The sequence below is a fragment of the Enterobacter asburiae genome (assembly GCF_008080435.1).
Classification (GTDB): Bacteria; Pseudomonadota; Gammaproteobacteria; order Enterobacterales; family Enterobacteriaceae; genus Enterobacter; species Enterobacter asburiae_C.
Genome location: NZ_VRKN01000013.1, coordinates 1 through 57237, shown reverse-complemented (window position 1 = coordinate 57237; position 57237 = coordinate 1). Strand labels below are relative to the sequence as shown.

The following is a 57237-nucleotide window of genomic DNA, read 5'->3' as shown; positions in this document are numbered from 1 at the left end:
TCGCGGCCGGGGTAAACAGCCGCGCCCAGGCGGCCTCTTGTGGATCCACGCGCTTATCCCATGCCCGGGCCAGGCGGAACAGCAGCGCCGTTTGCCCCTCCAGCACCAGCGCCATCCGGCTTAATACTTCACGCATTAGCGGCTGGTCGATGAGGTTTTTGCCGAAGGTCTGACGCTGATGCGCATGATAAAGCGCCACCGAGAGCGCCCGACGCATGAGTCCGTGGCTGCCCAGCGCGCAGTCAAAGCGCGTCAGACCGCCCATTTTAAGGATCTGCCGTACCCCTTCGCCTTCTTCCCCCAGCAGCCAGCCGGAGGCATCAAGAAACTCCACCTCGCTGCTGGCGTTGGAGCGGTTCCCGAGCTTGTCCTTAAGGCGCTCCAGCCGGACGGCGTTGCGCTGTCCGTCAGGCAAAAAGCGCGGCACAAAAAAGCAGGACAACCCGCCCTTCGCCTGGGCCAGCACCAGGTGCGCATCGCTTTGCGGGACGGAGAAAAACCATTTATGCCCCACCAGCCTGTAACTGCCGTCGCTGCATTTTTCCGCTTTAGTGGTGTTGCTGAGCACGTCCGAGCCGCCCTGCTTCTCCGTCATCCCCATGCCGATCAGCAGGCCGCGCTTTTGCGCGCCGGGGGACAGATGAGGATCGTAGCGATCGCTGAGCAGCGGCGTCAGCCAGTCGTGAAATATTTTGGGGAGCGCCTGCTGTAGCAGCGGTGTCGCGGCAAACGTCATGGTGACCGGGCAAAGCGTGCCCGCCTCTACTTGAGCATGAAGCACAAAGCGTGCGGCCCGAGCGACAAACGACCCTTTACGCACCTCCTCTTCCCATGCCAGGTTATGTACGCGGTTGGCACAGAGTCCCTGCATCAGCAAGTGCCATGCCGGGTGAAAGCGGACGTCATCCAGGCGCTCTCCGGCGGCGTCATAACGTAGTAACTCCGGAGGATTAACGTTTGCCAGCCTGCCCAGTTCCAGCGACTCCGCCGTACCCAGCTGCTGACCAATGCTGGCGAGGAGTTCGATATCCCACTCAGCCCCTTCACGCACGACCGCATCGCGCAGGGCGCAGTCCGAGAGGAAAAGGTTGCTGTTGGAAAGCGGTGCAGGTTGATTGAAAACGGTATGAGTCTGCCAGTGCATGCTGTCTCCCTCCTTCAGTGGCAATGACGATAAGTATGGACAGACCGCGCACACGCTGCATGGGAGGGGAGTCACACGTTCGCGATCCCGCTGATATCATTCGTGAAATAGTTCACAGAACATAAGAATAAACTATTTCATGACTTCGCTTTTGTTGAATAATTTATTCTTACCCTTTTCAGTGAGGATCGTTATGCAACCGGATGCGCACAAGCGAGCATTAATTGCAGGCTCCATTGGTAACTTTATCGAGTGGTATGAGTTTGCGGTCTACGGTTTTCTGGCGACCGTCATTGCGAAAAACTTCTTCCAGCTTGAAGGAGAAGCGGGGCTTACCAGCCTGATCCTCACCTACGCCTCGTTTGCGATCGCCTTCTTCTTCCGCCCGCTGGGTGCTGTGGTGTTTGGCCGTATCGGCGACCGGATTGGCCGTAAACCGACGCTCATCATTGTGCTGATACTGATGACGCTGGCTACCGCCGCCATCGGCATTGTGCCGGTCTACGCCAGCATCGGGATTGCCGCGCCGATCATTATTACGCTGCTTCGCATCCTACAGGGGCTGTTCGCGGGCGGCGAGTACGGCGGTGCGGTCTCGCTGATGACGGAGTTCGCCCCGCGCGGCAAGCGTGGGCTCTATGGCGCGTGGCAGTCCTTTACCGTGGCGCTGGGACTGTTAGCAGGCGCAGGCATCGTGGCGCTCCTCTCCACCCTCCTCACGCCTGAAGCCCTGCACGATTGGGGCTGGCGCATTCCTTTCTTCCTGGCGCTGCCCATGGGCGTTGTGGCGCTGTGGCTTCGTGTCAGCATGGAAGAGACACCCAGCTTTGTGCAGCAGCAGGATAAACCGGTTGTCGCTCAGGCGGATACTGCCGCCACGCTCCGGGCCATCGTGATGGGGATTGGGCGCGTAATGGTCTGGTCTGCGGCGGGATATACCTATCTGGTGATTATGCCGACCTATCTGCAGTCGGCGCTGCATACCGGGTTTAATCAGGCGCTGTTGATTGCGGTGATTTCGAATATTGGGTTTGCGCTAACCATCATTCCGTCGGGGATCCTGAGCGACCGGATCGGGCGTCGCACGGTGATGATTATCGCCACCGCGCTGCTGCTGATCCTCGCCCTGCCGCTGCTGAAAATTCTGCAGGCGGAGTCAAGCACGCTGGCGGTGAAAGCGGTCGTGGTGTTGATTGCCGGCGGTCTGGTGGGCATGCTGGCGGGGCCGGGCCCGGCGATGCTATCTGAGATGTTCCCGACGCGCGTACGCTATACGGGGCTGGGGCTGGCCTACTCTTTGTCGAACGCGATTTTCTCTGGATGTGCAGGGTTAATCATCACCGGGCTGATTAAGCAGACGGGCAACCTGGATATTCCGGCGTATTACGTGATGGCGACGGCGATAGTGAGTATTTTCGCGCTGATGACGCTGAGGAAGGATGACCATTTGCGGCCGTTAGAAGAGTGAGGTTGTTTTGCCGGGTGGCGCTTCGCTTACCCGGTCTACAAAACCGTAGGCCCGGTAAGGCGTAGCCGCCACCGGGCGAAAATCAGCTACGCTGACGCACCGCTTCAAACAGGCAGATGCCCGTCGCAACAGAAACGTTCAGGGACGACACGCTGCCCGCCATCGGGATGCTGATCAGCTCGTCGCAGTGCTCGCGGGTCAGACGGCGCATGCCTTCGCCTTCCGCACCCATCACCAGCGCCAGACGGCCGGTCATTTTGCTCTGGTACAGAGTATGGTCCGCTTCACCGGCGGTACCGACGATCCAGATGTTCTCTTCCTGCAGCAGACGCATGGTGCGCGCCAGGTTAGTCACGCGGATCAGCGGAACGTTTTCCGCCGCGCCGCAGGCCACTTTCTTCGCCGTCGCGTTCAGCTGCGCGGAGCGATCTTTCGGCACGATCACCGCGTGCACGCCCGCCGCATCGGCACTACGCAGGCACGCGCCGAGGTTGTGCGGATCGGTTACGCCATCGAGGATCAGGAAGAACGGATTATCCAGTTCAGCAATCAGATCCGGCAGATCGTTCTCCTGATACTGACGACCTGGCTTCACGCGGGCAATAATCCCCTGGTGAACCGCGCCTTCACTTTTCTCATCCAGGAACTGGCGGTTTGCCAGCTGGATCACCACGCCCTGCGCTTCCAGCGCGTGGATCAGCGGCATCAGACGCTTATCTTCACGCCCTTTCAGAATAAACACTTCCTGAAAACGCTCCGGTGCGCGCTCGAGAAGGGCCTGCACCGCGTGGATGCCGTAAATCATTTCACTCATTGATGGTTCTCGTAATAAGTATTTCCCCTCCCCCCGTTGGGGAGAGGGTCAGGGTGAGGGGAGAATTTACTCCGCCTGCTTTTTCTTGGCCGCGCGCTTCGCTTTGGTGGCGGCAGCTATTTTCTGCGTTTTAGCGGAAGGTTTTTTCGCTGAACGGGCTTCTTTCTTCGCCGCCTTCGGCTTCGGTTTCTTCTCGCCGCGGAACGCGCTGTCCGGCTCGAAGTTTACCTTCTTGCCCGCCTGACGACGTTTACCGCCGCCCGGTTTACCGTTACCGGTTTTTTTCGCCCTTTCACGCTCGGTTTTACCGACGTTACGCGGCGCGCGTTCGCTGGAGATCAGGCTGAAGTCGATTTTACGATCGTCCATATTCACGGCTTCGACCTTCACTTCCACACGGTCGCCCAGACGATAGGTCTGGCCGCCAGATTCACCAATCAGGCGCTGACCGACCTGGTCGAAGCGGTAGTAGTCGTTATCCAGGCTGGAGACGTGCACCAGACCGTCGATGAACAGCTCGTCCAGGCGAACGAAGAAACCAAAGCCGGTCACGCTGGCAATCACGCCTTTAAAGACGTTACCGACCTGATCGAGCATAAAGTCACACTTCAGCCAGTCCGCCACGTCACGTGTTGCTTCATCGGCACGACGTTCGGTCATGGAGCAGTGCTGACCCAGCTGCAGCATCTCTTCCATCGAATAGTGATAGCCACCGGTTTCGGTGGTGTTCCCTTTATGGCCCTGCTCCTGCGCCAGCAGATACTTGATCGCACGGTGCAGAGAGAGGTCAGGGTAACGACGGATCGGCGACGTAAAGTGGGCGTAAGACTGCAGCGCCAGACCGAAGTGTCCCCGGTTTTCCGGATCGTAAATTGCCTGTTTCATAGAGCGCAGCAGCATCGTCTGCAGCATTTCTGCGTCAGGACGATCGCCAATGGACTCCAGCAGCTCGGCGTAATCGCGCGGCTCTGGCTTGTTACCGCCAGGCAGCTCCAGACCCAGTTCAGCCAGCACAGAGCGGAACGCGGTGATGGCTTCCGTTGACGGTTTATCGTGAATACGGAACAGCGCAGGCTCTTTGGCTTTCTCAACGAATCGTGCCGCCGAGATGTTCGCCAGAATCATACACTCTTCGATCAGCTTGTGCGCATCGTTACGCTGGGTCTGCTCGATACGCTCAATGCGGCGTTCTGCGTTGAAAATAAATTTCGCTTCTTCACTCTCAAACGAGATCCCGCCGCGCTCTTCGCGCGCCTGATCCAGCGTTTTGTAGAGGTTATGCAGCTCTTCGATGTGTTTGACCAGCGGCGCGTACTGTTCGCGCAGATCCTGGTCGCCCTGCAGCATATGCCAGACTTTGGTATAGGTCAGACGCGCATGCGAGCTCATCACCGCTTCGTAGAACTTGTAGCCGGTTAAGCGCCCTTTGGTGGAGATAGTCATCTCGCAAACCATACAGAGGCGGTCAACCTGTGGGTTCAGGGAGCACAGGCCGTTAGACAGCACTTCCGGCAGCATCGGTACAACCTGAGACGGGAAGTAGACCGAGGTACCGCGGCTGCGTGCTTCGTTATCCAGCGGGGTGTGCGGACGAACATAGTAGCTTACGTCTGCAATAGCGACCCACAGACGCCAGCCGCCACCGCGTTTTTTCTCGCAGTAGACGGCGTCATCGAAGTCGCGGGCGTCTTCACCATCGATAGTGACCAGCGGCAGGGAGCGCAGATCCACGCGGCCCACTTTGGATTCTTCCGGGACTTCTTCGCGCAGGCTTTCGATCTGCTCTTCAACCGCTTTCGGCCAGATGTACGGAATTTCATGGGTGCGCAATGCCATATCAACGGCCATCGTGGTGCCCATGTTATCGCCAAGCACTTCGACGATTTTACCTACCGCTTTGGTGCGACGGGTTGGGCGCTGGGTGAGTTCCACCACCACCACAAAGCCCATGCGGGCGCCCATCACCTCTTCAGGTGGGATCAGAATGTCGAAGCTCAGACGGCTGTCGTCCGGCACCACGAAGCCCACGCCCGCGTCGGTAAAGTAGCGGCCAACAATCTGGCTGGTTTTTGGCACCAGAACGCGTACCACGCGCGCTTCGCGGCGACCTTTACGGTCAGCGCCCAGCGGCTGCGCCAGGATCTGGTCGCCGTGGATGCACATTTTCATCTGTTCAGATGAGAGGTACAGATCGTCTTTACGGCCTTCTACGCGCAGGAAGCCAAAACCGTCGCGGTGACCAATGACGGTCCCTTTTAGCAGATCGAGGCGTTCTGGCAGCGCGTAGCACTGGCGGCGGGTAAAGACCAGCTGCCCGTCACGCTCCATTGCGCGCAGGCGGCGGCGAAGGGCTTCAATTTGCTCTTCACCTTCAATGTTTAATTCAACGGCAAGTTCTTCACGATTGGCGGGTTTTTCGCGTTTTGTTAAGTGTTCAATGATGAACTCGCGGCTGGGAATAGGATTCGCGTATTTTTCGGCTTCGCGTTCCTGGAAAGGATCATGTGACATGTCGGTTCCTCCGTTGTCAGCTCCGGTGGAAATTTTCTTCATTCCACCAGCAATAATTTATAAAGCGGTTGATTCTCTTCAACCAAATCGGCCAGCGTGTAGTTATCCAACTCCATGAGAAAACTTTGCACGGCCTTTGAAAGCGCCTTTTTCAGGCGGCAAGCGGGCGTGATGTGGCAGAACTCGCTACTGCAGTTCACCAGAGACAGCGGCTCCAGTTCACGTACCACATCGCCAACACGAATACTCTGTGCCGGTTTACCGAGACGGATCCCACCATTCTTCCCGCGGACGGCAGCAACGTATCCGGCACGACTAAGTTGATTGATTATTTTGACCATATGATTACGGGATACGCCGTAGACCTCTGTGACTTCAGAGATACTGGTCATCTTCCCCTCGGGTAACGACGCCATGTAGATCAGCGCACGTAAGCCGTAATCGGTGAAACTTGTTAACTGCACATCAACCTCAGGAAAAAAGGGAAAACGCGGTCAAACCGCAGAGATATTCATTAATGATGATAAACCAGCCAGATAGTTAGGGGCTAATTTATTTGACAGACGGGGCGAAAAAGCGGAGATCCAGGAGCGTTCGCCGGATGGCGCTACGCTTATCCGGCCTACGGGTCACCCCGCAGGCCAGCATTCACGAAGATTATGCGTCGAACGGGTCGCGCAGGATCATCGTTTCAGTACGATCCGGGCCGGTAGAAATAATATCGATCGGCACTTCGGTCAGTTCTTCAATACGCTTGATGTAATCCAGCGCCGCCTGCGGCAGGCCGCTACGCTCTTTCACACCGAAAGTGGTCTCAGACCAGCCCGGCATGGTTTCGTAGATTGGCTCAATGCCTTCCCAGTCGTCAGCAGCCAGCGGCGTGGTGGTCACTTCGCGGCCATCTGGCATACGGTAGCCTACGCAGATTTTCACTTCTTTCAGGCCGTCCAGTACGTCCAGCTTGGTCAGGCAGAAACCAGACAGGGAGTTGATCTGCACTGCACGACGCACTGCAACCGCATCCAGCCAGCCGGTACGACGACGACGACCGGTGGTCGCGCCAAACTCGTTACCCTGCTTGCACAGGAATTCGCCGGTTTCATCAAACAACTCGGTCGGGAATGGACCCGCACCCACGCGAGTGGAGTACGCTTTGATGATGCCCAGAACGTAATCCACATAACGTGGACCCAGGCCAGAGCCGGTCGCCACGCCACCTGCGGTGGTGTTAGAGGAGGTGACGTACGGATAGGTACCGTGGTCGATGTCCAGCAGCGTACCCTGCGCACCTTCGAACATGACGAAATCGCCACGCTTGCGCGCCTGGTCCAGCAGATCGGATACATCAACAACCATACCGGTCAGAATGTCTGCAATCGCCATGACGTCATCCAGCACTTTCTGGTAGTCAACAGCGTCAGCTTTGTAGAAGTTCACCAGCTGGAAGTTGTGATATTCCATCACTTCTTTCAGTTTTTCAGCGAAGGTGGCTTTGTCGAAGAGGTCGCCCACGCGCAGACCGCGACGCGCAACTTTATCTTCGTAAGCCGGGCCGATACCACGACCGGTGGTACCGATCGCTTTCGCGCCGCGCGCTTTCTCACGCGCTACGTCCAGCGCCACATGATAATCCAGGATCAGCGGGCAGGCCTCGGAGAGCAGCAGACGCTCACGAACAGGGATACCACGGTCTTCCAGACCTTTCATCTCTTTCATCAGCGCAGCAGGAGACAGCACAACGCCGTTACCGATGATGCTGGTGACGTTATCACGAAGAATGCCTGATGGAATAAGATGGAGGACGGTTTTTTCACCGTTGATTACGAGAGTATGGCCTGCGTTGTGACCGCCCTGGTAGCGTACAACATATTTAGCCCGTTCAGTCAGAAGATCAACAATCTTCCCTTTACCTTCGTCACCCCATTGGGTGCCCAGTACGACGACGTTGTTACCCATTTTTTTCAAAATCACCGTTTGCTTAAAAATGGATTCTACCATCGCTTTTTCAGATATACAGCACTTTTTGACCTCAAAACACGCCGATTGCGCCTACTTTTTGATCAGCCAATCGTTTTCTTCAACATGTAGTAGATAACGATACCCGCAACCACAAGACCTCCGCCAAAACGACGCAAAATATTATCCGGCAGTTGGCTCATCGTGGCGATCATTCGACGCCAGGCGCGCGGATAAAGCATCGGTCCAAGACCTTCCAGCACCAGAACCAGGGCCAGTGCGAGCCAGATCGTTGAATTCATTTTTATTCCTTATAAAAGAAAACCACCGCTCCGTTGAGAGCGGTGGTTTGAATACTCAAACGAGCCTGAGTTTATCGCGTTGCGTTAGTCGGCGTCTTCATATAACGGAAGAAATCGCTGTCCGGGCTGAGCACCATCACATCCTGGTTGCTCTGGAAGCTATTCTCGTAAGCACGCAGGCTACGGATAAAGGCGTAGAAGTCAGGATCCTGGCTGAAGGCATCAGCGAACAGCTTCGCCGCTTCGGCATCGCCTTCACCGCGCAGGATACGGCCCTGGCGCTCAGATTCCGCCAGCGTCTTGGTGACTTCATAGTCCGCAGCTGCACGCAGCTTCTCAGCCTCTTCCTGGCCCTGTGAACGGTGACGACGGGCTACCGCTTCACGCTCGGCGCGCATACGGTTGTAAATCGCCTCGGACACTTCGACTGGCAGGTTGATCTGCTTGATACGCACATCAACCACTTCAATACCCAGCGCAGCCATACTGTTCGGGTTGATCACCGGCACTTTACCGTTGGTTTCCGCCTGAACGCGTTCAGCCGCTTTGGCAATCGCATCATCTGCTGCCGGCGTTGAAACTTCGTCTTCGGTGCCCGCGGTACCGGAGTTCAGCGCATCGCGAACTTCCAGGGTCAGACGACCACGGGAGTCGGTCACGATGTCTTTCACATCCAGACGACCAATCTCGGAACGCAGACGGTCAGAGAACTTACGTTTCAGCAGCACTTCTGCCTGAGAAACGTCACCACCGCCCGTTGCCAGGAAATAACGGCTGAAATCGCTGATGCGCCATTTGATATAGGAATCAACGATCAGGTCTTTCTTCTCTTTGGTCACGAAACGGTCGGCCTGGTTATCCATGGTCTGGATACGCGCATCAAGCGTTTTCACTGACTGAATGAACGGCACCTTGAAGTGCAGGCCCGGCTCGTAAATCACCGGGCGTTTGTCGCCATCACGCACGACGCTGCTGAACTGGAACTTAATCCCACGCTCGCCTTCTTTCACCACAAAGATCGAGGTATAAAGCGCGACCAGTACGATGACGATAATCGCAATAACTGACTTACGCATCCTTATTCCCCCTGACGCTGGTAGTCGTTACGCTGCGCGTTAGCACGGCGTTGGTCCATAATGTCACCATCGTTCGAAGAAGGCGTTGTGTTCGTGCTGGCGCTGCCTGTTGAGGCTGGCGGCAAACGCAGCAGGTTGTTCGCGCCGCTGGTGTCGCCTTTCGCTGCTGGCGCAGAACTGCCTTTTAGCATCTGATCCAGCGGCAGAACCATCAGGTTTCCGCCTTTATTGTCGTTAACCAACACCTTGCGGGTGTGGCTCAGCACTTTTTCCATGGTCTCGATATAGAGACGCTCACGGGTAATTTCCGGCGCCGCTTTATATTCCGGCAGGATCTTCGCGAAGCGAGCCACTTCACCCTGTGCTTCCAGGATGGTCTGCGTCTTATACGCGCGCGCTTCTTCCAGAATACGCTGCGCCTGACCGTTAGCGCGTGGCTGAACTTCGTTGGTGTACGCTTCTGCTTCACGGATGTACTGCTGTTCGTTTTCACGGGCAGCAATCGCATCGTCAAATGCGGCTTTCACCTCTTCCGGCGGACGCGCAGCCTGGAAGTTGACGTCCAGCAGGGTGATACCCATGTTGTACGGACGAATGGTCTCTTCCAGCTCGCGCTGGGTATCGCTACGAATAACGGTACGACCTTCGGTCAGGATACGGTCCATGGTGTATTTACCGATCACGCCACGCAGGGCGCTGTCGGTCGCCTGACGCAGGCTGTCATCGGCGCTGGTCACGCTAAACAGATAACGCTCAGGATCGGTCACGCGGTACTGCACGTTCATCTCAACGCGCACCACGTTTTCGTCAGAGGTCAGCATCACGCCAGAGGCGGCCAGTTCACGGACGGATTCCACGTTTACCGCGGTCACGTCGTCAATGAAGGTCGGCTTCCAGTTCAGACCTGGCTCAACCAGATGGCTGAACTTGCCGAAACGGGTGACCACGCCGCGTTCTGCTTCTTTAATGGTGTAGAACCCGCTGGCTGCCCAGATGATGACCACCGCAGCGGCCACGATGCCCACTACGCGGCCCCCCATTGGCGGGCGCGAACTCTGAGTGGAATTGCCACCCGAGCCAGAACCTTTTCCTCCGCCAAGGCCACCAAGCTTCTTGCTCAGTTTGCGGAAGATATCATCCAGATCCGGCGGCCCCTGCTCGCGACCACCTTTGTTGCCATTTCCCTCAGAGTTGCCGCCAGGTTTGCTGCTTCCCCACGGGTCGCGGTCTTGTCCGTTATTACCGGGCTGATTCCACGCCATGTATATGCTCCATATTTGTTATGCAAGGGCGAATTATTCAGGCATCCCCTTTCTGATCAGACGATATAGTCGACCAGCGCAGGTTCTTGTTTACAGAGGCGACGCCAGTCAACGATCGGCATACGCACCTGCATCCCCACGCTGCCGTCATCCTCCATCCACTCTTTTTCTATCGCCTGAAGCTGATAAAACCGGCTGCGCAGCCTGCCTTCCTGTGGCGGCAGTCGCAGCGTGTGCTGAGCTACCTCACCGGAAAGACGTTCTGTCAAAGCCTGGAAAAGCAGTGGCACACCAATACCGGTCTGGGCGGATAGCCAGACCCGAATCGGTTTGTTTTCTTCATCTCTGTCGATACGCGGTTCGAAATCGTCCAGCATATCGATCTTGTTCATGACCAACAGCGTTGGGATCTCGTGGGCGTCGATCTCTTCGAGCACCACGTTCACCGCGTCGATGTTCTCCTGCACGCGCACGTCTGCTGCATCAATCACGTGCAGCAGCAAAGTCGCCTGTCGCGTCTCCTGCAGGGTGGCTTTAAACGCCGCCACCAGGTCATGCGGCAGATGGCGGATAAACCCTACGGTATCCGCCAGCACCGTTTCACCGACGTCTGCAACGTCAATACGGCGCAGCGTAGGGTCCAGGGTCGCAAACAACTGGTCTGCGGCATAAACCTGGGCCTCGGTTATCTGGTTAAACAGGGTGGATTTACCGGCGTTGGTATAGCCCACCAGCGACACCGTCGGGATATCGGCTTTGGTTCGCGCCCGACGTCCCTGTTCACGCTGTTTCTCTACACGTTCCAGACGTGAGAGGATCTGGGTAATTCGGCCACGCAGCAAACGACGGTCGGTTTCAAGCTGGGTTTCACCCGGGCCGCGCAAACCAATCCCGCCTTTTTGTCTTTCAAGGTGTGTCCAGCCACGCACCAGACGCGTTGCCAGATGGCGCAGCTGCGCCAGCTCAACCTGCAGTTTCCCTTCGTGGGTACGTGCACGCTGAGCAAAAATATCCAAAATCAAACCCGTGCGATCGATAACACGGCATTCGCAAAGGGCTTCCAGGTTGCGCTCCTGGGCTGGAGACAGCGCATGATCAAACAACACGACTGACGCGCCGGTTGCTTTTACGGCATCCGCAATTTCGACTGCTTTACCTTCACCAACAAAATACTTTGGGTGCGGCGCTTTACGGCTACCGGTAATCACCTGCATTGCTTCGACACCGGCGGAAGAGACCAGAGATTCAAACTCCTGGAGGTCTTCCATATCTTTGTCTTGCGAAAAATAGATGTGTACCAGCACCGCCTGCTCACCGGCATCATAACGGTCAAACAAGCGTAAACCTCTCTAAAAAGATCAGCGGGGAACGCAGGATCCCTGGCTCCCCGTGTGGATAACAGTGCGAAACCTTATTCGGTCTCGTCGCTGTCCTGCGCCGGTGTTGAAGAACCCTGCGCGCTGCTGCCATGATGGTAATTACTACCAGTGCCGCCGCCAGCGTTATTGCTGTGATGAGATACCGGACGGGACGGAACAACAGTAGAAATAGCGTGCTTGTAGACCATCTGACTGACCGTGTTTTTCAACAGAATCACAAACTGATCGAAAGACTCAATCTGACCTTGCAGCTTAATACCATTCACCAAATAAATAGAAACTGGAACACGTTCCCGACGCAATGCGTTCAGGAACGGATCTTGTAAAGATTGCCCCTTAGCCATTCTATCTTTTCCTTATATGCTTGTTTTGTACTTAGAACCTTGCGATTCTGAAAAATTGCGCACGATACGTCTCAATTGTACACATTCAGTGAGCGATATCACCAACAACCTCAATCACTTCGTTTAACGCCTGTTGCGGTTTTTCACTGTCTAACCAGTGAACGCCGTCCCAACCGCGCAACCAGGTGATCTGGCGCTTCGCTAACTGTCTCGTGGCGCAAACACCTCTATAAACCATTTCATCGTATGAAATTTCACCTTCAAGATACGACCACATCTGGCGGTATCCCACACAACGAATGGAAGGCATGTCCGTATGCAAATCTCCACGGGCAAATAGCGCCCGCACTTCTGCTTCAAAATCTGAAGCTAACATCTGATGAAAACGCTGCTCAATTCGCTGATGGAGCAGTTCACGGCTCGCCGGGGCGATGGCGAACTGATGCACCTGATACGGCAGAGCGTCTCCTGACGTTTGCGTCAGTTCCGTTAAAGTTTTACCCGAAATGAAAAAAACTTCCAGTGCCCGGGAAAGCCTTTGCGGATCATTTGGATGGATCCGCGCTGCAGCAACCGGGTCAATGTCCGCCAGTTGCTGATGCAAAACGTCCCAACCCTGCTCTGCCGCCTGCTGCTCAATTTTCGCTCTTATTTCCGGATCCGCGGATGGCAGAGGTGACAACCCCTCCAGCAACGCCTTGAAATAGAGCATGGTTCCGCCAACCAACAGCGGTATACGTCCCGCCGCCGTTATCTCGGCCATCTCGGCTAAGGCATCCCGGCGGAAATCCGCTGCGGAGTACGCCTGAGCCGGGTCGAGAATATCCAGCAAACGGTGCGGTGCCGCACGCAACTCTTCTGCGTCAGGCTTCGCCGTGCCGATGTCCATCCCCCGGTAGATGAGGGCGGAGTCGACGCTAATCAACTCTACAGGCAAAACTTTACGCAACTCAATGGCTAGCGCCGTTTTGCCGGAGGCCGTTGGGCCCATTAAAAAAATTGCCTTAGGCAGGCTCGCCTTACTTGCGTCAATCATGTTTCAGGGCGTTCATCGCCGTTTGTAAATCAACAGGTTGTAATAACCCACCCGGCGGCGTTTTCACCAGATGCGGACAGAGGCGTTCCACCTCCGCCAGCACGCTAATGGCCTGCGCCATGCTCCACGGCGTATGTTCACTTGCCAGATGGCGGGCGATCCACTGCGCGGTGTTGGCGGCATCAAACGATGTTTGCTGCGCCAGGTAGCCTATCAGTTCAGGAATCAAGTTTTGTAAATTTTGTTGGCGTAAGGGTAAAGGCACTGCACGAATTGTCACATGTTGTGGTTCGAGCACAGTTTCAATACCCATTTGCGCCAGCTGCGGCTCTGCGCGCTGCAATACCCTTGTTTCATCAAGGGATATTTTCAGGCGAACCGGAATTAACAACGGCTGCGCACAGGCTGCATTTTCGCCTGGCGTGAGCTGCACCTGCTTGAGCCAGCGTTCGGCGACCGGCAACGCCAGAAGCATCAATTTGCCGTCACGTTCAAGCAGTGCCATATCCGGCGCGATAATCGTCAGCACCCGGCCAAAACTCTGGCTATGGCCGTCCAGAGAAGGCTGAGCGGCCGGAATGTGCTCTTTACGCTCCACGGCTGGCGTTTCCAGCAGCTTGCGGTACAACGCGCCCTGCTGCTTCTGATAGCCTGGCTGAGCATTCGGGTAGTTCGCGCCCGTCGGACGCGGTGCGCTCCCTGCCGGGGAAAAACGCGGGGCTTCCGGTTCACGCGCGACGGCAGGCTCCGCAAAATGGTTGCGCCCTGCCGCTACACGGTTTTCCGGCAGCGGACGCGGTGCAGGGGCGTCGTTCTCCAGCGGCAGCGTTGGCTCTGCCTGCTGCTGCAGCACGGCGGCCACCCCCTGATAAATGAAGTCGTGAACCAGACGCGACTGGTGGAACCGCACCTCATGCTTGGCGGGATGGACGTTCACATCCACCTGATGGGGGTCGATTTCCAGATAAAGGACGAAAGCAGGCTGCTGATCGGCCCCGAGTTTGTCTTCGCAGGCCTGGCGAATCGCGTGATTGATGAGACGGTCGCGCATCATGCGGCCGTTTACGTAGCAATACTGAATTTCAGAGAACGCAGCACTGCTCGCGTTTGGATCGGCAACCCAGCCGCGCAGAGCCAGATCGCCGTGCTGCCACTCAATGGCCAGTGCCTGTTCCAGAAACGGCGTACCGCAGATCGCCCCCAAACGACGCTCTTTTTGTCCACCTTCTGCCACCGCGCGGTACTGGCGCATCACCTTGCCGTTGTGGCTGAGGTTGATGGTGACATCGAAGCGGGCCAGCGCGATACGGCGAATGATCTCGTCGATATGGCCGAACTCGGTCTTCTCGGTACGCATAAACTTGCGTCGGGCGGGGGTGTTGTAGAACAGATCCAGGACTTCCAGCGTCGTGCCGACAGGGTGCGCCGCGGGTTTGACCGTCACATCCATATCGCGCCCTTCGGCGTAAGCCTGCCAGGCTTCCTGCTGTTCAGCGGTACGGGAGGTCAGCGTTAAGCGCGAAACCGAGCTGATACTGGCCAGCGCTTCACCGCGAAAACCGAGGCTAATAATCGCTTCCAGGTCATCCAGAGAGGCAATTTTACTGGTGGCGTGACGGGCCAGCGCCAGCGCCAGCTCCTCTTTTTTAATGCCGCAGCCGTTGTCGCGAATGCGGATTAGCTTCGCGCCACCGCGTTCGATATCAATATCGATGCGGGTTGCGCCCGCATCGAGGCTGTTTTCCACCAGCTCCTTCACCACCGACGCAGGGCGTTCCACCACCTCACCGGCGGCGATTTGGTTCGCGAGCTGCGGCGGTAGAACCTGAATCGGCATGAATTCTCCTTAGTTGGTCGCGGTCATCTCACCCGGTAGCGCTGCACTGGCCGTCTGGGCAGCGCCGCTTTGTGGCGCGGACTGCAGCGGATGGGCATCAAAGTATTTACGCAAACCGTTATAAATCGCTTCGGCAATTTGCTGCTGGTAGCTGTCGCTTCCCAACAGACGCTCTTCACCGTTGTTACTGATAAAGCCCGTCTCTACAAGGATGGACGGGATATCCGGCGAGCGCAGAACGCCGAGGCTGGCATGTTCCGGACGGCGCTTATGCAACACACCAATGCTTTGCAGCTGGTTCAATACGTTAGTGGCGACATCATACCCGACGCGCTGAGAATGACCGAACTGTAAATCCAGCACCGCCTGGCTGAGGTACGGATCGGACTGGCTATTCGCCAGCACATCGCCCGCGCCGCCTAACAGTTCAGACTGCTTCTCATGCTCTTCCAGCCAGTTGGCCATTTCGCTGTTGGCGCGACGGTTCGACAGCACCCAAACCGAGGCGCCGGTGGCGCTACGATTCGGTGCGGCGTCCGCATGAATGGAGACCAGGAAGTTTGCGTTTTGCTTACGCGCCACGTCCGAGCGTCCCATTACGGAGATAAAGTAATCCCCGTCGCGGGTCAACACGCCTTTAAACATAGGGTCGTCATTGAGTAGCGAACGCAGTTTACGCGCGATAGCGATAGTCACGTTTTTCTCTCGCGTGCCGCCAGGGCCAATCGCCCCCGGATCTTCCCCGCCGTGGCCCGCATCAATGGCGATAATCACTTTGTCACCGCTGACCGTCGCGCGTCGCGCGCTGGCCGCCGGACGCGTCACCGTATTGCTGCTGGTTGCCGCGGTAATGCGGTCGTTCTGCGATTTAAACGGATTACGCGCAGGTTCAGAAGGACGCGGCGTATAAACCGGTTCTTCCACGCGCTTCGCAACGACCGGCGGCGGTGGAGGCGGAGGCGGTGCGTCGGCATTGATGGTAAAGACCACCGTATAGTTCGCCCCGTTTTGCTGCTTCACCGCCTTCGTTTTGCCCTTTTCGGTCAGATCGACCACCAGGCGTAACGACTGGCTATCCTGGGGCGTTCCCGAACGGATACTTTTCACCAGATTGTTACCGCTGAACCGCAGCGGTAACCCCTGTATCACGCCTGTTTGTTTGATATCCAGTGCCACGCTGTGGCTATCTGGCTGTGAAAACGCATATTCAGGATCGCCCATAAAGCTGAACGTGATCCGGGCCTGGCTTTCGCCGTTTGATACCTGAATATCTGAGAGGTTTGCCGCCCCGGCCTGCGCGCACAGCAGCACGGTGGCAGCCAACAACCAACCTTTAACGCGATTTATCATCCCGTCATCCCTACGCTTAACCGGCCAGACGCGCCAGTAAGGAACTACCTGATGAGGAAACAGCACTGATGCGTGCCTCACGCCCTTGTGCCTGGTAATCTAAGTGAATTTCGACATCCGGGTCAGGCAGCACACCCGCACCTTGTTGCGGCCACTCCACCAGGCAAATGGCGTCGTTGGCAAAATAATCACGGATCCCCATAAATTCCAGCTCCTCAGGATCCGCAAGGCGGTATAAATCGAAGTGGTACACCATGAGATTTTCAAGGGTGTACGGTTCTACCAGCGTGTAGGTTGGGCTTTTCACATTCCCGTTATGCCCTAACGCCTGCAAAAAACCCCGGCTGAAGGTGGTTTTACCCGCACCTAAATCACCATACAGATAAATGACGGTTGCCCCCTGACAGGCCTGCGCCACGCGCTTGCCAAGATCTAAAGTGGCTTGTTCATCAGGTAAAGGAATCGCTCGATTAGTCATTTTCTACGTCAATCACATCCGGGTTAACAACACGCCGCAGCGTGCAAAAAAGATCGGTGGCCAGCATACCGCGTGTACCGTAACGCGCAGCCAGTTTATCCGCCGCGACACCGTGGGCCACGCAGCCCGCGCAGGCTGCATCATAAAGGGGAAGTTTCTGTCCAAGCAATGCGCCAATGATGCCGGAAAGCACATCGCCCATGCCGCCGCTTGCCATGCCCGCATTTCCGGCATCAATAATACCCTGCGTCTCGTCACTGGCGACAATGGTTCCTGCCCCTTTCAAAACAGCAACACCTCCGTAACGTTTTACCAGACGCTGAGCAGAAAGTAAGCGATCGCTTTCAATTTCTGCCACGCTGCAGTTAAGCAGTCGCGCGGCTTCGCCGGGGTGTGGCGTCAGAATGCGATTGTGACGCTTATCCGGGTTTATTGCCAGAAGGTTAAGCGCGTCGGCATCCCACAGCATCGGTTTACGAAAATTCTCGACCTTTTGCAGGGCCTGTTTACCCCATGCCTGCTGCCCAAGGCCGGGTCCAATCACCACCACATCCGCCCATTCGAGGCTTTCTTCAAGCGTCTGGGGCGTAAGCTCATGGACCATCAGCTCCGGTCGGGCTGTAATGATCGGCGCAATATTCTCAATGCGAGTGAGTACTCGCACTAACCCGGCACCGCTGCGCAGAGCCGCTTCGCCGGTCATGCGAATCGCACCTGCCGTACCGTGATCGCCGCCAATAATCACCAGCCTGCCGTGATCGCCCTTATGGGACGTCGGCCGGCGCGGCGGGAGCCACGCAGCAAGCTGCGACGCATCAAAACGCGCTATGCGCATTTCCTGCCCGGCCAGCCAGCTCTCCAGCCCCAGAGCATTGTGGTGCAGCACGCCAACGACGTCTCGCGCTTTACCGGTCAGTAACCCCGGCTTGAGGGCGATGAAGGTCACAGTATGTGCAGCCTGAATGACCGCCCCCGGCGTCGCGCCGGTTTGTGCGATGAGGCCTGAGGGAATATCCAGAGCGACAACCGGCGCGGAATGGCTGTTAGCGTGTTCAATAAGCGCGGCAATGTTCTCACGAGGCGCACTGCGTAGCCCGGTACCCAGCAGACCATCAACAATCAGATCCACCTCCTCTGGCCAGACGATATCAGGCGCATGAATCACACCGCCTGCGTTAAGCCATGCCTCCCGCGCCGCGTCGGCCTCTTCCGGCAGCGGTTTATCACTCTCCTGGGCCAGCAACGTCACGCGGATACCTGCCGCAACCGCGAGACGGGCGACGACGTAGCCGTCGCCGCCATTATTGCCGTAACCGCACAGAATCAGCCAGTGGGCGGCCTGCGGGTACGCGCTGCGGGCAACGTTAAACGCCGCCTCACCTGCACGCTGCATCAGTTCATAAAGGGTAATCCCGAGGCTGTCTGCAGCCTCTTTTTCGGCGCGCCGGAGGTCATCCGCATGCCAGATGGAATGTGGTATACTTGCGGGGTTTTTCTTCACCGTATGGTCCGTCATGTCACAGCCCCTCGATCTCAATGAATTAGCGCAAAAAATAAAACAGTGGGGTGCTGAGCTTGGCTTCCAGAAGGTGGGCATTACCGATACCGACCTTTCCGCCAGCGAGCCAAAACTGCAGGCCTGGCTGGACAAACAATACCACGGCGAAATGGAATGGATGGCGCGTCATGGCATGATGCGCGCCCGTCCTCACGAGCTTTTGCCGGGCACATTACGCGTCATCAGCGTGCGCATGAACTATCTGCCCGCCAACGCGGCCTTTGCGCGCACGCTAAAAAATCCCTCTTTGGGTTACGTCAGCCGGTACGCCCTGGGACGTGATTACCATAAGCTCTTGCGTAACCGTTTAAAAAAACTCGGGGAAACTATTCAGCAGCACTGTGTTTCGCTGAATTTTAGACCCTTTGTCGATTCTGCGCCTATTCTTGAGCGCCCGATCGCCGAAAAAGCCGGGCTTGGCTGGACAGGTAAGCACTCACTTATCCTGAGCCGCGACGCCGGATCGTTCTTCTTCCTGGGTGAACTGCTGATTGATTTACCGCTGCCGGTAGACGGCCCGGTAGAGGAAGGCTGTGGTCGCTGCGTGGCCTGCATGACCATCTGCCCGACGGGTGCCATCGTCGAGCCTTACACCGTTGATGCGCGCCGCTGCATCTCCTACCTCACTATCGAACTGGAAGGGGCCATTCCAGAGGAATTTCGACCGCTTATCGGCAACCGCATATACGGCTGCGACGACTGTCAGTTGATCTGCCCGTGGAACCGCTATTCGCAGCTCACGGACGAAGAGGATTTCAGCCCGCGTAAGGCGCTGCATGCGCCACAGCTCATTGAGTTATTCGCCTGGACCGAAGCCTGGTTCCTGAAAGTGACGGAAGGTTCGGCCATTCGCCGCATCGGTCATCTGCGCTGGCTGCGTAATGTTGCCGTTGCGCTGGGGAATGCCCCGTGGGATGAAGCGAATGTGCGGGCGCTTGAAAGCCGTAGAGGTGAGCACCCACTTCTTGATGAACACATAGAATGGGCGATTGCGCAGCAAATTGAGAAGCGTAATGCCTGTGCGATCGAGGTGCAGCTACCGAAGAAACAGCGTCTGGTGCGGGTGATTGAAAAAGGGCTTACGCGGGATGCCTGAACTATTCACAGCCTGTGAATAAAATTACAAACTCAAGCGCCATCTGGGCTGGAGAAGAGGTCAAGTGATCTCAATAACATTTTGAAATCATATTTTATTTATAAAATACAATTAATTACAGAGATACTATTCACCCTGCTAAGTTTTCATCCTGTTCCGGGCAAGCACAGTTTCTGTGGATAACTCTGTTCACAAGAGTATTTCAGCGACAATAGAAAACGTCCCCAACGAATCTTTTCGCTGTGGATATTTTAGAGATGAAGAAGAATTTGGAGCGGGAAACGAGACTCGAACTCGCGACCCCGACCTTGGCAAGGTCGTGCTCTACCAACTGAGCTATTCCCGCTTGGGCAGTCTGTGCTGTGGAAGCACTTTCAAATTTTGGAGCGGGAAACGAGACTCGAACTCGCGACCCCGACCTTGGCAAGGTCGTGCTCTACCAACTGAGCTATTCCCGCTTGGGTGTTCTGGTGCTGTGCGTATCCTGAGATACTTTCAAATTTTGGAGCGGGAAACGAGACTCGAACTCGCGACCCCGACCTTGGCAAGGTCGTGCTCTACCAACTGAGCTATTCCCGCAAATCTGCACTGCTTTTGTTGCTGTCGTAACGTGTAATTCTCTGTCGTTACGGGAGGCGCATTATACGAGAAATCCTTTTAGCTGCAACCCCCCTTAAAGCGATTTTTTCGAAATTCAGTTCAAATGCTTATTTAATCGGCAAGCTGAACAATTTAACGACAAAAACCCGGCCGCGCAAGGCACCGGATCTCAAAATCACAGCTTAATAAAGTTTTCGCGGTAGTAGGAAAGCTCCGCCACGGACTCACGGATATCGTCCATCGCCTGGTGGGTACCCTGCTTTTTAAAGCCGTCGAGGATTTCAGGCTTCCAGCGACGCGCCAGCTCTTTCAGGGTGCTGACATCCAGATAGCGGTAGTGGAAGTAAGACTCCAGCTCCGGCATGTACTTAAACAGGAAGCGGCGATCCTGGCCGATGCTATTCCCACAGATTGGCGATTTGCCTGCCGGAACCCACTGTTTCAGGAACTCAAGCGTCGCCAGCTCAGCCTCACGGTCGCCGAATGTGCTGGCCTTCACGCGCTCCACCAGGCCACTGCCGGTGTGGGTGCGCACGTTCCATTCATCCATCAAAGCCAGCTGGTCATCGGACTGATGCACCGCAATCGTTGGCCCTTCAGCAAGGATATTCAGGTTGGCGTCCGTCACCAGAGTTGCAATTTCAATGATGCGATCGCGCTCGGGATCCAGCCCGGTCATTTCGAGATCGATCCAAATCAGGTTGTTTTCATCCGCGCTCATGTTATTTTCCACCCTTCTCGCATAACCGGCAGTAGCAGGTTAACTAGTATTAATTAGAGTGTATCATAGAGGTTTTGCCCCTTACGGGCGACCAGGAGCCAGCGCGATTGAGTAAAAATAAACTCTCCAAAGGGCAGCAGCGCCGCGTAAACGCCAACCACCAGCGCCGTCTTAAAACCACTTCGGAGAAGCCGGATTATGACGACAACCTGTTTGGTGAAGCGACTGAAGGCGTAGTCATCAGCCGTTTCGGTATGCATGCCGATGTCGAATCCGCCGACGGGGATATTCACCGTTGCAATATCCGTCGCACCATCCGTTCACTGGTTACCGGCGATCGCGTGGTCTGGCGTCCGGGAAAAGCGGCCGCTGAAGGGGTCACGGTTAAAGGCATCGTTGAAGCCGTGCATGAACGCACGTCGGTGCTCACCCGCCCGGATTTCTACGATGGCGTGAAACCGATTGCCGCCAACATTAACCAGATCGTCATTGTTTCGGCGATTTTACCTGAGCTTTCGCTCAACATTATCGACCGATACCTTGTCGCCTGCGAAACGCTGCAGGTGGAACCGATCATCGTATTGAACAAAATCGATCTGCTGGATGACGACGGTATGGCCTTCGTGAATGAGCAGATGGATATCTACCGTAAGATCGGCTATCGCGTGCTGATGGTCTCCAGCCACACCAAAGATGGCCTTAAACCGTTAGAAGAGGCGCTGACCGACCGTATCAGCATCTTTGCGGGCCAGTCCGGCGTGGGTAAATCGAGCCTGCTGAACAACCTGCTTGGCCTCCAGCAAGAGATCCTGACTAACGATGTGTCCAACGTCTCGGGTCTGGGCCAGCACACCACCACCGCCTCGCGTCTGTATCATTTCCCGCACGGCGGCGATGTGATCGACTCCCCGGGGGTGCGTGAGTTCGGTTTGTGGCACCTTGAGCCGGAACAAATCTTTAACGGATTTGTCGAATTCCATGATTATTTAGGCGCTTGTAAATACCGCGACTGTAAACACGATAACGACCCAGGCTGCGCTATCCGTGAAGCGGTTGAGAAAGGCGAGATCGCGGAAACCCGCTTCGAGAATTATCACCGTATTCTTGAGAGCATGGAAGACGTAAAAACGCGTAAAAACTTTTCTGATTCTGATAACTGACAACTAAGCTAAGCATCGCTAAAATCGTCCCCTTTTTTCAGGTTCCGGCGGCTTAACGCCGGATCAGGAACGACAAAACAATGGCCTGGAGGCTACCTTGTTAAACGCATTTAAACTTTCGCTTCAATACATTCTGCCAAAACTGTGGCTCACTCGCCTGGCGGGCTGGGGCGCAAGCAAACGCGCGGGCTGGCTGACCAAACTGGTCATCGACCTTTTCGTAAAATATTACAAGGTCGACATGAAAGAGGCGCAAAAGCCGGACACCGCCAGCTACCGCACCTTCAACGAGTTCTTCGTGCGCCCGCTGCGTGACGAAGTGCGCCCGCTGAACACCGACCCTAACGTCCTGGTGATGCCGGCAGACGGCGTGATCAGCCAGTTGGGTAACATCGAAGACGACAAAATCCTGCAGGCGAAGGGCCATAACTACAGTCTGGAAGCGCTGCTGGCAGGTAACTACCTGATGGCGGATCTGTTCCGTAACGGTACGTTTGCCACCACCTATCTGTCACCGCGCGACTACCATCGCGTGCACATGCCGTGTAACGGTATCCTGCGTGAAATGATTTACGTCCCGGGCGACCTGTTCTCCGTAAACCACCTGACTGCGCAGAACGTGCCGAACCTGTTTGCCCGTAACGAGCGCGTCATCTGCCTGTTTGATACTGAATTTGGCCCTATGGCACAGATTCTGGTGGGTGCAACCATCGTAGGCAGCATTGAAACCGTCTGGGCCGGCACCATCACCCCACCGCGCGAAGGCGTGATCAAACGCTGGACCTGGCCTGCCGGTGAAGCGGAAGGTTCTGTGGCCCTGCTGAAAGGTCAGGAGATGGGTCGCTTCAAGCTGGGCTCCACCGTGATCAACCTGTTTGCGCCGGGCAAAGTGAAGCTGGCTGAACAGCTCGAAAGCCTGTCGGTCACCAAACTGGGCCAGCCGCTGGCGGTCTCAACCGAAACCTTCGTGACGCCAGATGCAGAGCCTGCGCCGCTGCCGGAAGAAGAGATCAAGGCCGAGCACGACGCCAGCCCGCTGGTTGACGACAAAAAAGACGAAGGCTAACAACAGAAGGATCGCTGACGTGCGCCCGATTATCGTTCTACTGATGGCCTGGTGCCTCAGCATGGGGGCGTACGCAGCGACAGCCCCCGACGCCAAACAGATAACCCAGGAACTGGAGCAGGCAAAAGCGGCCAAACCCGCTCAGCCAGAGACCGTCGAGTCGCTCCAGGCTGCCCTGAACGCGCTTGAGGAGCGGAAAGGCTCTCTTGAGCGCGCTCAGCAGTATCAGCAGGTTATCGACAACTTCCCCAAACTCTCGCAGACGCTGCGCGCGCAGCTCAATAATCTGCGTGACGAACCGCGCGATGTTCCTGCGGGCTTAACCTCCGATGCGCTAAACCAGGAGATCCTCCAGGTCAGCAGCCAGCTTCTGGAAAAGAGCCGCCTGGCGCAGCAAGAACAGGAGCGCGCGCGCGAAATCGCCGACTCGCTCAGCCAGCTTCCGCAACAGCAAACCGACGCCCGCCGCCAGCTTAATGAAGTTGAGCGCCGCGTTGGCACACAGTCTGGCAATTCAGCACAAAGTCAGGCGCAAAATCTTGGGATTCAGGCTGAATCCGCCCGACTTAAAGCGCTGGTTGATGAACTCGAGCTGGCGCAACTTTCTGCCAACAACCGTCAGGAGCTGTCACGCATGCGCGCTGAGCTGGCGCAAAAGCAGAGCGAGCAGCTTGATGCCTACCTTCAGGCCCTGCGTAATCAGTTGAACAGTCAGCGCCAGCGTGAAGCCGAACGGGCGCTGGAAAGTACAGAACTGCTCGCTGAAAACAGCGAAAACCTGCCTTCCGGTATCAACGAACAATTCAGAGTCAACCGCGAACTTTCTGCCGCGCTGAACCAGCAGGCGCAGCGCATGGATCTGGTTGCATCCCAGCAGCGTCAGGCGACCAATCAAACGCTGCAGGTGCGTCAGGCGCTCAACACCCTGCGCGAACAGTCACAGTGGCTGGGATCGTCGAACCTTCTCGGCGAAGCGTTACGCGCCCAGGTCGCGCGCCTGCCGGAAATGCCGAAGCCGCAACAGCTGGATACCGAGATGGCCCAGCTGCGCGTTCAGCGCCTGCATTTTGAAGATCTTCTCAACAAGCAGCCGCAAATCCGCCAGATCCGTCAGGCTGACGGACAGCCCCTGACCAGCGAGCAAAACCGCATTCTGGAAGCCCAGTTGCGTACCCAGCGTGAACTGCTGAACTCTCTGCTCCAGGGCGGGGATACGTTGATTCTGGAGCTGACCAAGCTAAAAGTATCCAATAGCCAGCTGGAAGATGCGCTAAAAGAGGTGAACGAGGCTACGCACCGTTATCTCTTCTGGACGTCCGACGTGCGTCCGATGACCTTCTCGTGGCCGATTGAGATTGTCCAGGACCTGCGCCGCCTGATTTCACTGGACACCTTCAGCCAGCTGGGACAGGCCAGCGTGATGATGTTCACCAGCAAAGAGACCATTTTCCCGCTGCTGGGGGCGTTGATTCTGGTGGGCTTCAGCATTTATTCGCGCAGACATTTCACCCGTTTCCTGGAGCGTTCCAGCTCCAGGGTCGGGAAAGTCACCCAGGATCACTTCTGGCTGACGTTGCGCACCGTATTCTGGTCGATTCTCGTCGCCTCTCCGCTACCGGTGCTGTGGATGACGCAGGGATATGGCCTGCGGGAAGCCTGGCCCTATCCGCTCGCGGTAGCGATTGGCGATGGCGTCACCGCCACGGTGCCGCTGCTGTGGGTGGTCATGATTTGCGCCACCTTCGCGCGCCCCAATGGCCTGTTTATCACCCACTTTGGCTGGCCGCGTAATCGCGTTGCGCGCGCCATGCGTTACTACCTGATGAGCATCGGGTTGATTGTGCCGCTGATTATGGCGTTGATCATGTTCGATAATCTCAACGACCGGGAATTCTCAGGCTCGCTGGGCCGCCTCTGCTTTATGCTGATATGCGGGGCGCTGGCCATCGTCACGCTCAGCCTGAAACGCGCGGGCATTCCGCTCTATCTGGATAAATCCGGCAGCGGCGACAATATGTTCAACCGGCTGCTCTGGAACCTGCTGCTTAGCGCGCCGTTGTTTGCGATGCTGGCAGCCGCGGTGGGCTATCTGGCAACCGCGCAGGCTCTGCTGGCGCGGCTGGAAACCTCGGTGGCCATCTGGTTCCTGCTTCTGGTGGTGTACCACGTAATTCGCCGCTGGATGCTGATCCAGCGGCGCCGTCTGGCGTTTGACCGAGCCAAGCATCGCCGGGCGGAGATCCTCGCCCAGCGTGCGAGAGGTGAGGAAGAGCCAAACCACGTCAACAGTACGGAAGGCACGACGGAAGCGGACGAGGTCGAACTGGATCTGGATGCCATCAGCACCCAGTCCCTGCGCCTGGTTCGTTCCATCCTGATGCTGATTGCCCTCCTGTCGGTGATCTTCCTGTGGTCAGAGATCCACTCCGCATTTGGCTTCCTGGAGAACATCTCTCTCTGGGACGTGACGTCCACGGTGCAGGGTGTTGAAAGCCTGGAGCCGATTACCTTAGGGGCGGTACTGATTGCCATTCTGGTGCTGATCATCACCACGCAGCTGGTGCGCAACTTCCCGGCGCTGCTGGAGCTCGCACTGCTGCAGCATCTGGATTTAACCCCGGGGACGGGATATGCAATTACGACCATTACCAAATATCTGATCATGCTGTTTGGCGGGCTGGTTGGCTTCTCGATGATCGGTATTGAGTGGTCGAAGCTGCAGTGGCTGGTGGCGGCCCTTGGTGTAGGGTTAGGTTTTGGTTTACAGGAGATCTTCGCCAACTTCATCTCTGGCCTGATCATTCTGTTCGAAAAACCGATCCGTATTGGCGATACCGTGACGATCCGCGATCTGACCGGCAGCATCACGAAGATCAACACCCGTGCGACGACGATCAGCGACTGGGATCGTAAAGAGATCATCGTGCCAAACAAGGCGTTTATCACCGAGCAGTTCATCAACTGGTCGCTGTCAGACTCCGTCACCCGTGTGGTGCTGACGGTACCGGCGCCGTCGGACGCCAACAGCGAAGAGGTCACCCAAATCCTCTACACCGCCGCTGAGCGCTGCTCGCTGGTAATCGACAACCCGGCGCCGGAAGTATTCCTTGTGGATTTACAGCAGGGGATCCAGATTTTCGAGCTGCGTATCTACGCCGCCGAAATGGGACACCGTATGCCGCTGCGCCATGAGATCCACCAGCTGATTCTGGCGGGCTTCCGCGAGCACGGTATTGATATGCCGTTCCCGCCGTTCCAGATGCGTCTGGAAAGCCTGGACGGGCGTAAAACGGGAAGAACGCTGACGTCAGCGACGCGTACACGCCCGGCGGGAAGTTTGTAACGCTTCTCCCCTCCCTTTCGGGAGGGGAATATTCCCGCTACGCCACTTCTGCGACGTACGCCATCGCGCGTCGACGGTAATTCTCATAAATCCCCATCGCCAGCAGCGAGAAGAAGATAGGCCCGCCAACCATCCACAGCGCGCTGTTCCAGTCGTTCGCCTCAATCACCGGCTGAATAATGGTGAAGATGTTGGCAAACGCCACCACCAGCACCACCACCGTGGTTGCCAGCAGCGTTGCCGCACGGGTTTTAAAAATCACAAACGGGCGTTCAAGATCCTGCTTCGCCTTAAAGAACGGGAACGCCAGGGTCAGGAACAGGTACGGCAGCGTCATCGACACGTTAGCCATCAGGGTCAGCTTGTTGTAAAACGCAGACGCCGTATCGCCGCCAAATGACACCAGCAGAATGAACACGCACACCAGCAGACACTGCATCCACATGGCGTTGGCAGGCATTCCTGCGGTATTCAATTGGGTCATACGTGCTGGCCACAGCGCTTTTGGCGTACCCTGAATAATCGCTTTCAACGGCGAGTAGATCAGCGTGAAGAACGCACCGGTATACGCCAGGAACATCGACAGGCCGGTAATACGCGCGAACCAGACCCCCATTACCGATGCCGCCTCTGGACTCAGGTTCATCGCCTGTCCCAGCGTCATCCCCAGGCTTTTCATCAACACATAGGTGATGTTGCCAAGGTTAGTGGTGTTGTTGCTCAGCACCTGCTGCCAGTTGGTGCTGACGCCCCAGAGGAAAATCGCCAGCGAATAGCCGATGGAAATGACGATGGCGGCAAAAATAATGCCTTTCGCAAAGTTCTTTTCCGGGTTCTCCGTCTTATCGACCAGGCCGCCTACGGCTTCAATACCGCCGTAAGCAAAGATGGCAAACACCACGAAGGAGAGCATGGCGAGCCCGGACTGGTAGCTCGGATTCGGCGAGGAGGCAAAGTTCACCTCCTGCGCGAAATGACCACCGTTCAGGCACAGGATAGCAATGCTCACCAGCAGCAGTACCAGATTCAATCCCATAACCGAGATCCCGCCCACGGCGGTAATCCGGGCAATTTTGTTGATGCCTTTAGACGCCACCAGGGTGACCACCACCATCCAGCACACCGCCAGAATTCCGACGACCTGCGTGGAGCTCAGCCCGGCGAAAGACCAGACCTGCGTTTTATCGGCACCGAAAAGAAACGTTGAGAACGGCACCCAGACTTTGGCCGCCGTACTGACCATCCAGACGACGTAGGAAGAAAACCACATAAACGTGCCGATAAACGCATAACGCGGGCCGACGCTGTTATTCATCCATGAGTAGATCCCACCCTCTTCTTTCCGGTAAGCCGAGCCCATCTCCGCCATCATCAGCGCAAACGGGATAAAGAAGAACAGAGCAGAAACGATATAAAACGGCGTCGCGCTGTAGCCCATCAGATAGAACGCTGACGGGCTGTTGGCAAAGCCAAAGACTGAGGTAAATATCATCAGGATGAGCCCGGTGAGGGTCATCTTTTTGAGTGACTGGGACATAGAACCATCCGAAGAGGAATTAAACTGCGCGGATGGTAGCAGAAGACCAGACAAATATTGTGGCTATAAGGAGCAAATTAAGAAAAAGACCCGTGTATAGAGAAAGTGGCAGTTTTAAATGTTGTTACGGGGAAATGGAAAGGAAAATTGCCACAGGGTTGAAGACCGGGTAAGCACAGCGCTACCCGGCATTTTTTCAGGCGCGATCGACCGTAAAGGCAATCACATCGCCAAGCTGCTCTGCGCCCAGGGCCAGCATCACCAGACGGTCCACACCCAGCGCCACGCCGGAACAATCCGGCAGACCTGCTTTTAATGCTTCAAGCAGATTAACATCAATAGGCTGCTGCGGCAGACCGCGCGCGGCGCGCTTGCGGTTATCCTGCTCGAAGCGCTGCTGCTGCTCGCGGGCATCAGTCAGTTCGTGGAAACCGTTCGCCAGCTCGATGCCTTTGTAATAGACCTCAAAACGCTCTGCGACACGATGATCTTCGGTACTGATCTGCGCCAGTGAGGCCTGGCTTGCCGGGAAGTGATAGACAAACGTCGGGCGATCTTTGCCAATCTGCGGTTCAACGCCAAAAGTGAACAGCAGCTGCAGCAGCGTGTCGCGATCCTCTTCGGTATCCGCCACGTTGCTCAGATCCAGCTTTGCCGCCACTTCGCGCAGCTGGTTTTTGTCCGCCGACAGCGGATCGATTTCCAGATGGCGCTGGAAAGCCTGCTGATAGGAGAGCGTTTCGGCTTCTGAGCATTCCAGGACCTGCTGCAGCAGATCGTCCACCTCATTCATCAGGCGGTACATATCATAATGCGGGCGGTACCACTCCAGCATAGTGAATTCCGGGTTGTGATGACGACCCATCTCTTCATTACGGAAACTGCGGCACAGCTGATACACCGGACCACATCCCGCCGCCAGCAGGCGTTTCATGTGGTATTCCGGGCTGGTCATCAGATACAAATTCATGCCCTGAGAGTGGCCGGGGCCAACAAAACGGGTTTCAAACGGGACCAGATGAATATCCGTTACCGTTGCCTGACTCATGCATGGCGTTTCCACCTCCAGGACTCCGCGGTCGGCAAAGAAACGGCGGATCTCCGCCATAATTGCAGCGCGTTTTAACAGATTAGGGATGGATGCGCTCGGCTGCCAGGTGGCCGTTTCGCTCATGAGTTGTTCTCCGATTTCAGACAAGGGCACGAAGTCTACTCGTTAGCCAGGGCAGAGACAAATTTTGCGCAGTAAAAAAGCGCATTTCATTTAGGTGACCAATTACGTGACGTAATTCATCAATCTCCGTGATAAATCACCGTACAGAACAGCAAAAAAATCGAACACGTCAAATTTCCCTGACATCTACACGGTTATACTGTTTTACCCATAAAGGAGCAGTGGAAACGCTTTCGCAATCGTCCTTTTGGACGGGTGAACTACCTTTAGTTTGTCGCGTTGCGAAATAACAAAAATCTGGAGGAATGTCGTGCAAACTTTTCAAGCCGATCTTGCCGTAATAGGCGCTGGCGGGGCTGGATTACGTGCTGCGATTGCTGCAGCACAAGCTAATCCCAACGCTAAAATCGCATTGATTTCAAAAGTCTATCCAATGCGTAGTCACACAGTGGCAGCAGAAGGAGGGTCCGCCGCCGTTGCGCAGGATCATGACAGCTTTGAATACCATTTCCACGACACGGTTGCAGGGGGCGACTGGCTTTGCGAACAGGATGTCGTTGACTACTTTGTACATCATTGTCCAACGGAAATGACCCAGCTTGAACAGTGGGGATGTCCGTGGAGCCGCCGTCCGGACGGCAGCGTCAACGTTCGCCGCTTTGGCGGAATGAAGATTGAACGCACCTGGTTCGCCGCCGATAAAACCGGCTTCCATATGCTGCACACCCTGTTCCAGACCTCCCTTCAGTTCCCACAAATTCAGCGCTTTGACGAACATTTTGTTCTCGACATCCTGGTTGATGACGGACAGGCGCGTGGTCTGGTCGCGATGAACATGATGGAAGGCACGCTTGTCCAGATCCGCGCCAACGCGGTAGTGATGGCGACGGGAGGTGCGGGTCGCGTTTATCGTTATAACACCAACGGCGGCATCGTCACCGGTGACGGCATGGGCATGGCGCTCAGCCACGGCGTACCGCTGCGCGATATGGAGTTCGTGCAGTACCACCCAACCGGCCTGCCAGGCTCCGGCATTCTGATGACGGAAGGCTGCCGCGGCGAAGGCGGTATTCTGGTCAACAAAAACGGCTACCGTTATCTGCAGGATTACGGCATGGGCCCGGAAACTCCGCTCGGCGAGCCGAAGAACAAATACATGGAACTCGGCCCGCGCGACAAAGTCTCTCAGGCCTTCTGGCACGAGTGGCGCAAAGGCAACACCATCTCCACGCCGCGCGGCGATGTGGTCTATCTCGACCTGCGTCATCTGGGCGAGAAGAAACTGCTGGAACGTCTGCCGTTCATCTGCGAGCTGGCGAAAGCTTACGTCGGCGTCGACCCGGTGAAAGAGCCGATTCCGGTACGCCCAACCGCGCACTACACCATGGGCGGGATCGAAACCGACCAGCAGTGCGAAACCCGTATTAAAGGATTGTTCGCCGTGGGCGAATGTTCCTCCGTGGGTCTGCACGGCGCTAACCGTCTCGGGTCTAACTCGCTGGCAGAGCTGGTCGTCTTTGGCCGCATGGCGGGCGAGCGCGCGATGGAGCGAGCGGCTACAGCAGGCGAAGCCAACGGTGCCGCGCTGGACGCGCAGGTCGCAGACGTTGAAAAACGCCTGAAAGATCTGGTGAACCAGGAGGGTAACGAGAACTGGTCTAAGATCCGCGACGAGATGGGCCTGTCGATGGAAGAAGGTTGCGGTATCTACCGTACCCCTGAGCTGATGCAAAAAACCGTCGACAAGCTGGCGGAACTGCAGGAGCGCTTCAAGCGCGTGCGCATCACCGACACCTCCAGCGTATTCAACACCGACCTGCTCTACACCATCGAGCTGGGCCACGGTCTGAACGTAGCGGAATGTATGGCGCACTCCGCGCTGGCGCGTAAAGAGTCGCGTGGAGCCCACCAGCGTCTGGACGAAGGCTGTACCGAACGTGACGACGTCAATTTCCTGAAACACACTCTCGCCTGGCGCGATGCGGATGGCACCACACGTCTGGACTACAGCGACGTGAAAATCACCACGCTGCCACCGGCTAAACGCGTGTACGGTGCAGAAGCAGAAGCCGCCGAGAAGAAGGAGAAGGCGAATGGCTGAGATGCAAAAAATAAAAGTTGAAGTGGTGCGCTACAATCCGGAAGTGGACGCCGCACCGCACAGCGCTTTCTATGAAGTGCCCTATGACGAGCAAACCTCCCTGCTGGATGCGCTCGGCTATATCAAAGATAACCTGGCGCCAGACCTGAGCTACCGCTGGTCCTGCCGCATGGCAATCTGCGGCTCCTGCGGCATGATGGTCAACAAGGTGCCGAAACTGGCCTGTAAGACCTTCCTGCGCGAGTACACCAAAGGCATTAAGGTCGAAGCGCTGGGCAACTTCCCGATTGAACGCGATCTGGTGGTCGATATGACCCACTTTATCGAAAGCCTGGAAGCCATTAAGCCGTACATCATTGGTAATCCGCGCACGCCGGATCAGGGGCCAAATACCCAGACGCCGGCTCAGATGGCGAAATACCATCAGTTCTCCGGCTGCATCAACTGCGGCCTGTGCTACGCCGCCTGTCCACAGTTTGGCCTGAACAAGGAGTTCATCGGCCCGGCCGCCATTACCCTGGCGCACCGCTATAACGAGGACAGCCGAGACCACGGTAAAAAAGAACGTATGGCGCAGCTAAACAGCCAGAACGGCGTCTGGAGCTGTACCTTTGTGGGTTATTGCTCCGAAGTGTGTCCGAAGCACGTCGACCCGGCCGCCGCAATTCAACAGGGTAAAGTGGAAAGCTCGAAAGACTTTCTTATCGCTACCCTGAAACCACGCTAAGGAGTGCATGATGACGACTAAACGCAAAGCCTATGTGCGGCCTGTGCCGTCCACCTGGTGGAAAAACCTGCCGTTTTATCGCTTCTACATGCTGCGTGAAGGCACGGCGGTACCGGCGGTCTGGTTCAGCCTTGAGCTGATGTACGGCGTTTTTGCCCTCAAGCATGGCCCGGAAACCTGGGCCAGCTTTGTCGGTTTCCTGCAAAACCCAATCATCGTGATCCTGAACCTGATTGTGCTCGCAGCCGCACTGCTTCATACCAAAACCTGGTTTGAGCTGGCGCCAAAAGCGGCGAACATCATCGTAAAAGGCGAGAAAATGGGGCCAGAGCCGGTGATTAAAGGGCTCTGGGCAGTGACGATTCTGGTCACTGTGGTCATTCTGTTTGTCGCACTGTTCTGGTAAGGAGACTACTGTGATCAATCCAAATCCAAAACGTTCTGACGAGCCGGTCTTCTGGGGCCTGTTTGGCGCAGGCGGCATGTGGAGTGCCATCATCGCCCCCGTCATCATCCTGCTGGTCGGCATTATGCTGCCGCTGGGGCTGTTCCCGGGCGATGCGCTGAGCTACGAACGCGTACTCGCGTTCGCGGGCAGCTTTATCGGTCGCGTGTTCATCTTCCTGATGATCGTCCTGCCGCTGTGGTGTGGTCTGCACCGTATTCACCATGCGATGCATGACCTGAAAATCCATGTACCGAACGGTAAATGGGTGTTCTACGGTCTGGCGACCATCCTGACCGTGGTGACGCTGATTGCCGTGGTCACCATCTGACGCTTCTGGCCCGCCATCCGGCGGGCCTTTTATTTCTGCATCTTCCCCACCAGCCACTGGGCAAACTCGCGCATTGCGGGCGTTTCTGTCCGTGACTGTAGTCTTGTCAGCCAGTAACTGCCGAGGTCAATCTGCGTTGCAAACGGCTGCACGATGCGCTCGCTGCTGAGTAAATGGGTAAACATGTCGACAGGCGCAATGGCAATCCCTGCGCCTGCCTGCGCGGCTTCCAGCATGGTCACGGACGAATCAAACACCATCACCCGGTGCGTCGGCGAGGGAGGATGTTCACCCGCCGCCTGCATCCACGCAGCCCACTCGTCGCGTCGGTAGGAGCGCAGCAGGGTAAACTTCAGGATATCTGCCGGGCTTTTTAGACAGGAGGCAATGTCGGGTGTACAGACCGGAGCCAGCGGCGCAGGGCAAAGGAATTCAGCATCGGTTCCATGCCACGCGCCGCCACCGTAGCGAATGGTGTAATCAAGGCCTTCAGCCGCCGGGTCGACGCGATTGTTATGGGTGGAAAGCTGAAGATCAATATGCGGATAGCGGCGGCGAAAGTCCGCGAGCTGAGAGAACAAAACCCCCGTGGCAAAGGTCCCTACCACACCTATTTTGAGCTTCTCCTGAGCGCGCTGGCTGGCAAAGCGATCCAGCATTCCGGCGATACGATCGAACGAGTCATTCAGCACCGGCAGTAAATTTTCGCCTTCGGTGGTCAACATTAGCCCACGCGAGACGCGGACAAACAGCTGGCAATTAAGGTGCTGCTCCAGCGCCTTTACGTGCTGGCTAATCGCGGAATGGGTGACGTTCAGCTCGATAGCGGCATGAGTAAAACTGAGGTGCCTGGCGGCAGCTTCAAACGCCCGCAGGGAATTAAGAGGAAGATAGCTGCGTGTCATGGTCTGATCCGTTAGAAAAATTAACAGCTAATGCTAAATTTAACCGTTTGTCAGCCATAGTCAAATCCAACAGACTACAGCGGTCTGACGGGCCCGAACACTCCCTTGAACTGCTATTACGGAAGATAACTGATGATGAAAAAATCCCTTTGCTGCGCCCTGCTGCTCAGCACCTCCTGCTCAGTATTGGCTGTACCGATGTCAGAAAAACAGCTGGCTGAGGTGGTGGAACGTACCGTTACGCCGCTGATGAAAGCGCAGGCCATTCCGGGTATGGCGGTAGCGGTGATTTATCAGGGTCAGCCGCACTACTTTACCTTCGGTAAAGCCGATGTTGCCGCGAACAAACCGGTCACCCCACAAACCTTGTTCGAGCTGGGTTCTATAAGTAAAACCTTCACCGGCGTATTGGGTGGCGATGCCATTGCTCGCGGTGAAATATCGCTGGGCGATCCGGTGACAAAATACTGGCCTGAGCTGACAGGCAAGCATTGGCAGGGGATTCGCATGCTGGATCTGGCAACCTATACCGCAGGAGGTCTGCCGTTACAGGTGCCGGATGAGGTCACGGATAACGCCTCTCTGCTGCGCTTTTATCAAAACTGGCAGCCGCAGTGGAAGCCGGGCACTACGCGTCTTTACGCCAACGCCAGCATCGGTCTTTTTGGCGCGCTGGCGGTCAAACCTTCGGGCATGAGCTATGAGCAGGCCATAACGACGCGAGTCTTTAAGCCGCTCAAGCTGGACCATACCTGGATTAACGTTCCGAAAGCGGAAGAAGCGCATTACGCCTGGGGATACCGTGACGGTAAAGCGGTACACGTTTCGCCGGGGATGCTGGACGCTGAAGCCTATGGCGTAAAAACCAACGCGCAGGATATGGCTAGCTGGGTGATGGTCAACATGAAGCCGGACTCCCTTCAGGATACTTCACTCAGGCAAGGCATTTCCCTGGCGCAGTCTCGCTACTGGCGCGTGGGGGCCATGTATCAAGGGTTAGGCTGGGAAATGCTTAACTGGCCGGTCGATGCCAAAACCGTGGTTGAAGGTAGTGACAATAAGGTGGCGCTTGCGCCATTGCCTGCGAGAGAAGTGAATCCACCGGCTCCCCCGGTCAATGCGTCCTGGGTCCATAAAACAGGCTCTACCGGCGGGTTTGGCAGCTACGTGGCATTTATTCCTGAAAAACAGCTCGGCATTGTGATGCTGGCGAATAAAAGCTATCCGAACCCGGCACGCGTTGAGGCGGCATACCGTATCCTCGACGCGCTGCAGTAAAACATTGCCGGGTGGCGGCTTCGCTTACCCGGCGAAACACACCGCACAAAAACCACATTTTCCTTGCCGTCATCTACACTTAACAAAAAACAGTAAGGAAACTCCTATGCGCATTCTGCCTGTTATCGCCGCGGTGACAGCCGCGTTTTTAGTGGTTGCCTGCAGTTCCCCTACCCCACCGCCTGGCGTTACCGTCGTCACGCCTTTTGATGCACAACGCTTCCTTGGAACATGGTATGAAATCGCGCGCCTCGACCATCGGTTTGAGCAGGGCTTAGAGAAGGTCACTGCGAATTACAGCCCGATGGATGATGGCGGTATTCAGGTGATCAACCGGGGCTATAATCCCGATCGGGAGATGTGGCAACAGTCAATTGGGAAAGCGTACTTCACGGGCGACCCGCGACGGGCTGCGCTCAAAGTCTCTTTCTTTGGCCCGTTTTATGGCGGCTATAACGTGATAGCGCTCGACAGAGAGTATCGTCACGCACTGGTCTGCGGGCCGGATCGCGACTATCTGTGGATACTTTCCCGCACGCCAACTATTTCGTCAGAAATGAAACAGCAGATGCTGGACGTCGCGACCCGGCAAGGGTTTGATGTGTCAAAACTCATCTGGGTAAAACAACCCCATTAATGGGTACTGAGCTTCAGCCCAATGATCCCGGCCACAATCAACGCGAGGCTGGCGATACGCGCCAGACTCGCTGACTCTCCCAGCAGCAGAATGCCGGTGATGGCGGCCCCCACCGCACCAATGCCCGTCCAGACCGCATAAGCCGTTCCCACAGGCAACGAGCGCATCGCCCAGGATAACAGGACAATACTCACGATCATCGCGGTGATGGTAATGACGCTGGGCGTCAGGCGGGTAAATCCGTGGGTGTACTTGAGACCAATCGCCCATACCACTTCGAGCAGGCCAGCAATAAAAAGAATGATCCAGGACATTTCAGGCTCCTTAACTTAATACAAGTTGGGGCCGTCCCCGGTGAAAGAAACGCTTACGGGTCGTCCCGTAAGGCAGAGATTACGCCCCATATTGTGGTTAGCGTGCTATTTTTTTTCAATCATTTTTTGCTGAACACGTTAAGGCAAGAAATAGCTGCAGTATGGCGCGTAGTTCCGGCATTTAGCACTCATCCGACTTCTCTATGATGATGTGCTTTCTGATGGCAGGAAGCCAAACCACTAGCCGACTGCGAATAAAATATGTTCAAAATTCTTTTGATTGACCGTTGTCACTTCACCCGCACGGGGTTTGAAGCATGGCTCAATCATTCCGGTTTGTTCCCGGGACACTACGTTGTGACCGGGCTGAATAATCTGTTCCTTGCCAGAGAGCACATTCTGCAATGGAAACCCACGCTGGTTATCGCTGACCTGTACGGCTTCAGGCAGGATATTCATCATTTTCAGCAGCTCTCGTCCTTGCTTAACGCCAGTGAACGATTACCGTTTATTTTGCTGCAATCGGGAGAGGACAACGGCATGACAGACTGGCTCGGACAGTTCCCGGTGTGGTCGTCGTTGTTGAAAAACGCCAGTCTCGAAGAAGTGGCAACGGTTATCAACGATGCATTAATCTCGCGCGCAAGTGCTGAAAGACCAACGGAGGCCACCCCCTTGCTGACCCGGCAGGAAGAGAAGGTGCTGACATTGTGGATGGACGGCGCGAGCAATCAAAAAATTGCCGCTCACCTGAGTATCAACGGAAAAACGGTTTATACCTATAAACGCAATATTCGCATGAAATTGCATATGGATACGCGTTTTTCTCCGTTCTTATCCCTGCAGGAATCAGAAAGCTGACGGTACGAAACCCGGCTGGTTCCGTACCGCGTGTTAATTACTGCTGCGCTTTTGATGCCGCGCCAGAGATTGCGCTACCACCTTCAGAAATATCCTGACCGACGCCTCGCGTGGTATTACAGGCCGTTAACACTGAAGAAAGTACCAGGACTGAAAAGATCGCTGCAATTGTCTTCTTAACCATAATATCTTCCTTTTATAGCCAAAGTTGTTTTGTGTATAGCAACTTAAGAATAGACAAGATCCCGCCGGTTGACGGAAAAGGAAGCATTTTTAGGAAAATTAGACGAACTTAGCTGGCGGCGTGAGAAATGATATGACCGAGATCCTGGATATCTTGTCCCATTCCACGCGTGGTGTTACAGCCGGAAAGCAATGCACTGGAAAGCGCTAACAGAAGCAGAATTTTAACGGTACGTTTCATCATCCCTGCCTGCAAAAATCAGGCGCAGCGGGCGCTGCGCCTTCAATCATGACGTAAATTACTTCACGCGGGACACGTATTCGCCGGAGCGGGTATCCACTTTGATCACTTCGCCAGTCTGTACGAACAGTGGCACTTTAACCACTGCACCGGTAGACAGTTTGGCTGGTTTACCGCCGGTACCTGCGGTATCACCTTTCAGACCTGGATCGGTTTCAACGATTTCCAGCTCTACGAAGTTTGGTGGGGTCACAGCGATAGGCTGGCCGTTCCACAGGGTCACGATGCACTCAGCCTGATCCAGCAGCCATTTAGCGCTGTCACCTACCGCTTTCTCATCAGCAGACAGCTGTTCGAAAGTGGAGTTGTTCATGAAATGATAGAACTCACCGTCGTTGTACAGATAGGTCAGGTTCATATCAACAACATCAGCGCCTTCAGCGGAGTCAGTAGACTTGAAGGTTTTCTCAACACGGGTACCGGTCAGCAGACGGCGCAGCTTAACGCGTGCGAATGCCTGGCCTTTACCTGGTTTAACGAATTCGCTGGCTTCAACCGCGTACGGTTCGCCGTCCATCATGATTTTAAGACCAGCACGAAAATCGTTGCTATAGTACGTTGCCATAAGGCCCTCTAAATTTGTTAACTGGTAGCTAAGCCACAAAATGGCGCATATTGTAACCCTAAACACCCCGTCCAGAGAAGATTGGTTATCGCAACTTGCCGATGTAATCACCAGTCCTGATGAATTGCTGCGTCTTTTAGACCTCGATCAGCACCCAGAGTTGCTTGCAGGCCGCGAGGCAAAGCGCCTTTTCGCCCTGCGCGTTCCCCGTGCGTTTGTGGCGCGGATGGAGAAAGGCAACCCCAACGATCCGCTATTAAAACAAACGCTTACTTCGCAGGATGAGTTTGTCACCGCGCCGGGATACAGTACCGATCCGCTGGAAGAGCAGAACAGTGTGGTGCCGGGTTTACTGCACAAGTATCTCAACCGCGCCCTGCTGCTGGTAAAAGGCGGCTGTGCGGTAAATTGTCGTTATTGCTTCCGTCGGCACTTCCCTTACGCCGAAAATCAGGGCAATAAACGCAACTGGCAGGCCGCGCTGGACTATATCGCCGCCCATCCGGAGCTGGATGAGATCATTTTTTCCGGCGGTGACCCGCTGATGGCAAAAGATCATGAGCTGGACTGGCTGCTGACGCAGCTGGAAGCCATCCCGCACATTAAGCGCCTGCGCATTCACAGCCGTTTACCGATTGTTATTCCGGCGCGGATCACTGACGGCCTGGTATCACGTCTGGAGCAGTCTCGATTGCAGGTGCTACTGGTGAACCATATCAACCACGCGAACGAAATCGACGATGCGTTTCGCGCGGCGATGGCGCGGCTGCGTAAAGCGGGCGTGACGCTGCTGAACCAGAGCGTGCTGCTGCGCGGCGTGAATGACAGCGCCCGCGTGCTGGCTGACCTGAGCAATGCTCTGTTTGATGCGGGCGTGATGCCCTATTACCTGCACGTGCTGGATCGCGTTCAGGGCGCGGCCCATTTCATGGTGACGGATGATGAAGCCCGGCAGATTATGCGCGAACTGTTAACGCTGGTTTCAGGCTATATGGTACCGAAGCTGGCACGCGAGATTGGCGGAGAGCCGAGCAAGACGCCGCTGGACTTGCAGCTGCGGCAGCACTAAAAAGCAGGTGGCGCTACGCTTACCTGCCCTACAGGGTCCGGGCGCAGCGCCATCAGCATGCTAACTCAGTTTGGGCACTTGTAGACCTGGCCATTCATCTGGCTGGCGGTCGGGACGAAGCTGGACAGCATACTCTGCGTTGGGCTGCTCACGCCGTAAATCACGTTACCGCCCATTGCCGCAGCCTGGTTACGCAGGGCATTCGCTGCACCGCGCATAGAGCCACCTTCTTCGCCATGCTGACCTGACATCCAGTTGCTTTGCTCACCGGTTGCCGTGCCTAACAGCTGGCATTCACTGCCAGGCTTATCTTCCACAAAGCGAACGCTCTGGCCCGCTGCCGACAGCTCATTGCTGGAGCTACAACCTGCCAGCAGCAATGCTGCCCCTACAATCCCTGCACAGACTTTTACGCGCATGTTATTCCTCGTTTTCAATAAGCTGGACAGTAGTTGTCCGTGTCTAAATCTTATACCTAAAAGATGACCAAAAGAAAAACCCCCGAGCATCTCTGCCCGGGGGTTTTTCACATTCTACGACGTAGAGCGCACGATTACATCATGCCGCCCATACCGCCCATGCCGCCCATACCCGCAGCGCCTAAGTCAGGCGCATCGCCTTTAGGCATATCGGTCACCATGCACTCGGTGGTGATCATCAGACCCGCTACAGATGCCGCATACTGCAGAGCAGAACGGGTCACTTTCGTTGGGTCCAGGATACCGAAGTCGATCATGTTGCCGTATTCTTCCGTTGCTGCGTTGTAACCGTAGTTACCTTCGCCCGCTTTCACGTTGTTGGTCACAACAGATGGCTCTTCACCGGCGTTAGAAACGATCTGACGCAGAGGGGCTTCCATTGCGCGCAGCGCAACTTTGATACCCACGTTCTGATCTTCGTTCTGTGCGGTCAGGCCTGCCAGCTTAGCGGCAACACGCACCAGCGCAACACCACCACCCGCAACTACGCCTTCTTCTACCGCAGCACGGGTCGCGTGCAGGGCATCGTCAACGCGTGCTTTTTTCTCTTTCATTTCAACTTCGGTAGCCGCACCGACTTTGATTACCGCAACGCCGCCAGCCAGTTTCGCTACGCGCTCCTGCAGTTTTTCACGGTCGTAATCGGAAGTTGCTTCTTCGATCTGCTTACGGATCTGACCAACGCGGCCCTGAATAGCGGCTTCTTCGCCAACGCCATCGATGATGGTGGTGGTGTCTTTGTTGATCACAACGCGTTTCGCCTGGCCCAGGTCTTCCAGGGTCGCTTTTTCCAGCTCCATACCGATCTCTTCAGAGATCACGGTACCGCCGGTCAGGGTAGCGATATCCTGCAGCATCGCTTTACGGCGATCGCCGAAGCCAGGTGCTTTAACCGCAGCCACTTTCACGATGCCGCGCATGGTGTTAACCACCAGGGTCGCCAGCGCTTCGCCTTCAACGTCTTCAGCGATGATAACCAGCGGCTTGCCTGCTTTCGCAACGGCTTCCAGCACTGGCAGCATTTCGCGGATGTTGGAGATTTTCTTGTCAGCCAGCAGAATGAACGGGCTTTCCAGCTCAACAGCGCCAGTCTCTGGCTTGTTGATGAAGTATGGGGACAGGTAACCGCGGTCAAACTGCATACCTTCAACCACGTCCAGTTCGTCTTCCAGACCGGTACCGTCTTCAACGGTGATCACGCCTTCTTTACCGACTTTGTCCATCGCTTCAGCGATCAGTTTACCTACAGTTTCGTCGGAGTTAGCGGAGATGGTACCTACCTGAGCAATGGCTTTAGAGTCAGAGCACGGTACGGACAGCGCTTTCAGTTCTTCAACAGCGGCAATGACAGCTTTGTCGATACCACGTTTCAGATCCATTGGGTTCATGCCCGCAGCAACGGCTTTCAGACCTTCGGTGATGATCGCCTGCGCCAGTACGGTCGCGGTGGTGGTACCGTCGCCTGCCGCGTCGTTCGCTTTAGAGGCAACTTCTTTCACCATCTGCGCGCCCATGTTTTCGAACTTGTCTTCCAGCTCAATTTCACGTGCTACAGAAACACCATCTTTGGTGATGGTTGGCGCGCCGAAGGATTTATCCAGCACTACGTTACGGCCTTTCGGGCCCAGGGTCACTTTAACTGCATCTGCCAGTACGTTTACGCCGCGGAGCATTTTTACACGAGCGTCGTTACCGAATTTTACGTCTTTAGCTGCCATGTTCTTATTTCCTCAAATTCTCGTGCGTAAATTACGCTTCAACAATTGCCAGAATGTCGCTCTCGGACATGATCAACACTTCTTCATTGTCGATCTTCTCGGATTTCACGCCGTAGCCATCGTTGAAAATTACGATGTCACCAACTTTAACGTCCAGTGGCTGCACAGTTCCGTTTTCCAGGATGCGGCCCTTACCGACAGCGATGATTTCGCCACGCGTTGATTTGGCTGCTGCAGAACCGGTCAGAACGATGCCGCCAGCAGACTTGGTTTCAACTTCTTTACGTTTGACGATCACACGATCATGTAACGGACGAATACTCATTGATAGCTCTCCTTTGAGAAAGTCATTATCAGTTATGGATGACGCCGGGCCGCATGCGGTTTTCCGACTAGTGCCCTGAGAGATGGGGATAGCTTTTTCCCCCTTCAAGGGGGAGTCGAAAAAAAAATTTGCGAAAGTGTTACCATCGCCTCTCTTTTGGTACTGGCAGGGCGATGTCAATGAGTGGACTCAAGCAGGAGTTGGGGCTGGCGCAGGGCGTTGGACTGCTCTCAACCTCCTTGTTAGGTACGGGCGTGTTTGCCGTACCCGCACTGGCGGCGCTGGTGGCTGGAAATAATAGCCTGTGGGCGTGGCCAGCGCTGATTGTATTGGTTTTCCCGATAGCCATTGTGTTTGCCATCCTGGGGCGGCATTTCCCCAGCGCGGGCGGCGTGGCACACTTTGTCGGACTGGCCTTTGGTCCGCGACTGCAGCGTGTTACCGGCTGGCTGTTTCTCTCCGTCATTCCGGTTGGCCTCCCTGCGGCGTTGCATATTGCGACCGGATTTGGTCAGGCGCTGTTTGGCTGGCATAACGAGCAGTTATTGCTGGCCGAGTTGGGTACGCTGGCTATCGTCTGGTGGGTAGGCTCTCGCGGAGCCAGCTCCAGCGCCAACCTGCAGACACTGGTTGCGGTGCTGATTGTCGCGCTCGTTGCCGCTATCTGGTGGGCGGGCGATATCACAATCAAGGAAATTCCCTTCCCGACGGTGACAGACGTCGACCATTCACAGCTTTTCGCCGCGCTCTCCGTCATGTTCTGGTGTTTTGTGGGTCTGGAAGCCTTTGCCCATCTGGCCTCTGAATTTAAGCAGCCTGAACGCGATTTCCCCCGCGCGCTGATGATAGGCCTGCTGCTGGCAGGCACGGTCTATTGGGCGTGTACCGTGCTGGTATTACACTTCCACGCGTTCGGTGCGGATCTCGCTGCCGCTGCATCGCTGCCGGGTATCGTGGTGGAACTGTTCGGTGTAAAAGCGCTGTGGATCGCCTGCGTCATCGGCTATCTGGCCTGTTTTGCCAGCCTGAATATTTATATCCAGAGCTTTGCCCGGCTGGTGTGGTCGCAGGCGCTCTACAAACCCGAGAATCGCCTCGCGCGCCTGTCTACACGCCAGCTTCCGCTGAATGCTCTGAATGCCGTCCTGGGCTGCTGCGTGGTGAGTACGCTGTGTATTTACGCACTGAAGATCAATCTGGACGCGCTGATCGTCTACGCCAACGGTATTTTCATCATGATCTACCTGCTGTGCATGCTGGCGGGATGTCGTTTGCTGAAAGGTCGCTATAAAGCACTGGCGGTCGTCGGGGGTGTGCTTTGCCTGCTGTTACTGGCGATGGTGGGCTGGAAGAGTGTGTACGCGATAGTCATGCTGGCAGGGCTGTGGGTCTTTTTGCCGAAGCGCGGTGCGCTCCCGGAGGCCCGGTAAGCGAAGCCACCGGGCAACAAAATCACCGATCGTCTTTATGGTCTAAACGGTCGTGCTGTTCATCCTTACGCTGATACTCCCCTTCAAAGGTATCGCCCGGCCCGGTGCTGAACCCGCCGCCCGGCATACGGCTAAAGCGCAGATGCGGCAGCAGCTTCATGGTCAGGTGTTTTTGCACTGGCGGCAGAAGCAGCAGAAGGCCGAGGAAGTCGGTGAAGAACCCCGGCAGGATCAGCAGCAGCCCCGCAATAATCAGCGATACGCTTTTGATCATCTCGGCTGCCGGGCTTTCACCGGCAGCCATCTTCTGCTGCATTAACAGGAAATTTTTGAAACCCTGATTACGCACCAGCGACATGCCGATGACGGAGGTGAAAATCACCAGAATCAGCGTCAACAGGACGCCCAGCACATGGGCAACCTGGATGAAAATGGAAATCTCAATGTAAACATAGAGAAAGAAAGCAATAAACGGTATCCAGCGCACTGGCATCTCCTGTGTGGCAAGGGCCGTCGGGCCCCTGTCTGAATGTGTTCGCGACGCGCGTTTGTATGAAATGGTGACGGTTAGCGAAAATTCAATCAGTTTGCACGGATATTTTTTTTGGAAATATTAAAGCGGTGACCCATTTCACAGATTAATAATTATCATGGAATCGGCTCAATAATAAGTGATCCAGCTTACGGCAATTCGCTATCATCAGCATATGATCTCGAGCATCTGGCTGATTGAGGGAATAATCGTCGGCCAGAAAATATTCAAAACCACATAAATACTGTGTGTTTAGTACAATCCATCGGCAGCTTGAAAAGAAGGTTCACATGTTAAACAACATTCGTATCGAAGAAGACTTGTTGGGTACCAGGGAAGTTCCAGCGGATGCCTACTACGGTGTTCACACTCTGAGAGCGATTGAAAACTTCTACATCAGCAACAGCAAAATCAGCGACATCCCTGAGTTTGTCCGTGGCATGGTGATGGTAAAGAAAGCCGCAGCACTGGCCAACAAAGAGCTGCAAACCATTCCTAAAAGCGCGGCAAATGCGATTATCGCGGCCTGCGATGAAGTGCTGAACAACGGCAAATGCATGGACCAGTTCCCGGTTGACGTCTATCAGGGCGGCGCGGGCACCTCCGTCAACATGAATACCAACGAAGTACTGGCAAACATCGGCCTGGAGCTGATGGGTCACCAGAAAGGTGAATACCAGTACCTGAACCCGAACGACCACGTTAACAAATGCCAGTCCACCAACGACGCCTACCCTACCGGCTTCCGTATCGCGGTGTATGCCTCTGTAGTGAAACTGGTGGACGCGATCAACCAACTGGGTGATGGCTTCCAGCGTAAAGCGGTTGAGTTCCAGGACATCCTGAAAATGGGTCGTACCCAGCTGCAGGACGCGGTGCCGATGACGCTCGGCCAGGAATTCCACGCGTTTAACGTGCTGCTTAACGAAGAGACCAAAAACCTGCTGCGCACCTCCGAGCTGCTGCTGGAAGTGAACCTGGGCGCAACCGCCATCGGTACGCGTCTGAACACCCCGGATGGCTATCAGCAGCTGGCGGTACAGAAGCTGGCTGAAGTCTCTAACCTGCCGGTTGTGCCTGCAGAAGACCTGATTGAAGCCACCTCAGACTGCGGCGCCTACGTCATGGTACACAGCGCCCTGAAACGTCTGGCAGTGAAACTGTCCAAAATCTGTAACGACCTGCGCCTGCTCTCTTCCGGTCCGCGTGCTGGCCTGAACGAAATCAACCTGCCAGAACTGCAGGCGGGTTCGTCCATCATGCCAGCCAAGGTGAACCCGGTCGTGCCAGAAGTGGTGAACCAGGTTTGCTTCAAAGTCATCGGTAACGATACGACCGTGACCATGGCCTCTGAAGCGGGTCAGCTGCAGCTGAACGTGATGGAGCCAGTGATTGGCCAGGCGATGTTTGAATCTATCCACATCCTGACGAACGCCTGCTACAACCTGCTGGAAAAATGCATTAACGGCATCACAGCGAATAAAGAAGTCTGTGAGGGTTATGTCTATAACTCCATCGGGATCGTCACCTACCTCAATCCGTTCATCGGTCACCACAATGGTGACATCGTCGGTAAGATTTGCGCCGAAACCGGTAAGAGCGTACGTGAAGTGGTGCTGGAGCGCGGGCTGTTGACCGAAGCTGAGCTGGACGATATCTTCTCGGCCCAGAACCTGATGCACCCGGCATATAAAGCGAAACGATATACCGATGAAAGCGAACAGTAACCATTCAGGCTAGGCTTCTTAAGGCACGTCACTTGTGACGTGCCTTTTTTCTTTTTAGGCGTTACCAAAATACAACAATTCAATATCAACTTGTTAATAAGCAAGGAAGGTCCTTATGTTTGGAGCAGAACTCGTCATCGTCTTGTTGGCGATTTATTTGGGAGCAAGACTCGGGGGTATCGGCATCGGTTTTGCCGGCGGTCTCGGGGTGCTCGTTCTTACCCTTATCTTTCAGATTAAACCCGGCGCAATCCCGTTTGACGTTATCGAAATCATTATGGCAGTTATTGCCGCTATCGCCGCCATGCAGGTGGCAGGTGGAATGGACTACCTGGTGAGCCTGGCGGAGCGTATGCTGCGCCGCCATCCCAAATACATTACCTTCCTTGCCCCGCTGGTGACCTGGTTTATGACCATTCTCGCCGGTACGGGCCACACCGCCTTCTCTACGCTGCCGGTGATTACCGAAGTGGCGAAAGAGCAGGGTATCCGTCCGTCTCGTCCGCTCTCTATTGCCGTCGTCGCGTCCCAGATTGCGATTACCGCCTCGCCGATTTCCGCTGCGGTGGTCTTCTTCGCCGGTATTCTGGAGCCGATGGGCGTGAGCTACCTGACGCTGCTGGCGATCTGTATCCCGGTGACGCTGATTGCGGTGATGATTACTGCCGTGCTGTGTAACTTCCTCGGTGCCGAGCTGAAAGACGATCCGGTTTATCAGGAACGCCTTGCCAAGGGTGAAGTGAGACTGCGCGGCAGCCAGGTCTTTAAGCTGAAGCCGCACGCAAAACGCTCCGTGCTGCTGTTCCTGATCGGTATTGTCGCAGTCATGTTCTACGCGACCGCTATCAGCGATACCGTGGGCCTGATCCAGAACCCGGTCCTGCCGCGTAACGAAGCGATTGTGGTGTTTATGCTGACTATCGCGACGCTGATTAGCATCACCTGTAAAATTGACACCAGCGAAGTGCTGAACGCCAGCACCTTCAAATCCGGTATGAGCGCCTGCGTGTGTGTACTGGGTGTGGCGTGGCTTGGTGATACCTTCGTGAAAGCGCACATCAGCGACATCCAGACCGTTGCCGGCGACCTGCTGCACAACTACCCGTGGCTGCTGGCGGTAGTGCTGTTCTTTGCCGCTACCCTGCTTTACTCCCAGGCGGCAACCACTAAAGCGCTAATGCCTGCGGCATTGATGCTGGGCGTAACCCCGTTAACCGCCATCGCCTCGTTTGCTGCCGTTTCTGCGCTGTTTGTGTTGCCAACCTACCCAACCCTGCTGGCGGCGGTGGAGATGGACGACACCGGCTCAACCCGTATCGGTAAGTATGTGTTTAACCACGCGTTCCTGATCCCAGGTGTGGTCGCCATTTCACTTTGCGTGATCCTCGGCTTTATCATTGGCGGCGTGGTGCTGTAAACGGTGAGTGGTTGTAAAAATAGTTAAAATCGGGCCGCTCTGCGGCCCGTTTCATTAATGACCAACCACCTTGCGTGATATAGTGAAGCCTTTCGTGATGAGGAGGTCGACTTGTGAACACGCCTGATGCTGTTGTCGTACTGTGTACCGCCCCTGATGAAGCCTCTGCACAGGATCTCGCCGCTAAAGTGCTGGCCGAAAAACTGGCTGCCTGCGTGACGCTCCTCCCCGGAGCCACCTCCCTTTATTACTGGGAAGGCAAGCTGGAGCAGGAGTACGAAGTCCAGATGTTGCTCAAAACTAATCTGGCTAATCAGCAGGCGCTCCTGGACTGCCTCAAATCTCATCATCCTTACCAAACCCCGGAACTGCTGGTCTTGCCAGTGGTTCATGGCGATAACGACTATCTCTCATGGCTCAACGCTTCCTTACGCTGATCCTGCTGCTGTGCAGCACATCAGCTTTTGCCGGGTTGTTTGACGCGCCCGGCCGTTCGAATTTCATCCCTGCCGACCAGGCGTTTATCTTCGATTTTCAGCAAAACCAGCACGACCTGACCCTCACCTGGCAGGTGAAAGAGGGCTACTACCTCTATCGCAAGCAGGTAAGCATCACCCCAGCCCAGGCAAAAGTGGGCGCACTGCAGTTGCCCGCTGGCGAGTGGCATAAGGACGAGTTTTACGGCAAGAGTGAAATCTACCGCCAGCGCTTAAGCGTCCCCGTCACGGTGAATCAGGCGGATAAAGGCGCGACGTTGACGGTAACCTATCAGGGGTGCGCGGATGCCGGATTCTGCTATCCACCTGAAACGAAGGTCGTTCCGCTCAGCGAAGTTAACGCTGCTGCCGCCTTTCCCCCTCTCCCCTCGGATGAGACGAGCGAAGAGCGCACAGAACTTCCGTTCTCAGCACTTTGGGCCTTGCTGATCGGTATCGGCATTGCCTTTACGCCGTGCGTGCTGCCAATGTATCCGCTCATCTCTGGTATCGTGCTGGGCGGTAAGCAACGGCTTTCCACCGCACGCGCCCTGCTGTTGGCCTTTATTTATGTGCAGGGCATGGCGTTGACCTACACTGCCCTTGGCCTTGTGGTTGCCGCTGCCGGGTTACAGTTCCAGGCCGCACTGCAGCATCCTTACGTCCTTATTGGCTTGTCGGGGGTCTTCATCCTGCTGGCACTGGCGATGTTCGGCCTGTTTACCCTGCAGTTACCGTCGGCTTTGCAGACTCGCTTAACGCTGATGAGTAACCGCCAGCAGGGTGGCTCGGCGGGTGGGGTATTCGCGATGGGAGCTATCGCCGGTTTGATTTGTTCCCCTTGCACCACCGCACCGCTGAGCGCCATCCTGCTCTATATCGCCCAGAGCGGCAACATGTGGCTCGGCGGCGGAACGTTGTACCTGTATGCCCTGGGCATGGGCCTGCCGCTGATTCTGGTCACGGTTTTCGGCAATCGACTGCTGCCGAAGAGCGGCCCGTGGATGGAAACGGTGAAAACCGCATTTGGCTTTGTCATCCTCGCGCTGCCGGTGTTCCTCCTTGAGCGTATCATCGGCGACGCCTGGGGTTTGCGCCTGTGGGCGATGCTCGGCGTAGCATTCTTTGCCTGGGCGTTTATCGTCAGCCTGGGGGCGAAAAAGCCATGGATGCGCCTGGTGCAAATCCTGCTGCTGGCTGCCGCGCTGGTGAGCGTACGCCCTCTGCAGGACTGGGCGTTCGGCACACCGGTGAGTCAGACGCAAGCGCACCTGAACTTCACCCAGATTAAAAACGTGGATGAACTCAATAGCGCCCTGGCAGAGGCAAAAGGCAAACCGGTGATGCTCGATCTCTATGCCGACTGGTGTGTCGCCTGCAAAGAGTTTGAAAAATATACCTTTAGCGATCCACAGGTGCAAAGCGCCCTGAAAGAGACCGTTTTGCTCCAGGCGAACGTCACAGCCAATAATGCGCAGGATAAGGCTCTGCTGAAGCAGCTTAACGTGCTCGGGCTGCCAACCATTCTGTTCTTCAATCAACAGGGCCAGGAGCAGCCAGAACAGCGTGTAACCGGGTTTATGGATGCGGCGGCATTTAGCGCGCATTTGCGCAATCGCCAACCGTAAACAACACTTTAAACGGGACAAACCGTTGGGAATAGCGGAGGAGATAACCGTGCAACGTGAAGACGTACTGGGACAAGCCCTGCAACTACTTGAGATTCAAGGGATCGCCAGCACCACGCTTGAGATGGTAGCCGACCGTATCGATTACCCCCTGGATGAACTTAAGCGCTTCTGGCCGGATAAAGAGGCGCTACTCTATGACGCCCTGCGCTATCTCAGCCAGCAGGTTGATATCTGGCGCAGGCAACTGATGCTGAATGAAGAACTGACTGCGGAGCAAAAGCTGCTGGCGCGCTATTCCGCCCTGACGGAATGTGTCAGCAACAACCGCTACCCGGGTTGTCTGTTCATCGCCGCCTGCACTTACTTTCCCGACCCTGGCCATCCTATCCATCAGTTGGCAGACCAGCAAAAACGGGCAGCGCATGACTTCACCCACGAGCTGCTGACCACGCTGGAAGTCGATGACCCGGCGATGGTGGCGAAGCAAATGGAGCTGGTGCTGGAAGGTTGCCTCAGCCGCATGCTGGTAAACCGTAGCCAGGCCGATGTGGATACGGCGCACCGTCTGGCGGAAGATATTTTGCGGTTTGCTCAGTGTCGTATGGGCGGGGCGTTAACGTAAGCATAGTTTGGCCTTTTTGCCCCAGAAGCCAGCAAATTGCCGTAAACTTGAGCAGTTGAACAGCTTTTCCCGAAATAGTGTTGACGATCTCATGCGATTGCGGTTTAATGCGCTCCGTTGCCCGGATAGCTCAGTCGGTAGAGCAGGGGATTGAAAATCCCCGTGTCCTTGGTTCGATTCCGAGTCCGGGCACCACTCATTTAGAAACGGACGTCTACTGACGTCCGTTTTGCTTTATAAAGTCAACAAGTTATCCCCTTCTAGTTGTCTACTACTGTCCGTTAAAATCTACTGGCAGCGCCCCTTATTTGTTGGTAAAAATGTTGGTAATCTCAGTTCGATGAGATTTTTACCAACATTTGCACAAGGGGGCTTATCATGCGCTTAACTGATATTGCTGTAAAAAACGCCAAGCCTTCCGACAAGCAGATCAAGCTATCAGATGGTAAGGGGCTTTATCTGCTGGTGCATCCCAACGGTTCCAAATACTGGCAAGCGGCTTATCGCTTCGATGGTAAGCAAAAGGTCTTCTCAATTGGCACCTACCCTTCTGTATCGCTCTCAGAAGCTCGTACAAGCCTCTTAGAGATGAAATCTCTGTTAGCTAATGGAGTTGACCCGTTGCAGCAAAAAAAGGCTGTAAAAGCTCAGGAGCGCGGAGATTTTACGTTTGAGGCAGTGGCGCGGGACTGGCACAAAAAAATGTCTGTCAGTGAGCGTTGGATACCTCAGCATAGTGAACGTATTTTAAACAGCCTTATTAATCATCTTTTCCCTGCTATCGGCTCAAAAGATATTACCAAGTTGACTACGCGCGATCTGTTGCTTCCACTTCGTAAAATTGAAGGCAAAGGTCAGCACGAAACGGCTTCACGCCTGAAACAACGTATTACCGCTATCATGCGTTATGCTGTCCAAGAAGATATGATTAACAATAATCCCGCTAATGAACTTGGCGGTACGCTAATCACACCTAAAAGAACGCATTACCCGGCGCTTGAACTTGAGCAGATACCTGATCTTTTAAGTCGTATAGATTCCTATAAAGGCCGTAGACTCACTGTATTAGCTTTAAAGCTCACTATGCTTGTATTCATCCGGTCAAGTGAACTACGATTTGCCAGATGGTCGGAAATCGACTTTAAAAACGCTTTATGGGTTATTCCACCGGAAAGAGATGAGATCGATAATGTTAGATTTTCTGAGCGAGGCTCTAAAATGCGGATACCTCATTATGTGCCGTTAAGCCTTCAGGCTATTGAAATATTGAAAGAGCTAAAAGAGATTAGTTATGACATTAGTAATGGTGAAGGGTTGATATTCATCGGTTGCCATGATTATCGCAAACCCATGAGCGAAAATACGGTTAATAAGGCATTGCGTCTTATGGGCTATAACACTCAAACTCAAATTTGCGGACATGGCTTCCGTACAATGGCTTGTAGTAGTCTGGTTGAGTCGGGTATATGGACTGAGGATGCTATTGAAAGACAAATGAGCCATAAAGAACAAAATAATGTTCGGGCTGCTTATACTCATAAAGCAAAACATATTATACAACGCCGATTAATGTTGCAATGGTGGGCGGATTATCTTGATGCCAATAAAGAGAAACATATTATGCCTTTTGAATATGCAAGGATTATTTGATATGCAATTATTAATGCTATTTAAAATGACTGCATAGCCATTTAAAGATGAGAAGCGATATAATGCCAAAGTCTACGACATACCTCATAAACATACTACTTTGTATAATACTATTGATTTTACTCATATGGGGATCCAATATTGTAGTAAACTGGTTTAAGAGCCAGAGCTACCACGGTTATGTAATTTATAATTGTCCAAAAGATATCAACATCGAAAAAATGGCATGGTTCGAAATTACTGAGCGCTGTAAAATTGTAGAAAGTGTCGATGAGAAATTTTTTAGAATAGACGAAAGCAAAGTTAAGGAAAGAGCCAGAGATTGGGCTAAAACTGCTGATTACATGACAAACGTAAAAGTAATGGGTGAAACTTCCAAACCGCAAAATACTTATTATAAGATCTGGTAATAAAGTAGTGCTTAATATAAAAGAGGCTTAAAGCCTCTTTTATCGCGGTTTAAAACCAAGAGGTTTTAAATGCTGATCGTCTTCCTGCTGTGGTGTTGTTTCATTTTTTTGTTTTTCTTTTTTAAGAGTTTTTTTTAGCTTCGATTTAAATCTATTTTCATACTCAGCAATATATACAGGTTTTTTCTTTATTTCTTCTTTAATCACTTTTTCTTTATTCTTCGGCTGAATAACTGGTTTTTTAATACCTAAACGTTCTCTTATTTCTTCGATCTTAGTTGCTCTACTATTGAAACGGCTACCGCTCTTGAGTCTAAATTTATTTGTGGCTGCGCTTGCGGTTTCTGCATGATCAAGTATCCTACTGATAGAACCGCCACTAAATGTATTGCTCCCACGATTAAAGCTACTTTTATTATAAGTTTTGATTGGTTCTTTATGGTATTGTTTTTTAACTCTGTTGAGTATTTGTGCAGCTTTCTGTGTTGTTCTTCTAACTTTATGGTTTGCTGATCTATTATATTTTTCGCTGAGTTTAAAGCCGTTGTTGTTGCTTCTAATGAGTTGTTCACTCTTGTTAGTGTCTGTTGCGTCTGATTTAATGCTGTGCTGACTGATTCTGATAATATCATCATCGATTCCGTCAACGGCTCTACTGTCATTGATATTTGGTTCAACAAATGATCGTCCAACACTATTTGGTTCATCATCTTTTCTTGCTGAGAAGCTTCTAACGAGTTCATCATCTCTATTTTTGTCATATTTCACCCTACCTTTAATAGTGTTCCAACTAAATTTTTTACCAAGAGATGATCCCTTGAAGAAAATATTTTTTTCATTATTTTTGATGCCAAACGACACCCCGGCGACGTTGCCAGTAGAAGCAACGTTGAAGGCCGGATCGATGCCTACAGCCTGTAGTCTGTCTATGAACGTCTGTAGATCTGGTTTACCCAACATAGCCGCCTGTAATGCGTTCTGTAGCACGATACGAGCTGATTTCTCACCTGTACGTAGGGCTTGCTCGATCTCAGATTTGGTTGGTGCTGATACGTCTGATTTCTGACCTTTTAAGCCATCAGTAATGGTTAAGCCGTGCTTTACTTCTAAACGTTCACAAGCTGCTATTGTATTAAATGCTGAGTGCTGACCGTGCCATACAGAACCATCCAGCCCAACACGATTAGCTACTATGTGGATATGGTCTTTATCTGTATCTTTATGACGCACACAAATATATTGATGTTTTTCTATATCAATATTCATTTCTTTCAAATAGTCTTTTGCTATCTCTTCCCATTTTTCATCTGTTAATTTTTCATTCTGTGGCACAGATAAAAAAGCATGAAAGACTGGTTTATTTATATCTCTTCTAAAACTGCTTACAGCTTTAAACTCATCAGTTAAATCACTAACATTATTTTTATCTGCTGACATATTGCTACAAATGAAATCATGATCATCTTTTAATATATACTTAACTCTGTTTTTAAATGATTTACCTGACTTCGCTACGTATCCTTTCATATATAACCTAAATCCTTGTTCATTTCTATTATCCTTCTGCTGACCTGCTTTATATTAAAGTTGAGTTTATCAACCTCATTTTTATCAAAATACTCATTGCTGTTTAGTTTTTTTGTTGCTTGATTTATATTATTAGCAACTGCTGAAAGTTGTATATAAGTCTTCTGATTTATTTCCGGCATTTTTCTTTTTATCACTGGTTCAGAGTTTAAAATCTCTTTTCTAATGTAATGACCTCTTTCTAAACCAGATGCCTCAACAAGCTCTTTTAAGAATTCAAACTCTGCTTTGTTTACTCTGAACTGTATAGATATATCTCTGCGCTCTTCGTGACTTAATTCTATACGTCCTCTTTTCCTGTCTGTATCCATATATTAACCACCTGTAAACATATAATCTCTTATTGCTTTTATATAGTCTTCATCATTTTCATCAATCAACGATTTTAGAAGGTTATCAGCTTTATTTTCTTGTATATATCTATGAGCCACAAAATAGCACAACCTTTGTTCATCACTATTTATTTCACTAAAAGGTATATCTTTATCTTGTTCTATGTAATAAAAAAATCTTGCTAATATCTCAAACTTCATTTTTAAACTCATTTGTTTTTCTATGTCATCATCAATCATATTCTATTGTTCCTTTTGTATTTAATCAGTGCTTTTTTATCTATCATTTTTCTAACATCTGATATTGCTTGCTTTGCTTCACTTGAAGAGTTTGTTTTTCCTGTGCAGCTACGGATCATAAAACCTCCCAACATAATACAAAGTATTACCATTGCTACAGACATAATCATCATATTATTTTCTCCCTGACTAAAATTCTAAATAGTGTATTATAAGAACCTACTAATGAAATATCTTCAAACCACAATATAATATTTTCAGCTAAAGCAACCTTAGCCCTATTTGATAATTTATTTATTACCTCCACTACTTCGTTTAAATCTTTTATTTCAACATCTCTATTTGCTTCATCTCTTGCTTCACCTAAAAAATAGATACTTGCTTCAAGATAATACCTTAAGTAATCCAAGTCATAATGTTCATATTTCACAAATTCTTTTTTTGTATCCTCATCACCCAATATAGCATTAGTTAAATATTGATAATACTCTAATAAAATTTTACCATCTATGTTATTTATAAAACCCAAGTCATCATTCATTTTAAACACTCCTATAATATAATATTAAACTGTATGGTTTACCGCCTCCCCTTTGATAAGGGGAACAGGCGGAAGGGTAGATCTTTTTCAACCTTGCGAGTGAAACGAGACAAGGCAATCCGATAGGATTGGGTAAATAGCGGATACGCTATTACACCTTGCCTCAGTTTCCGAAAAACAAAAAATCAAAGCTGAACTACGCTTATATTTAAATAGATAACCGTTCTAAAATACTTGTCAATAGCGGCTACATAAATAAATACACTGCACGACAAATAAAATGCAAATAAAAGATAGGGTAAATAATATATTGTCTTTTGCAGCGGGGGTCAAATCGTCAAGTAATAGATCGCGGGGTCCCGCTGACGGCTTTTATGTCTTATGTCAGTGGGTTCCGATTTATTACTTGATGACGCAATGAAGGATATAAACTTTAGATAGGTGATGGTTCGCACTGCGAGCCATCACCTTGAAAGACAGGGCAGTTTTACATTCTTCGTCTAAAAGAAATCCGTTCAGAGAAAGCCAACTTGCTAAGAATAAATCCAAAAACCCCAATGACAAACAAACTTATATTAAATGCAACTATACCTGCACTCAACCCGATCAAAATCGACAATATTAAAGTCCCTAATATAACTAAAAATACGCACCAACCCGGAGGAGCACCGTATAATATAGTTGCTTGACATCCCGTGCATACGTGAACCCCTTTCTGACTTTCTTTTAGACAGTAGGGGCATTGAATGGTATTGTTTTCCATTTCCTAATCCTCTAATCTTTCTTAAAAACCGCACCTTGGTAAACTACACCGCCTTTGACTTTTTCTATTTTAAAAGTCCAAGAACCGAGATCTTTATTTTGAGTTCTTGCGATATAAACAGGCTTTTGGCTTTCATCCCAGCTTTTAACAGTAAAAACGCCATTTCTGAACTTGATCACGTCTTTCTGAATATCAAGTCTGACGCCATACTGTTGATTGATATAGTTGCCATAGATGCCATCATCACCGCACCCTGTTAGCCCTGTTAGCAGGACGGCAAGACCTGCTACTAACATAAATTTGCGCATACCTTTTCCTTCACAAATAGCACAGATCTACGATTGACCTGTAAACGCCTTAGAATTCAATTATTTTTATGTCTAGTCATATCGTTTGTACCGATCGAAAATCACACCACGATAGCCAATGACTATCATAAGTTACAAATCGATCGTTTATACCAATTAAACACCGATCGATCTGACAACATTTGATTGTCAAAACCTATCAATATCTAATTATCGATCTTTTATACCGATATTATCTGTTTAGGATTCGGATCTTGAAGGGAGAACAGCGGGCAAAGCTCTATAGTGGAATATCTGACGCGGGAAATATTTTAATATTTTTTAGAACTAGTTTTACTTTTATTTTGTTATTTAATTTTTTGTACTAGTAGTACTAGAATTTTATCAGATTAGGTTCTGGGTTTTAGATGGCGACTTTCAGTCGTAGTAGTTTTCCGTCAGGAAAACTTAGTTTTTCTTTAAGCATTCCCCCCCTACCCCCCACGCCTAAAATGGAAAGATAGAAGATGCTCATTGCGTCTTGAAAATATTCAGAACGTTTCCATTCTGATACTTCCCCCACGACCCACGCAAACAATACCATTGCTATTTTAAAACACTTCTCGTTTTACTAAAGAAGCTATACTAATGTTCTAAAAAACTTTAGGTATTGCGATTCAGGTTGGCAGCTACGTATCACCCGGCACTGCCACAATAACATAAGAACCGCCAATCACTTGAGGAACCTTCATTCTTATACCTGATACAGCAGGTTTTAACGTTATTGCTTTTGAGGATTAAAAAGGGTTCTGGAAATGGTATTTAAAAGACTTGTAAAAAGTTGGGATTTAGATTTGACAAATATAAGTTGATTAGATAATACTTTATTTATATTTGTAATCACGTTCTCGTATAACTGATTACAAGACTTAAAAAAGTCAGCGAAAACTTTTTTAGTCCTTAAAAAGTCAGATTTAATATCTGACTTTTTTTGTATCTTTATTTTTTATAGATCTCTATATATTACCTGTCAATAGAGAATGAAAAATATTTTAAACACTACGATTAATTAGATAAAAGAACAAATAAAAAAGGCCGGATAAAATCCAGCCTTTACTCGAAGCATATAATATTTTTCATATATAGCCTTAAAACGCTCTGTATGCGATTTTAGACGTTTCACACTATAAATAGTGTAATCATATTCAAGTTAACAAATAGTAAGTGAGAGTGTTTTTACGCAGCCTGATTACGTGAATAAAAAATCTTTTCATCAATCCACTGATCAACTTCACTTTCAATGAATGCGATAGACCGTTCACCTGTTTTTACAGGTGATGGAAAACTATTATTTTTAATCAGTCGATAAATCCAAGCTCTACAGAATCCAGTACGATCGATTACTTCAGAAATACGGATAAGTTTTGTTTTTTCTTTCATATATTTTTCCTTGTGTTATTTGATGTAATGTATTATTCGAATATCGCTTATGACGATCAACACCTATTTTTAGATTTTTCATTGCGTTTAGAGAGAAAACGAGAATAAAAGAAGATAACTTAATTAAAAACAATTAGTTATAAAATTTAGCAAAAAGTGCTTTTTTATTTGACAACACGATATTTACACTATCTAAAAACTGATGTTTACTGATGTCTACTAACGAATAATAGCGTAACTTATTGATTTAAATTGACAACACTTATGATTTGTTGGTAAATTTACGTTGGTAAAAAACACTACATACTGATTTTTATTCTATAAAACATAGGATTGTATAAATGTTCGATTCCGAGTCCGGGCACCACTATTCAAAGAACCCAGCCTATGGCTGGGTTTTTGCTTTTCTGCGTTTATAAATCCCTTCTTTGTATTCTTGTTTCTCTTTGGCGTGGGATCGTGCGGCCTGCAGGTTTTGCAGGCCGGATAAGGCGAAGCCGCCATCCGGCATGTTTTATCGGGCACAAAGCAAAAAACCCCGCACCTTTCGGTACGGGGTTCTTCTGATTGATGCCTGGCAGTTCCCTACTCTCACATGGGGAGACCCCACACTACCATCGGCGCTACGGCGTTTCACTTCTGAGTTCGGCATGGGGTCAGGTGGGACCACCGCGCTAAAGCCGCCAGGCAAATTCTGTTAA

General features: G+C 53.1%; 56 protein-coding genes, 4 tRNA genes and 1 rRNA gene (1 of these 61 only partly in view). 22 read left to right on the top strand and 39 right to left on the bottom strand.

What is annotated here, in order from left to right:
- Positions 1 to 1144, bottom strand: partial view of an isovaleryl-CoA dehydrogenase gene (locus FU672_RS19460; protein WP_148244459.1) — the 5' portion only. The gene continues 479 nt to the left of window position 1, outside the view; the window shows 1144 of its 1623 coding nt (coding positions 1-1144); the start codon lies at positions 1142 to 1144; its stop codon lies beyond the left edge, outside the window.
- Positions 1145 to 1337: 193 nt separating this feature from the next.
- Here FU672_RS19460 and FU672_RS19455 point away from each other — a divergent pair, with 193 nt between their 5' ends.
- Positions 1338 to 2612, top strand: coding sequence for an MFS transporter (locus tag FU672_RS19455; RefSeq protein WP_148244458.1), 1275 nt, complete (start codon positions 1338 to 1340; stop codon positions 2610 to 2612).
- An 82-nt stretch (positions 2613 to 2694) separates the two neighbouring features.
- Here FU672_RS19455 and rlmB read toward each other — a convergent pair whose 3' ends face one another.
- From rlmB to nnr, 14 genes are all read right to left on the bottom strand, one after another.
- Positions 2695 to 3426, bottom strand: a complete 732-nt coding sequence (gene rlmB, locus FU672_RS19450) for a 23S rRNA (guanosine(2251)-2'-O)-methyltransferase RlmB (protein WP_058840431.1) — start codon at positions 3424 to 3426, stop codon at positions 2695 to 2697.
- A gap of 66 nt (positions 3427 to 3492) precedes the next feature.
- Positions 3493 to 5937, bottom strand: a complete 2445-nt coding sequence (gene rnr / locus FU672_RS19445) for a ribonuclease R (protein WP_148244457.1) — start codon at positions 5935 to 5937, stop codon at positions 3493 to 3495.
- A gap of 38 nt (positions 5938 to 5975) precedes the next feature.
- Positions 5976 to 6401: a nitric oxide-sensing transcriptional repressor NsrR gene (nsrR, locus tag FU672_RS19440; RefSeq protein WP_023334253.1), complete on the bottom strand. Its 426-nt coding sequence runs from the start codon at positions 6399 to 6401 to the stop codon at positions 5976 to 5978.
- A gap of 193 nt (positions 6402 to 6594) precedes the next feature.
- The gene (locus tag FU672_RS19435; RefSeq protein ID WP_024907332.1) at positions 6595 to 7893 is read right to left on the bottom strand and encodes an adenylosuccinate synthase; all 1299 of its coding nucleotides are present in this window, start codon (positions 7891 to 7893) and stop codon (positions 6595 to 6597) included.
- 104 nt (positions 7894 to 7997) lie between these two features.
- The gene (locus tag FU672_RS19430) at positions 7998 to 8195 is read right to left on the bottom strand and encodes a DUF2065 domain-containing protein (protein WP_010427497.1); all 198 of its coding nucleotides are present in this window, start codon (positions 8193 to 8195) and stop codon (positions 7998 to 8000) included.
- Positions 8196 to 8266: 71 nt separating this feature from the next.
- Positions 8267 to 9271, bottom strand: coding sequence for a protease modulator HflC (gene hflC, locus FU672_RS19425; protein ID WP_023334250.1), 1005 nt, complete (start codon positions 9269 to 9271; stop codon positions 8267 to 8269).
- Between the two features lie 2 nt (positions 9272 to 9273).
- The gene (gene hflK, locus FU672_RS19420) at positions 9274 to 10533 is read right to left on the bottom strand and encodes an FtsH protease activity modulator HflK (RefSeq protein WP_024907334.1); all 1260 of its coding nucleotides are present in this window, start codon (positions 10531 to 10533) and stop codon (positions 9274 to 9276) included.
- A 56-nt stretch (positions 10534 to 10589) separates the two neighbouring features.
- Entirely contained in the window at positions 10590 to 11870 is a 1281-nt protein-coding gene (gene hflX, locus FU672_RS19415) for a ribosome rescue GTPase HflX (protein ID WP_023310136.1), read from the bottom strand.
- A gap of 74 nt (positions 11871 to 11944) precedes the next feature.
- The gene (gene hfq / locus FU672_RS19410) at positions 11945 to 12256 is read right to left on the bottom strand and encodes an RNA chaperone Hfq (protein WP_023334248.1); all 312 of its coding nucleotides are present in this window, start codon (positions 12254 to 12256) and stop codon (positions 11945 to 11947) included.
- Between the two features lie 85 nt (positions 12257 to 12341).
- Positions 12342 to 13292 (bottom strand): tRNA (adenosine(37)-N6)-dimethylallyltransferase MiaA, encoded by a 951-nt coding sequence (gene miaA, locus FU672_RS19405; RefSeq protein WP_148244456.1) that lies wholly within the window; start codon positions 13290 to 13292, stop codon positions 12342 to 12344.
- The gene (gene mutL / locus FU672_RS19400; protein ID WP_148244455.1) at positions 13285 to 15129 is read right to left on the bottom strand and encodes a DNA mismatch repair endonuclease MutL; all 1845 of its coding nucleotides are present in this window, start codon (positions 15127 to 15129) and stop codon (positions 13285 to 13287) included. The genes miaA and mutL overlap by 8 nt, the downstream gene beginning before the upstream one ends.
- 9 nt (positions 15130 to 15138) lie before the next feature.
- Positions 15139 to 16479: an N-acetylmuramoyl-L-alanine amidase AmiB gene (gene amiB, locus FU672_RS19395; RefSeq protein ID WP_148244454.1), complete on the bottom strand. Its 1341-nt coding sequence runs from the start codon at positions 16477 to 16479 to the stop codon at positions 15139 to 15141.
- A 16-nt stretch (positions 16480 to 16495) separates the two neighbouring features.
- Positions 16496 to 16957 carry a tRNA (adenosine(37)-N6)-threonylcarbamoyltransferase complex ATPase subunit type 1 TsaE gene (gene tsaE / locus FU672_RS19390; RefSeq protein WP_008502923.1) on the bottom strand — a complete coding sequence of 154 codons (462 nt, stop codon included), beginning with the start codon at positions 16955 to 16957 and terminating at the stop codon, positions 16496 to 16498.
- Positions 16950 to 18473 carry a bifunctional ADP-dependent NAD(P)H-hydrate dehydratase/NAD(P)H-hydrate epimerase gene (gene nnr / locus FU672_RS19385; RefSeq protein WP_148244453.1) on the bottom strand — a complete coding sequence of 508 codons (1524 nt, stop codon included), beginning with the start codon at positions 18471 to 18473 and terminating at the stop codon, positions 16950 to 16952. Before nnr ends, tsaE begins: the two co-directional genes overlap by 8 nt.
- Here nnr and queG point away from each other — a divergent pair.
- The gene (gene queG / locus FU672_RS19380) at positions 18472 to 19611 is read left to right on the top strand and encodes a tRNA epoxyqueuosine(34) reductase QueG (protein ID WP_148244452.1); all 1140 of its coding nucleotides are present in this window, start codon (positions 18472 to 18474) and stop codon (positions 19609 to 19611) included. The two genes, nnr and queG, sit on opposite strands and share 2 nt — an antisense overlap.
- Before the next feature lie 270 nt (positions 19612 to 19881).
- On the opposite strand, the gene FU672_RS19375 is transcribed toward queG, so the two are convergent.
- The 4 genes from FU672_RS19375 to orn form a co-directional block, all read right to left on the bottom strand.
- Positions 19882 to 19957, bottom strand: a tRNA-Gly gene (locus FU672_RS19375).
- Positions 19958 to 19993: 36 nt separating this feature from the next.
- Positions 19994 to 20069 (bottom strand) — tRNA-Gly (locus tag FU672_RS19370).
- A 45-nt stretch (positions 20070 to 20114) separates the two neighbouring features.
- Positions 20115 to 20190, bottom strand: a tRNA-Gly gene (locus FU672_RS19365).
- Positions 20191 to 20386: 196 nt separating this feature from the next.
- The gene (gene orn / locus FU672_RS19360; RefSeq protein ID WP_023310130.1) at positions 20387 to 20932 is read right to left on the bottom strand and encodes an oligoribonuclease; all 546 of its coding nucleotides are present in this window, start codon (positions 20930 to 20932) and stop codon (positions 20387 to 20389) included.
- A 107-nt stretch (positions 20933 to 21039) separates the two neighbouring features.
- Between orn and rsgA the strand changes: the two genes are divergently transcribed.
- The 3 genes from rsgA (at position 21040) to mscM (ending at position 26501) form a co-directional block, all read left to right on the top strand.
- Complete coding sequence (gene rsgA, locus FU672_RS19355; RefSeq protein ID WP_187360833.1) at positions 21040 to 22092, top strand: small ribosomal subunit biogenesis GTPase RsgA; 1053 nt, start codon at positions 21040 to 21042, stop codon at positions 22090 to 22092.
- A 97-nt stretch (positions 22093 to 22189) separates the two neighbouring features.
- Entirely contained in the window at positions 22190 to 23158 is a 969-nt protein-coding gene (asd, locus tag FU672_RS19350; protein ID WP_148244450.1) for an archaetidylserine decarboxylase, read from the top strand.
- A gap of 19 nt (positions 23159 to 23177) precedes the next feature.
- Positions 23178 to 26501, top strand: a complete 3324-nt coding sequence (mscM, locus tag FU672_RS19345; protein ID WP_148244449.1) for a miniconductance mechanosensitive channel MscM — start codon at positions 23178 to 23180, stop codon at positions 26499 to 26501.
- 37 nt (positions 26502 to 26538) lie between these two features.
- Here mscM and yjeM read toward each other — a convergent pair whose 3' ends face one another.
- Entirely contained in the window at positions 26539 to 28038 is a 1500-nt protein-coding gene (gene yjeM / locus FU672_RS19340; RefSeq protein ID WP_148244448.1) for a glutamate/gamma-aminobutyrate family transporter YjeM, read from the bottom strand.
- Between the two features lie 196 nt (positions 28039 to 28234).
- A complete protein-coding gene (epmA, locus tag FU672_RS19335; RefSeq protein WP_148244447.1) occupies positions 28235 to 29212 on the bottom strand; it encodes an elongation factor P--(R)-beta-lysine ligase in 978 nt (325 codons plus the stop codon).
- A 310-nt stretch (positions 29213 to 29522) separates the two neighbouring features.
- On the opposite strand from epmA, the gene frdA reads away from it, so the two are divergent.
- Genes frdA through frdD form a run of 4 tightly spaced genes read left to right on the top strand, consistent with a single transcriptional unit; the run spans position 29523 to position 32816 of the window.
- Positions 29523 to 31313, top strand: coding sequence for a fumarate reductase (quinol) flavoprotein subunit (gene frdA, locus FU672_RS19330; protein WP_024907346.1), 1791 nt, complete (start codon positions 29523 to 29525; stop codon positions 31311 to 31313).
- Positions 31306 to 32040, top strand: a complete 735-nt coding sequence (locus FU672_RS19325; protein ID WP_148244446.1) for a succinate dehydrogenase/fumarate reductase iron-sulfur subunit — start codon at positions 31306 to 31308, stop codon at positions 32038 to 32040. Before frdA ends, FU672_RS19325 begins: the two co-directional genes overlap by 8 nt.
- Positions 32041 to 32050: 10 nt before the next feature.
- Complete coding sequence (gene frdC / locus FU672_RS19320) at positions 32051 to 32446, top strand: fumarate reductase subunit FrdC (RefSeq protein ID WP_008502933.1); 396 nt, start codon at positions 32051 to 32053, stop codon at positions 32444 to 32446.
- 10 nt (positions 32447 to 32456) lie between these two features.
- On the top strand, positions 32457 to 32816 hold the full coding sequence (frdD, locus tag FU672_RS19315; RefSeq protein ID WP_134349412.1) for a fumarate reductase subunit FrdD: 360 nt from the start codon (positions 32457 to 32459) through the stop codon (positions 32814 to 32816).
- Positions 32817 to 32845: 29 nt separating this feature from the next.
- Here frdD and ampR read toward each other — a convergent pair whose 3' ends face one another.
- Positions 32846 to 33721 (bottom strand): LysR family transcriptional regulator AmpR, encoded by an 876-nt coding sequence (ampR, locus tag FU672_RS19310; RefSeq protein ID WP_148244445.1) that lies wholly within the window; start codon positions 33719 to 33721, stop codon positions 32846 to 32848.
- A 132-nt stretch (positions 33722 to 33853) separates the two neighbouring features.
- Here ampR and blaACT point away from each other — a divergent pair, with 132 nt between their 5' ends.
- Complete coding sequence (gene blaACT, locus FU672_RS19305; RefSeq protein ID WP_148244444.1) at positions 33854 to 34999, top strand: ACT family cephalosporin-hydrolyzing class C beta-lactamase; 1146 nt, start codon at positions 33854 to 33856, stop codon at positions 34997 to 34999.
- 106 nt (positions 35000 to 35105) lie between these two features.
- Positions 35106 to 35636: a lipocalin family protein gene (locus tag FU672_RS19300; RefSeq protein ID WP_045888999.1), complete on the top strand. Its 531-nt coding sequence runs from the start codon at positions 35106 to 35108 to the stop codon at positions 35634 to 35636.
- Here the strand turns inward: FU672_RS19300 and sugE are convergent.
- Entirely contained in the window at positions 35633 to 35950 is a 318-nt protein-coding gene (sugE, locus tag FU672_RS19295; RefSeq protein ID WP_148244443.1) for a quaternary ammonium compound efflux SMR transporter SugE, read from the bottom strand. The two genes, FU672_RS19300 and sugE, sit on opposite strands and share 4 nt — an antisense overlap.
- A gap of 261 nt (positions 35951 to 36211) precedes the next feature.
- On the opposite strand from sugE, the gene FU672_RS19290 reads away from it, so the two are divergent.
- A complete protein-coding gene (locus FU672_RS19290) occupies positions 36212 to 36811 on the top strand; it encodes a helix-turn-helix transcriptional regulator (protein WP_148244442.1) in 600 nt (199 codons plus the stop codon).
- Positions 36812 to 36848: 37 nt separating this feature from the next.
- Here FU672_RS19290 and ecnB read toward each other — a convergent pair whose 3' ends face one another.
- The 3 genes from ecnB to efp all read right to left on the bottom strand — a co-directional run bounded on the left by ecnB (position 36849) and on the right by efp (position 37860).
- A complete protein-coding gene (gene ecnB / locus FU672_RS19285; RefSeq protein WP_014168289.1) occupies positions 36849 to 36995 on the bottom strand; it encodes a lipoprotein toxin entericidin B in 147 nt (48 codons plus the stop codon).
- A gap of 108 nt (positions 36996 to 37103) precedes the next feature.
- Positions 37104 to 37235 carry an entericidin A/B family lipoprotein gene (locus FU672_RS19280; protein WP_024907352.1) on the bottom strand — a complete coding sequence of 44 codons (132 nt, stop codon included), beginning with the start codon at positions 37233 to 37235 and terminating at the stop codon, positions 37104 to 37106.
- Positions 37236 to 37293: 58 nt separating this feature from the next.
- On the bottom strand, positions 37294 to 37860 hold the full coding sequence (efp, locus tag FU672_RS19275; RefSeq protein ID WP_010427766.1) for an elongation factor P: 567 nt from the start codon (positions 37858 to 37860) through the stop codon (positions 37294 to 37296).
- A gap of 40 nt (positions 37861 to 37900) precedes the next feature.
- Here efp and epmB point away from each other — a divergent pair, with 40 nt between their 5' ends.
- Positions 37901 to 38929 carry an EF-P beta-lysylation protein EpmB gene (epmB, locus tag FU672_RS19270; protein ID WP_148244441.1) on the top strand — a complete coding sequence of 343 codons (1029 nt, stop codon included), beginning with the start codon at positions 37901 to 37903 and terminating at the stop codon, positions 38927 to 38929.
- 65 nt (positions 38930 to 38994) lie between these two features.
- Here the strand turns inward: epmB and FU672_RS19265 are convergent, their stop codons facing one another.
- The 3 genes from FU672_RS19265 to FU672_RS19255 form a co-directional block, all read right to left on the bottom strand.
- Complete coding sequence (locus FU672_RS19265) at positions 38995 to 39348, bottom strand: DUF4156 domain-containing protein (RefSeq protein ID WP_148244440.1); 354 nt, start codon at positions 39346 to 39348, stop codon at positions 38995 to 38997.
- Between the two features lie 134 nt (positions 39349 to 39482).
- Complete coding sequence (groL, locus tag FU672_RS19260; protein WP_148244439.1) at positions 39483 to 41126, bottom strand: chaperonin GroEL; 1644 nt, start codon at positions 41124 to 41126, stop codon at positions 39483 to 39485.
- A 31-nt stretch (positions 41127 to 41157) separates the two neighbouring features.
- Complete coding sequence (locus FU672_RS19255) at positions 41158 to 41451, bottom strand: co-chaperone GroES (protein WP_003855929.1); 294 nt, start codon at positions 41449 to 41451, stop codon at positions 41158 to 41160.
- Positions 41452 to 41630: 179 nt separating this feature from the next.
- Here FU672_RS19255 and yjeH point away from each other — a divergent pair, with 179 nt between their 5' ends.
- Entirely contained in the window at positions 41631 to 42881 is a 1251-nt protein-coding gene (gene yjeH, locus FU672_RS19250; protein WP_148244438.1) for an L-methionine/branched-chain amino acid transporter, read from the top strand.
- A 22-nt stretch (positions 42882 to 42903) separates the two neighbouring features.
- Here yjeH and FU672_RS19245 read toward each other — a convergent pair whose 3' ends face one another.
- Positions 42904 to 43368 carry an FxsA family protein gene (locus tag FU672_RS19245; RefSeq protein WP_023334227.1) on the bottom strand — a complete coding sequence of 155 codons (465 nt, stop codon included), beginning with the start codon at positions 43366 to 43368 and terminating at the stop codon, positions 42904 to 42906.
- 335 nt (positions 43369 to 43703) lie between these two features.
- On the opposite strand from FU672_RS19245, the gene aspA reads away from it, so the two are divergent.
- The 8 genes from aspA (at position 43704) to FU672_RS19205 (ending at position 51346) form a co-directional block, all read left to right on the top strand.
- Positions 43704 to 45140, top strand: a complete 1437-nt coding sequence (gene aspA / locus FU672_RS19240; RefSeq protein WP_003855923.1) for an aspartate ammonia-lyase — start codon at positions 43704 to 43706, stop codon at positions 45138 to 45140.
- 115 nt (positions 45141 to 45255) lie between these two features.
- Entirely contained in the window at positions 45256 to 46557 is a 1302-nt protein-coding gene (locus tag FU672_RS19235) for an anaerobic C4-dicarboxylate transporter (RefSeq protein ID WP_148244437.1), read from the top strand.
- Positions 46558 to 46670: 113 nt separating this feature from the next.
- Positions 46671 to 46994 (top strand): divalent cation tolerance protein CutA, encoded by a 324-nt coding sequence (cutA, locus tag FU672_RS19230; protein ID WP_014168278.1) that lies wholly within the window; start codon positions 46671 to 46673, stop codon positions 46992 to 46994.
- Positions 46970 to 48661 carry a protein-disulfide reductase DsbD gene (locus FU672_RS19225; RefSeq protein ID WP_148244436.1) on the top strand — a complete coding sequence of 564 codons (1692 nt, stop codon included), beginning with the start codon at positions 46970 to 46972 and terminating at the stop codon, positions 48659 to 48661. Before cutA ends, FU672_RS19225 begins: the two co-directional genes overlap by 25 nt.
- A gap of 49 nt (positions 48662 to 48710) precedes the next feature.
- Positions 48711 to 49286: a transcriptional regulator gene (locus FU672_RS19220; protein ID WP_148244435.1), complete on the top strand. Its 576-nt coding sequence runs from the start codon at positions 48711 to 48713 to the stop codon at positions 49284 to 49286.
- A gap of 119 nt (positions 49287 to 49405) precedes the next feature.
- A tRNA-Phe gene (locus tag FU672_RS19215) sits at positions 49406 to 49481 on the top strand.
- A 183-nt stretch (positions 49482 to 49664) separates the two neighbouring features.
- Positions 49665 to 50936 (top strand): tyrosine-type recombinase/integrase, encoded by a 1272-nt coding sequence (locus FU672_RS19210; protein ID WP_148244434.1) that lies wholly within the window; start codon positions 49665 to 49667, stop codon positions 50934 to 50936.
- A gap of 221 nt (positions 50937 to 51157) precedes the next feature.
- Positions 51158 to 51346 (top strand): hypothetical protein, encoded by a 189-nt coding sequence (locus tag FU672_RS19205; RefSeq protein WP_139324428.1) that lies wholly within the window; start codon positions 51158 to 51160, stop codon positions 51344 to 51346.
- A gap of 39 nt (positions 51347 to 51385) precedes the next feature.
- On the opposite strand, the gene FU672_RS19200 is transcribed toward FU672_RS19205, so the two are convergent.
- The 9 genes from FU672_RS19200 to rrf all read right to left on the bottom strand — a co-directional run bounded on the left by FU672_RS19200 (position 51386) and on the right by rrf (position 57224).
- Entirely contained in the window at positions 51386 to 52873 is a 1488-nt protein-coding gene (locus FU672_RS19200; RefSeq protein WP_148244433.1) for a relaxase/mobilization nuclease domain-containing protein, read from the bottom strand.
- Positions 52870 to 53244 carry a plasmid mobilization protein gene (locus FU672_RS19195; RefSeq protein ID WP_148244432.1) on the bottom strand — a complete coding sequence of 125 codons (375 nt, stop codon included), beginning with the start codon at positions 53242 to 53244 and terminating at the stop codon, positions 52870 to 52872. The genes FU672_RS19200 and FU672_RS19195 overlap by 4 nt, the downstream gene beginning before the upstream one ends.
- 3 nt (positions 53245 to 53247) lie before the next feature.
- Positions 53248 to 53505 (bottom strand): hypothetical protein, encoded by a 258-nt coding sequence (locus FU672_RS19190; RefSeq protein WP_148244431.1) that lies wholly within the window; start codon positions 53503 to 53505, stop codon positions 53248 to 53250.
- Positions 53502 to 53678, bottom strand: a complete 177-nt coding sequence (locus FU672_RS24890) for a hypothetical protein (protein ID WP_167669088.1) — start codon at positions 53676 to 53678, stop codon at positions 53502 to 53504. Before FU672_RS24890 ends, FU672_RS19190 begins: the two co-directional genes overlap by 4 nt.
- Entirely contained in the window at positions 53675 to 54046 is a 372-nt protein-coding gene (locus FU672_RS19185; RefSeq protein WP_148244430.1) for a hypothetical protein, read from the bottom strand. The genes FU672_RS24890 and FU672_RS19185 overlap by 4 nt, the downstream gene beginning before the upstream one ends.
- 487 nt (positions 54047 to 54533) lie before the next feature.
- Complete coding sequence (locus FU672_RS25210) at positions 54534 to 54809, bottom strand: hypothetical protein (RefSeq protein ID WP_086624904.1); 276 nt, start codon at positions 54807 to 54809, stop codon at positions 54534 to 54536.
- Positions 54810 to 54820: 11 nt separating this feature from the next.
- Positions 54821 to 55117, bottom strand: coding sequence for a hypothetical protein (locus tag FU672_RS19175; protein WP_086624903.1), 297 nt, complete (start codon positions 55115 to 55117; stop codon positions 54821 to 54823).
- A gap of 1215 nt (positions 55118 to 56332) precedes the next feature.
- Positions 56333 to 56536, bottom strand: coding sequence for a helix-turn-helix transcriptional regulator (locus FU672_RS19170; protein ID WP_035339627.1), 204 nt, complete (start codon positions 56534 to 56536; stop codon positions 56333 to 56335).
- Between the two features lie 572 nt (positions 56537 to 57108).
- A 5S ribosomal RNA gene (rrf, locus tag FU672_RS19165) occupies positions 57109 to 57224 on the bottom strand.
- Positions 57225 to 57237: the final 13 nt, after the last annotated feature.

Bases quoted from the DNA above. Each gene is read 5' to 3' on its own strand.
- FU672_RS19185 (WP_148244430.1), bottom strand. From the start codon at position 54,046: ATGAATGATGACTTGGGTTTTATAAATAACATAGATGGTAAAATTTTA.
- FU672_RS19300 (WP_045888999.1), top strand. From the start codon at position 35,106: ATGCGCATTCTGCCTGTTATCGCCGCGGTGACAGCCGCGTTTTTAGTG.
- efp (WP_010427766.1), bottom strand. From the start codon at position 37,860: ATGGCAACGTACTATAGCAACGATTTTCGTGCTGGTCTTAAAATCATG.
- FU672_RS19265 (WP_148244440.1), bottom strand. From the start codon at position 39,348: ATGCGCGTAAAAGTCTGTGCAGGGATTGTAGGGGCAGCATTGCTGCTG.
- groL (WP_148244439.1), bottom strand. From the start codon at position 41,126: ATGGCAGCTAAAGACGTAAAATTCGGTAACGACGCTCGTGTAAAAATG.
- queG (WP_148244452.1), top strand. From the start codon at position 18,472: ATGTCACAGCCCCTCGATCTCAATGAATTAGCGCAAAAAATAAAACAG.
- FU672_RS19455 (WP_148244458.1), top strand. From the start codon at position 1,338: ATGCAACCGGATGCGCACAAGCGAGCATTAATTGCAGGCTCCATTGGT.
- FU672_RS19430 (WP_010427497.1), bottom strand. From the start codon at position 8,195: ATGAATTCAACGATCTGGCTCGCACTGGCCCTGGTTCTGGTGCTGGAA.
- FU672_RS19255 (WP_003855929.1), bottom strand. From the start codon at position 41,451: ATGAGTATTCGTCCGTTACATGATCGTGTGATCGTCAAACGTAAAGAA.
- nnr (WP_148244453.1), bottom strand. From the start codon at position 18,473: ATGACGGACCATACGGTGAAGAAAAACCCCGCAAGTATACCACATTCC.
- FU672_RS19235 (WP_148244437.1), top strand. From the start codon at position 45,256: ATGTTTGGAGCAGAACTCGTCATCGTCTTGTTGGCGATTTATTTGGGA.
- epmB (WP_148244441.1), top strand. From the start codon at position 37,901: ATGGCGCATATTGTAACCCTAAACACCCCGTCCAGAGAAGATTGGTTA.
- hflC (WP_023334250.1), bottom strand. From the start codon at position 9,271: ATGCGTAAGTCAGTTATTGCGATTATCGTCATCGTACTGGTCGCGCTT.
- yjeM (WP_148244448.1), bottom strand. From the start codon at position 28,038: ATGTCCCAGTCACTCAAAAAGATGACCCTCACCGGGCTCATCCTGATG.
- tsaE (WP_008502923.1), bottom strand. From the start codon at position 16,957: ATGACTAATCGAGCGATTCCTTTACCTGATGAACAAGCCACTTTAGAT.
- aspA (WP_003855923.1), top strand. From the start codon at position 43,704: ATGTTAAACAACATTCGTATCGAAGAAGACTTGTTGGGTACCAGGGAA.
- FU672_RS19200 (WP_148244433.1), bottom strand. From the start codon at position 52,873: ATGAAAGGATACGTAGCGAAGTCAGGTAAATCATTTAAAAACAGAGTT.
- FU672_RS19325 (WP_148244446.1), top strand. From the start codon at position 31,306: ATGGCTGAGATGCAAAAAATAAAAGTTGAAGTGGTGCGCTACAATCCG.
- hflK (WP_024907334.1), bottom strand. From the start codon at position 10,533: ATGGCGTGGAATCAGCCCGGTAATAACGGACAAGACCGCGACCCGTGG.
- frdC (WP_008502933.1), top strand. From the start codon at position 32,051: ATGACGACTAAACGCAAAGCCTATGTGCGGCCTGTGCCGTCCACCTGG.
- miaA (WP_148244456.1), bottom strand. From the start codon at position 13,292: ATGATTGACGCAAGTAAGGCGAGCCTGCCTAAGGCAATTTTTTTAATG.
- rnr (WP_148244457.1), bottom strand. From the start codon at position 5,937: ATGTCACATGATCCTTTCCAGGAACGCGAAGCCGAAAAATACGCGAAT.
- epmA (WP_148244447.1), bottom strand. From the start codon at position 29,212: ATGAGCGAAACGGCCACCTGGCAGCCGAGCGCATCCATCCCTAATCTG.
- FU672_RS19170 (WP_035339627.1), bottom strand. From the start codon at position 56,536: ATGAAAGAAAAAACAAAACTTATCCGTATTTCTGAAGTAATCGATCGT.
- FU672_RS19175 (WP_086624903.1), bottom strand. From the start codon at position 55,117: ATGCGCAAATTTATGTTAGTAGCAGGTCTTGCCGTCCTGCTAACAGGG.
- FU672_RS19280 (WP_024907352.1), bottom strand. From the start codon at position 37,235: ATGAAACGTACCGTTAAAATTCTGCTTCTGTTAGCGCTTTCCAGTGCA.
- FU672_RS19435 (WP_024907332.1), bottom strand. From the start codon at position 7,893: ATGGGTAACAACGTCGTCGTACTGGGCACCCAATGGGGTGACGAAGGT.
- blaACT (WP_148244444.1), top strand. From the start codon at position 33,854: ATGATGAAAAAATCCCTTTGCTGCGCCCTGCTGCTCAGCACCTCCTGC.
- FU672_RS25210 (WP_086624904.1), bottom strand. From the start codon at position 54,809: ATGGAAAACAATACCATTCAATGCCCCTACTGTCTAAAAGAAAGTCAG.
- FU672_RS19210 (WP_148244434.1), top strand. From the start codon at position 49,665: ATGCGCTTAACTGATATTGCTGTAAAAAACGCCAAGCCTTCCGACAAG.
- yjeH (WP_148244438.1), top strand. From the start codon at position 41,631: ATGAGTGGACTCAAGCAGGAGTTGGGGCTGGCGCAGGGCGTTGGACTG.
- mutL (WP_148244455.1), bottom strand. From the start codon at position 15,129: ATGCCGATTCAGGTTCTACCGCCGCAGCTCGCGAACCAAATCGCCGCC.
- hfq (WP_023334248.1), bottom strand. From the start codon at position 12,256: ATGGCTAAGGGGCAATCTTTACAAGATCCGTTCCTGAACGCATTGCGT.
- sugE (WP_148244443.1), bottom strand. From the start codon at position 35,950: ATGTCCTGGATCATTCTTTTTATTGCTGGCCTGCTCGAAGTGGTATGG.
- FU672_RS19225 (WP_148244436.1), top strand. From the start codon at position 46,970: ATGGCTCAACGCTTCCTTACGCTGATCCTGCTGCTGTGCAGCACATCA.
- orn (WP_023310130.1), bottom strand. From the start codon at position 20,932: ATGAGCGCGGATGAAAACAACCTGATTTGGATCGATCTCGAAATGACC.
- ampR (WP_148244445.1), bottom strand. From the start codon at position 33,721: ATGACACGCAGCTATCTTCCTCTTAATTCCCTGCGGGCGTTTGAAGCT.
- FU672_RS19195 (WP_148244432.1), bottom strand. From the start codon at position 53,244: ATGGATACAGACAGGAAAAGAGGACGTATAGAATTAAGTCACGAAGAG.
- FU672_RS19190 (WP_148244431.1), bottom strand. From the start codon at position 53,505: ATGATTGATGATGACATAGAAAAACAAATGAGTTTAAAAATGAAGTTT.
- ecnB (WP_014168289.1), bottom strand. From the start codon at position 36,995: ATGGTTAAGAAGACAATTGCAGCGATCTTTTCAGTCCTGGTACTTTCT.
- amiB (WP_148244454.1), bottom strand. From the start codon at position 16,479: ATGATAAATCGCGTTAAAGGTTGGTTGTTGGCTGCCACCGTGCTGCTG.
- rlmB (WP_058840431.1), bottom strand. From the start codon at position 3,426: ATGAGTGAAATGATTTACGGCATCCACGCGGTGCAGGCCCTTCTCGAG.
- FU672_RS24890 (WP_167669088.1), bottom strand. From the start codon at position 53,678: ATGATGATTATGTCTGTAGCAATGGTAATACTTTGTATTATGTTGGGA.
- FU672_RS19290 (WP_148244442.1), top strand. From the start codon at position 36,212: ATGTTCAAAATTCTTTTGATTGACCGTTGTCACTTCACCCGCACGGGG.
- FU672_RS19205 (WP_139324428.1), top strand. From the start codon at position 51,158: ATGGCATGGTTCGAAATTACTGAGCGCTGTAAAATTGTAGAAAGTGTC.